Consider the following 57,671-nt stretch of genomic DNA (forward strand, 5'->3'; position numbering starts at 1 on the left):
GAGAGCCGGTGCGCGTGGTAGGGCTGGTCGACAGCGACCGGGAGCAGCACCATCGGCAGGCCGTGCGCGAGCGCGCCGACGGTGGTCAGGTAGCCGGAGTGGTGCACGACAGCGTCCGCCTTCGGCAGCACCTGCGACTGCGGGAGGTACTCCGACGCGTGCACTCCGTCGCCGTCCAGCCCGCTGGGGTCGACACCCTTGCCGACCGTCAGCACGACCCGGAAATCCCCGCCGCGCAACGCGTTCGCGACGGTGGCGAACAGTTCCGGCTCGGTGTTGAACGCGGTGCCCATGGTCACGTAGACCAGGGGCCGTCCGTCCGGTTCGGACAGCCAGTCGGGCAGTGTCGCGGCGGCGGCCTGCCACAGCGGCGGCCGGACCGGATGCGCGATCGCGTCCTCCTCCCGCGACCCGAACCACAGCAAGGGATCCTCGGAAAGCGGTTGCATGCTCGGCAAATACGCGTCGAGGTAGAGGTAGGGGCACAGCCGTTCCAGCTTCGGGTCGGCCGGAAGGCCCAGCCGTTCCCGCGCCGAATTCCACGGCTGGGCAAGTGCTTCGGCCTGCAAGGCTCGCGGCATCCGCGGCAGCTGGCCGAGCGTGGCGAACGGAACCCCGGCGACGTCCGCGGCCAGCGGGCCAGCCCATTCCAGCGATTCGTGCACGAGCAGGTCCGCGCCGAACGTGCGCAGCGCGTCGACGATCCCGGGCAACAGGGCCGCGGTGCCCATGCTCATCAGCCGGAGCCGGCGGCTCTCGTTGTCGAACGACCCGGCGCGCGGGCGGCCGGAGAGCCATTCCGGCCCGGTCTCGACCACGTCGAAACCGCCGTCGCGCACCCACTTTCCCATGCCCCGCCCGGTGACCACCACCACCTCGTGCCCGGCGCGCACGGCTGCGCGCGCGAGCGGGGCGACGGCGTGGAAGTGCCCGACGGCGGGCTGGCAGGTCACCACGATTTTCACAATCGGCCGCCCTTTCCGGGATGATGGAACGGTTCCGCCGGACATCGTGTTACGACCGGTCCGTGCACCGCCACTTCCCGGGGACGCGAATATGAACGCCAGCGACTTCTTCGACCACGCGGTCACCGCGGGCTACGCGGACCAGCCGTACCCGCGCCTGGCCGGGATCCGCCGCTCGGCCGCGGTCCGCACGACAACCGGGGTCTGGCTGGCCGGGCGGTACGCGGACGTCGCGGCGGGGCTGCGGGACCCGCGGCTCAGCTGCGACCTGGCCCGCGGCGCCGGATACGCCGAGTACTTCCGCTCGCGCGGCATCGACGACCGGTTCCCGTTGCCGCTCAACGCCTTGGACCCGCCCGACCACCCGCGCATCCGCACCGCGGTCTCGGCCGAGTTCCTGCCCGCCGCGGTGGAGCGGATGCGCCCGGCGATCGCCGCCGCGGCGCGGACCGCGGTCGACCGGCTCGCCGCCCGCGCGCCCGGCGTCGTCGACCTGGTCGCGGATCTGGCCTATCCGCTGCCGATCTCGTTGATCGGCGGGCTGTTCGGCATCCCCGAGCCGGACTGGCCGCTGCTGGAGCGCTGGTCGCGCGCGTTCGGCGCGGTCTCGGACCCCGACTGGCTGCTCACCGGGGCGGCCCGGACCGCGGGAGCCGAGGCGACCCGCGAATGCGGCGAATACTTCGGCCGGCTGGTCCGGCACCGGCGGCGCGGCGGCGGCGACCTGCTGAGCCGGTGGGTGGCCGGAATGCGCGCCGACCGCCGGATGAGCCTGCCGGAGCTGCTGGTGAACGGCGTGTTCCTGCTGATGGTCGGGCACCACAACACAGTCAGCCTCATCGCGAACGGAATGCTCGCCCTGCTGCGCGCCCCGCGGCGGCTCGCGCAGCTGCGGGCCGACCCGTCGCTCGTCGACGTCGCGGTGGACGAACTGCTGCGCTACGACAGCCCGGTGCAGACCGCGACCAGGGTGACCGCCTGCGACTATCCGATCGGCGAGACGGTGATCCCGGAGGGCAGCACGGTGATGCTGCTGCTGGGCGCCGCGAATCGCGACCCGCAACGCTACCCGGACCCGGACGAGCTCCGCTTCGACCGCGGCTCGGGCAAAGCGCACCTCGGCTTCGGCCGCGGTCCGCACGCGTGCGTCGGGGGGCTGCTGGCCCGGGTGGAGACCGCGGCGGCCCTGCGCGAGCTGATCACGCGCTTCCCGGTGCTGGAACAGGCGGGCCCCGAGGAACGTCGGGTGCCGTCGTTCAGCCTGCGGGGGCTGGAAAAACTTCCGCTGCGGATCGCGTGAGAGGGGCGGCTGAACGCGCTGTCGCCCGACACCGAGCGAGCCTGCCGGGCGTCGCCGCCATTCGCACCGTCCCCGGACGACGCCCGGTCCGGGAGTCCATTTCGGACACACCGGGCCGCTCCCCGGCTAGCCGCCGAAACCCGCCGCAGCGAACCCTTCGCCGTCGCCCACCGCCGAGCGAACCAGCCGGGCCGCCCGGCGATTACCGCCCAGCGGACGACCGCTCCGGCAGTCCATTTCAGACACACCGGCCCACTCCCCCGGCTAGCCGCCGAAACCCGCCGCAGCGAACCCTTCCGCCGTCGCCCACCGCCAAGCGAACCAGCCGGGCCGCCCCGCGACGCCCGCCCCGAAAGCCCATTTCGGACACACCGGCCCACTCCCCGGCTAGCCGCCGAAACCCGCCGCGAACCCCTCCGCGGCCAGCCCTTCCGCCGTCGCCCTCAGCCGTCGCGCGGCCTGGCATTCGCGGGGCGATTCCCCGTCGCGGAGACGGGCCACCACCTCCGCCAGTTCGGCCGCGAAGGCCGCCACCTGGTCGTCGGTCACCGCGCGGAAGGCCAGTTCGTTCGTTCCCAGCCGGATGCCGCTCGTCTCGGCCGCCTGCCGAGGGTCGTCCGGGACCAGGTTCTTGTTCACCAGCACCCCGCACGCGCGCAGCGCGTCCTCGACCTGTGCCCCGGTCGCCGCGGCGCCGCGCAGGTCGGCCAGGATCAGGTGGGTGTCCGTGCCGCCGCCGACCAGTGCGACGCCGCTGGCCGTCAGCGCGCCGGCGATCACCCCGGCGTACCGCGTCGCCCGGCGCATCCCCTCGGCGAACACCGGGCCCGCCGCGAAGCGCAGCGCGACGGCTTTCGCCGCGATCGCCCCGAAGTCCGGGGTGCCCTGCAAGCCGGGGAAGACCGCCCGGTCGAGCATCGCGCGGGTCACCGGCGACCGGCGGCTGCACAGCAGCAGCCCGCCGCGCGGACCGCACAGCTGTTTGTAGGTCGAGGTCGACACCACGTCGCAGTACGGCATCGGCGACGCGTGCGCTCCGGCCGCCACGAGTCCGCTGAGGTGGCTGATGTCGGCCATCAGCAGCGCCCCGGCCTCGTCAGCGGCCCGGCGGAACACCGCGAAGTCGATCTTCCGCGGGCAGGCCGAGCCGCCGCAGATGAGCAGGCGCGGCCGGACTTCGCGCACCAGGGAGAACAACTCGTCCTCGTCCGGTTCGCCGGCGCTGTCCAGGTGGTAATGCGCGGACTCGACCCACCGCGAAAGATTGGCCCGCCCGGAAACGTGCGACAGGTGGCCGCCGTGCGACAGCTCCAGCGACAGCACCGGTTCACCGGGCCGCAGCAGCCCGGTGAGCGCCGCCAGGTTCGCCGCCGAGCCGGACAGCGGCTGCACGTTCGCGCCCTGTGCGCCGAACAAGTCCTCCGCGCGGCGCACGGCCAGCCGCTCCACCTCGTCAACCTGTTCGGCGCCCGGGTGGTAACGCCGCCCGGGGTAGCCTTCCGCGGTCACCGATCCGAAGCCCAGCGCTTGTGCCGTCACCACTTCCGACCGGGTCGGCCCCGCGGCGGCCACCAGATTGAGCCGCGTGCGGCGGGTGGCGTGCTGGCGCCGCGCGAGCTCCACCAGCATCGGATCCGAGGCGGTGAGCGCGGCGAATCCGTCCTGCCACGCCCCGGCGGGCCCCGCCTCCAGCGGTGCGGCGGTCACGGCATGCTCGGCCAGCGCACGGCGGCCGGGGTCGTGGCGGACACCAGGTCCAGCACCGCGGCGACGACGCCGGGCCGCTGGTCCACGAGATAGAAATGCCCGCCGGGGAACGTGCGGTACCGCAGCGGACGCGCGGCGACGGCCTGCCAGCCCGGCAGCGAATCCGGATCGACCTCGGGGTCCCGGTCGCCGTTGCAGGCCAGCACCGGGCAGTCCAGCGGCCGCGCGGCACCGGGCAGATAACGCTCGCTCAGCCGGTAGTCGGCCCGCAGCACGGGCAGCATCAGCTCCCGCATTTCCGCGCTGCGCAGCACTTCCTCGCTGGTCCCGCCGCTGCGGCAGACGTCGTCCCACAGCTCGTCGTCGCTCGTGCGGTGCAGCATCCGGCCGGGATCGAGCGGGGCCGCCCGCCCGGACACCGCGAGCGCGGCCGGAGTCTCCCCCGCCCGCCGCAGCCGCAGCGCCGTCTCGTAGGCCGCCGCCGCGCCGAGGCTGTGTCCGAACAGGACGGCCGGGACCCGATGCCGGGCCAGCAGTTCCGCCGCCACCGCGTCGGCGATCTGGCTCAGATCGGTCGCGCAGGGCTCCCGGATCCGGTCCTCCCGGCCGGGATACTGCACCGCGCACAGCTCCACGCCGGGCGGCAGGCCGGCGCACCAGGACCGGAAGAACCGGGCCCCGCCGCCGGCATGCGGAAAACACACCACCCGCGCGACCGGGTCGCGGACCCGCTCGTAGCGCCGGAGCCAGTGCTGCGCGCTCATCCGGTCCCCTCTTCCCGTTGCCCGCCGGTCGCCGCGTTCTCCAAGTCCTTGGCCGACAGCACTGCCGGCGGCGCCCGGCGCACCATCTCGGGCGGGCCCAGCGAACCGGTCAGCCGCTGCACGAGCGCGCTGAGCGCCAGGTGGTACTGCCCCGCCGCGACCCAGTCGCCGGAGCGGAACCCGGCCAGCGCGCGGACCACCGCGGCGGGCCACAATTCGCGCAGCACCGTGCCCCAGTCCGGGGCCTCCGCCGGTCCGAGCGCGCACGCGGCCGGGAAGCCGAGATGCGGTGCGGCCAGTTCGTCGAATCCGGTCGCCTCGCCCGCGGACGCCGGCAAATGCGGCCGGGGGCACCACAGAACCGGACCGGCACTGCCCACGAGCGTGAGCGTTCCGCCTTCGGCGCCCACGGTGACGCGGTGCCACAGGTGCGCGTGGTTGTCCGGCTCGCGCGGGTCGAGCTGATGCTGCACCCGCAAGGTCAGCGGAACTCCGGCGAAAGCGCCCTCGACGGTCGTGAACGGATGGTCCGCGGCGGTCAGTGCGCGCAAGGCGGCCGAAGCCCGCACGGGTTCGTCGAACCCCCACGGCCGGATCCCGCCCAGCGCCCGGCCCAGGATGTCGAAAACCGTGTACAGGACTTGGACACTGGTGGTCACGGTGACGAAGAGCGGTCGCTGGGCGCGCCGCAACGCCTGTGCGGCGGCGATGAACCGGCGGATCGGCGCCACCTCCACGTGATGGCTGTTGACCTGGTACCGGACTCCGCACCGGCGCGCGGTCCGCAGGTGCCCGGCCAGTTCGCCGCCGTGCACCGGATGTTCCTGCAGCACGTCGAGGCCGCGCTCCATCAGCTCGTCCGCGAGCCGCGCGCCGGGGCCGCCGGTGACCGCCGAACCCACCACCACGCACGCCTGCCGGACGTCGTCCGGCACCTCCGGGACCCGCTGCCACAACGGCACTCCGTACCGCTTCGCGCACGCCCGCGACCGCTCGCTCCCCCGCGCCAGCACCCCGGCCAGCTCGACCGGGGAGTCCGGCGCGGCGAGCCCGGCGAGGTACACGCGGCCGAATCCGGTCCCGCACACCACCGCCTTCGGCCGGACGCTCACAACACGCCCTCCTCGGACGCTTCCCGCAGCTCGGCGGCTTCGGTCAGCAGCTCGAACACGCTCAGCGCGTCCGTCTCGCGCAGGTCGGCCACCAGGGTTTCCGCGTCCAGCGCTTCCGCCGCGAACGCCCGGCCGGGCACGACCGCGCCGGACAGGACTTGCAGCGCGGCGAGCCCGCACACGGTGCCGGTGAGCACGGAAGTGTCCCGCGACCCCGCCACCAGCGTGCTCGGGGCCGAACCGTCGGCCGGATGCGCGGTGAACACCATCCGCTGGTACGGCTCGCGGCCGAACATGTCCAGCTCCGCGGCTTCCGCGAGCTCGGCCGCGGCGGCGGCCAGGTCGCCTTCGCCCGACATCGCGCCCTGCAGCCGGGCCAGCGTCGACATCATCGCGGCTCCGCCGTCGAACACCGAATACCAGCGCACGTCCGGGATCGCGAGCTGCTGGGCCAGCCGCTCGGGTTCGTAGCCCAGGTACGGGAACGCGCTGACCACGCCGGGGAAGAACGGGAGCCGCACGTCCACCTGCGGCGCCGCGGACCGCGTGACCCGGCGCCCGTCCTGCCACACCGCTTGCGATTCGGCGTCGCGCCCGCCGAGGCTCAGCAGATAGTCCACCGCACCGGCCGGGGTGAGCCGGTCCAGCACGCCGGCGTAGGTCTCCAGCCGCCCGACCGGGCCGGTCCGCGCCGCGAGCCACCGCGGCAGCAAGCCGCTCAGGCCCGGCATCATGCCCGCCGTCACCACCGCGCGGCGTTCCGTTCCGGCGAGGCGTTCGTAGAGCGGCAGATCGCCGCCCGCGTCGACGTAATCCGCACCGGCGGCGAACGCGGCGCGCGCCACCCGGTCGACCACCTGGTACGACGGCCCGCCGGCGTGGACGACGACCGCGCAGTCCCGGCAGAACGCCGCGAGCGCCGCGTCGTCCCACAGATCCACTTCGGCCGCTTCGCCGGCCGCCAGTGCGTCCGCCGCCGCCTCGGCGCGCTTCCCGTCCCGTCCGCCGACCCGCACGATCCCGTCGAACCGCGCGGCGAGCAGCCGGACCGCCGCGCTGCCGACCGCGCCGTATCCGCCGAGGACACCGATCCGCCGGGTCATCCCTTGACCGCCAGTTCGCCGAGGCAGACCCGCTGCCAGTAGTCCCTGACCCGCTTCGCCGCCGCCGGCCACGCGTCGGTGTCGAAGTCGAGCACCAGCGTCACGTCGCCGGTGTACAGCTCCGGTTCCGCGCTCGCCTGTTCCCTCGCGGCGCGTTGATAGGCCTCGAACCGTTCGGCCAGCTCCGGCCCGAAGCCGGACGGGTTCCACGCCGCGCCGGCCGGAGTGCCGGTGTCCAGCGCCGCCGCGACCTCCGCGTCGTCCGGGGCCGCCGGCAGGTCGAGGCCGAGCGTGCGGGCGAAGAAGTAACCGGCCGGTTCGTCGTCGCGGTAGCCGATCGGGCAGCGCACCACCACGGTCAGCTCGGCCGGCGGACAGCCGGCCTCGGCGAGCCGCCGGGCGAGTTCGAGCGCCACCAGTCCGCCGGAATCGGTGCCGTACAAGGCGATTTCCCCGGCCTCCGGCAGGAGCGGCGCGTACGCGTCGGCGAGCCGCTGCGCCATCGGCGCGGGCACCGGCCCGGTGCCCGGCCGGAGCCCGGAGACCGGCCCGGACACCAGCGCCGGGTCCCAGCGCGGTTCCCCGGTGCCGTCGGCCACGACCACCCAGGTGCGGGCTCCGGATCCCGTTGCCAGCTCGACCAGTTCGGGACCGCTGTGCGCGGCGGGGGCCGCGGCGTCGCTCCCGGCGGAGAGCCGCCCGGCCAGTTCCGCGACGGTGGCGCCCTCCAGCACGTCGCGCAGCATCTCGTCGAAGAACAGCCCGGCCGCCTGCGGCAGCTGCTCCTTGACCTCGCCGACGATCTGCGCGGCGACCAGCGAGTCCCCGCCGAGTTCGAAGATGTCCTGGTCGCGGCCCACCTCGGACCGGCCGAGCACGCGGCACCACACCCGCGCCACCGCGGCCTCCAGTTCGCCCTCCGGACGGGACTGCGCGACCGGGCCCGCCGGGGCCGCCCGGTCCGGCAGCAGCTTCGCCAGCGCGGCGCGGTCCACCTTGCCGTTGCCGGTTAGCGGCAGTGCGTCCAGCACCTCCAGCCGGGACGGGACCATGTAGTCCGGCAGCCGTCCGGCGAGATCGTCGAGCAGGTCGAGATCGTGCGCGGGCGCGCGGCCGGATTTGAACCGCGCGGCGAACGCGTGCATGCCGATCCGGTCGAGCGCCTCGTCGCCCGCGGACAGCTGCACGACCGCGTCGGCCCCGGCCCCGGCGAGCAGTTCCCGCCATTGCGGCAGGGAAATGAACGTTTGGTCGCGGCCCGCCCGCACGTCGGCGAAATCGCCGGACTTGGCGTCGAAGAGGAATTCCATCGAGGTGAGGATCTGGTAGTTGTCGCGGGTGGTCTCGATGAACACCAGCCAGCCGCCGGGCCGCAACAGCTCACGGAGACGGCCGAGCGCCTGCGCCGCGTCGCGCGCGTAGTGCAGCACGTTCGCGCACAGGATCACGTCGGTGCTGTTGGCCCGCAGTCCTTGCGCCCGGTAGTCCTCGTTCAGGTCGAACAGGCCGTAGCCGACCCACGGGTACTGCTCGCCGAACCGTTCGCGCGCCTGGTTGAGGAAGAACCGCGAAACGTCGGTGAACAGGTAGTCCACGTCGTACCGGGCCAGCGCGGGGATCAGGTCGATGCTCGCCCCGCCCACGCCCGCGCCGACCTCCAGCAGGCTCAGCGGGCCGTCGTGGTCCGCGGCCAGCCCGGTGACCGCGGCTTCGACCAGCCGGTTGAGCGAGTTGCTCAGGAAGTTGCCCTGGTAGGCCGATTCCTGGATGTCCACCCGGCCTTCGGGGAACAGCAGCTGCACCGGATCGGCGTCCTCGCGCAGCAGCTCCGGCAGATGGCCGCAGGCGGTGTGGAAGTACTCGACCAGCTCCGCCCGCTGCCCGCCGCCGGGCTGAAGCTCGTCCACCTCGCGCCAGGCCTGTTCGAGGTCCGCCGCGCTCACCGGCGGCACCCCGGTGAGCGCGCCGTCGTCCCGGACCAGCATTCCGTTCTGCTCCAGCGCGTTGATCCACCGCCGGACGAGCCGCTCGTGCTTGGCGGTGACGCCCGCCGTCCGGAACACCTCCTCGACGGTGTGCCGGGACTCCACCGTGGCGAACAATCCCTGCTCCCGCAGGGCGCGCACCATGGCCAGCAACGCGGTGCGGTCCAGCTGCCGGGCGAACGACACCGCCCGCGAAGCGTCCATTTCGGACCGGACGGCGGCCAGTTCCGCCGCGGCGGCCGAGGCGAGCACGGCCGGGAGCCGGTCCGGCGCGGGCTCTTCGCGCGGCGCGGGCTCCACGAACGCGGCCAGTCCGCGATCGAGCGCGCCCTCGCCTTCGACCAGCACCGCCGCCGCGCCCACCGAGGGGTGCTCGGCCAGCGCGCTTTCGATCTCGGCCAGTTCGATGCGGTGCCCGCGGATCTTCACCTGCTGGTCCTCGCGGCCGAGGAACTCGATGTCCCCGCTCGGCAGCCAGCGGCCGAGGTCGCCGGTGCGGTAGCGCCGCCCGCCGGCCGGATCGGCGCCGAACCGCTGCCGGGTCTGCTCCTCATCGCCGAGGTAGCCGGTGGCCACGCCGGCCCCGCCGATGAAGAGCTCCCCGACCGTCCACTCCGGACACGGACGGCCGAGTTCGTCGAGCACGTGGAAGGTCTGGTTGGTCAGCGGCCGCCCGTACGGGACGGACGCCGCGTCCTCGGCCACCTCGCCGACCGGGTGCCAGATCGACCAGATCGCCGCTTCGGTCGCCCCGCCGAGGCTGATCACCTCGACGCCGGGCAGCAGTGCGCGGATCCGGTCGGGAAGCCGCACCGGGATCCAGTCGCCGGACAGCAGCGCCAGCCGCAGCGGCGGGGCGGCGGCGGTGTCCACCCGCAGGTACTCCGCGAGCATCTGCATCTGCGCGGGCACCGAATTCCACAGGGTCACCCGGTGCGCGCGCATCAGCTCGGCCCAGTGCGACGGATCGCCCCGGCGGCCGTGTTCGGGCAGCACCAGCGCCCCGCCGGCCGAAAGCGGGCCGAACACGTCGTACACCGACAGGTCGAACGCGAGGCTCGCCACCCCGAGCACGCGGTCGTCGCCGGTGACGGTGAACCGGCGGTTGATGTCGGCCACGGTGTTGCCCGCAGCACGGTGGGTCACCACCACGCCCTTCGGGTAGCCGGTCGAACCGGAGGTGTAGATGACGTACGCGCGTTCGTCCGGGTCGCCGGTCACCGGCGGCGGTTCCGCGGTGGAACCGTCCGCTTCGAGCACCACCGGTCCGGCCAGCGCCGCCGCGCCCGGCCCGACGAACGCGAAGCGCGCTCCCGACCGTTCGACCAGCTGCTGCTGGCGAGCGGGCGGCTGCCGGACGTCGATGGGCAGGTAGGCGGCCCCGGCCAGCAACGCGCCGAGCACCGCGACGATCTGCCCGGCTCCGGTCTCCGCCGCCACCGCGACCAGATCCCCGGCGCCGCAACCCTTTTCGGACAGTCTCCGTGCGACGCCGGCCGCCCGGCCGACCAGTTCGCGATACGTCAGCGTCTCCGCCGGGGTGATGATCGCGGGCCGGTCCGGGGTGCGCCGCGCCTGCTCGACGATCCCGCCGTGCAGCAGTCCGCTCGGCAGCGGCCCGGCGGTGGCGTTGGCCTCGGCCCTTCGCCGGGCCTGCGCCGGGGGCAGCGCGACCGGCGACTCCGCCGTCCAGCACCGTTCGCCGTCCGCCAGCCCGCGCAGCAGATCGGCGAAGGCCCCGAACATGTCCGCGGCGAGTCCGTCCGGGAACACGCCTTCGCGCACGTCCCAGTTGACCGTCAGCGCGCCCGAGTGTTCGAGCACCTGGCAGTCGATCCAGACCTGCGGGGTCTGGCTGATGCCGTAGCCGGGGGCGGAGGGCCCGCTCGAAGCCGAGCCGAGGCCGAGCGCGCTGGTGAACACCACCGGCATCAGCGCCGCGTCCTGGCCCCGGCGGCGCGCCATCTCGCGCAGCACCTCGACGCCGCTGAACAGCCGGTGGTCGAGGTCGGCCCACAGCTGGTCCTGCAGCGCCGCGGCCCGTTCGGCGAACCGCGGTCTCGCGCCCGCGTCCACCTCCAGCGGCAGGACGCCGGTGAAATCGCCGACCAGCCGGTCCACCTGCTCGTGCAGCGGAAGCCTGCTCAGCACGGTCAGGTCGAGGGTGAACCGGCGGCGCCTGCTCCACCGGCCGATGACCTCGGTGTACGCGGCCAGCACCGCGGTGGACGCGGTGACCCCGTGCGTCCCCGCGATCCGCGACAGCTCCGCGAACCGCTCGGCGTCCAGCGTCGCCGTGTGCCGGGCGAACCGCACCGGAGCGCCGTCGCGGACCTCCGGGCGGACCGGGAGTTCCGGCGCGGGCGGCAGGCTGTCCACCCGGGACAGCCAGTACTCGCGGTCGGCGCGGTAGCGGCGGGTGCCGCGCAGCCGCCGCTCCGCGAGCAGGTAGTCGCGGAAGCCGATCTCCAGCTCCGGCAGCACCAGGTCCGGATCGGCGAGGCAGCGCGAAAACTCGTCCAGCAGCACCTGGATGCTGACGAAATCGGCGATCAGGAAGTCGATCGACAGGTGCAGCGTCGCCCGGCCCGCGCCGCGGGTGACCCGCACGTCGAACAGCGGCCATTCGCCCGGCGGGTACACCCGGTGGTCCAGTTCCTCGCGGGTCCGCTCCCGGGCCCGGTCGAACTCCGCCTCGTCGCGCGCCCGCGCGACCGGCACCGCCAGCGGCGGCACCTCGGCGAGCACCCGCTGGGACCCGTCCGCGTCGACCACCGCGCGCAGCATCCCGTGCCGGGCCACCAGCGCCCGCCAGATCTCGCCGGCGCGCTCGCCGTCCAGATCGGGGAAGTCCAGTTCGCCGTAGGCGTGACAGCCCACCCGGCCGTAGGCGATCACGTCCCGGCGGCCGAGCAGATAGGCGGCCTGGATGCCGGTGAGCGGGAACGGCTTCCCGGCCGCCGCCGGATCCGGTTCCGCGCGCTCGTGCGCCGCCTCCCGCAGGTAGTCCAGCAATTGCGGTTTAGCCGCGCGCAGCGTCGCTTTGCGGTCTTCGGTCAGCACTCCGCGCGGCGCGCGGAACCGCAGCCCGCCGCTCTCGTCCTGCCACAGCTCGACGCCGAGCCCTTCCAGCTCCGCCACCAGCCGCGGCACGTCGACCGGGGCGGTTGCGGTGTCCAGCGCGTCCGTCACAGCACTCCCTCTTCCACGGTGGCGACCGGGCGTTCGGTCAGTTCGCCGATGATCCGGGCCTGCTCGGCGACGCTCGGCGAGCCGAGCAGCTGGCGCAGGGTGATCTCGACGGAGAATCGGGTCCGGGTCAGTTCGAGCAGCCGGGTGGCGAGCAGGCTGTCCCCGCCGAGGGCGAAGAAACTCGCGTGCCTGCCGACCGACTCGACGCCGAGCAGGCTCGACCACAGCCGGGCGACGCTGGTTTCCACCGGACCGGACGGCGGCTCGGCGGGCGCGGGCTCCGCGTCGGTCAGCCCGGCGCGGACCGCGGCGCGGTCGACCTTCCCGTTCGCGGTCAGCGGCAGCCGCTCCAGCACCGAGAACCACTGCGGGACCATGTAGTCCGGCAGCCGCCGGGCCAGGAACTCCGTCAGTTCTCCGGAGTCCGGCGGGGTCTCGCCGGCCCGGAGCGAGACCGCCGCGGCGAGCCGGACGCCCGCCGCGCGCACGTCCACCGCCACCGCGGCCCGCACCGCCGGGTGCGTGCCCAGCACGGCCTCGATCTCGCCGAGTTCGATCCGGTGCCCGCGCACCTTGACCTGGTGGTCGGTGCGGCCGAGGAATTCGAGCGTGCCGCCGGGCCAGTACCGGCCGCGGTCGCCGGTCCGGTACCAGCGCTCGCCCTCGCCGCGCACGAACCGCTCGGCGGTCAGCGCCGGGTCGCCGCGGTAGCCCTCGGCGACCCCGGCCCCGCCGATCCACAGCTCGCCGGGCACCCAGTCCGGCCGGTCCTCGCCGTCCGGCCCGACAACGCGGAACCGCTGATTGCGCAACGGGAATCCGTAGGGCACCGACACCCAGTCCGGATCGGGCGCGGACACCTCGAAGGCGTTGGACCAGATGGCCGCTTCGGTGGCGCCGCCCAGCGCGACCAGGCGGCAGCGGCCGCCGGTGCTCGCGGCGAGGCGGCCGGGCAGGTCGAGGCCCACCCAGTCGCCGGAGACCAGCGCGACCCGCAGCGATCGCGGCAACGGGCTGCCGCCGGCTTCGGCGACGAGCATGTCCAGCAGGGCGGGCACCGAGTTCCACAGCGTGACGCGGCGCCGCCGGGCCAGGTCGAGCCAGGAGCCGGGATCGCGCCGCTCGTCCTCGGCCGGGAGCACAAGGGCTCCGCCCACGGCGAGGAGGCCGAAGATGTCGTAGACGGAAAGGTCGAAGTCCAGCGCCGAAACGGCGAGCACCCGGTCCTCGGGGCCGACCGCGAACCGGTCGTTGATGTCCGCGATGGTGTTCAGCGCGGCCCGGTGCGCCACGACGACGCCCTTCGGCACGCCGGTGGAACCGGAGGTGAAGACGACATACGCCGGGTCTTCCGGCCGCCGCCCGACCGGTCCGGGCAGCGGCGGCGCGGCGTCGATCTCGGCAGGGAGCACGACCGGGCAGCCCGGCGGCACCTCGGCGCCGGCTTCGGCCAGCACCGCTTTCACCTCGGCGGTGCGGTAGATGCGGTCCCGGCGGATCTCCGGCTGCGAGACGCCTACCGGCACGTACACCCCGCCCGCGCAGAGCACGCCGAGCACCGCGGCGATCTGGGCCGGCCCCTTCGGGAGGGTCACCGCGACCGCGTCTCCGGCCCGGACGCCGCGCGCGGCCAGCGCACCGGCGACCCGCAGCGCGCGGTCGTGCAGCGCGCCGTAGCTCAGGCTCCGGTCGACGCCCCAGCATGCCGCCGTCCGCTCCGGCCGGGCCTCCGCCTGCGCGAGAAAGCCGTGGTGCAACAAGCCTTCCGGCAGCGGGCCCCGGGTGTCGTTGACCTCCGCCCGGCACCGGCGCTGCGCCTCGGGCAGCTCCGGACGCACCGGGACCGACCAGTCCGCGCCGTCGTCCGCGAGCCGGTCCAGCAGCTCCCGGTACGCCGCGAACATCGCGTCGACCAGCCCGGGCGGGAACGCGGTCTCCAGCACGTCCCAGTTGAGCAGCAGCCCGCCCCGGTACTCGCTGACCTGGTGGTCGAGCCAGACCTGCGGGGTCTGCGACTGGCCCCAGCAGTACTCGCCGAAGGGCATCCGCAGGTCGAACGGGCTGGCCGAGAGCTGCCCCATGCCCATCGTGCTGGTGAACACCACCGGCATCGCCGCCGACGGGCCGCCGGAGCGCCGCGCCAGCTCGCGCAGCACGTCGATGCCGGAGAACGCGGTGTGCTGCATGTCGGTCCACACCCGTTCCTGCAGCCGCCGCGCCGCGTCGCGGAAACTCTCCCCCGCCTCCGGTTCGTCGGCGACCAGCAGCAGCGAGGTGAAGTCGCCGACCACCCGGGAGATGTCCGGGTGCAGCGGGGGCCGGTCGAACAGGGTCAGGTTCAGCGTGGCCGACCGCTCCTCGCTCCAGTGCCGCAGCACCGTCGCGAACGCGGCGAGGACCGCGGTGGACGGCGTCACGCCGTGCCGGGCGGCCCCGCGCGACATCCGCTGCCACTGCTGCGCGGACAACCGGAACTCACGGCGGGTGAAGGCTTCCGGCCCGGCCGGAGCCGCCGAGGCGACCGCGGGCAGCCGCGGCGCGGCCGGGAGCGTCTCCAGCCGCTGGAGCCACCAGGCCCGGTCCTGCTCGCGCTTGCGCGGGTCCGGGGCCCCGCCGAGCACGCAGTCGCGAAAGGACACTCCGATCGGCGGCAGCTGCGCGGCCGGGTCGGCGTAGAGCTGCGCGAGCTCCGCGAACACGGTCATGATGCTGAGCGCGTCGAGCACCAGGAAGTCCAGGCCCACCCCGAGCCGGGCGCGCCCGTCGCCGTACTCGACCACGGCGAGGTCGAACATCGGCCACACCGCCGGGTCGAACACCCGCCGGCTCAACCGTTCCCGCATCGCGGCGAGCTCGGATTCGCCGTGCGAGACCGGGATCCGGGTGTCCGGGACCTCGGGCAGCACGCGCTGGTCCCCGTTGTCGTCGAACACCGCGCGCAGCATGTCGTGCCGCCGCACCACCGCGTTCCACGCGCGTTCCAGCGCGGCCGCGTCGATCCCGGTGCCGTCGAATTCCCAGTACCACAGCGAACCGACGCTGCCCAGCGCGAATTCGGCGCGCCGGCCCACCCAGTAGGCCCACTGCACGCCAGTGGCCGGGAACGGGTCGTACCGGTGCTCCGGGTCCGCGGCCAGCACCGCCGCCGCGGGCGCTTCCTCCGGCGACAGCCGCTGCGCGAACTCCCGCAGCGTCGGCGCGGCGAACAGGTCCGCCAGCCCGGCGCCGCCCAGCTCCGCCTCGCGCAACGCGACCAGCAGCCGGGTGGCCAGCAGGCTGTTGCCGCCGAGCTCGAAGAAATCGTCGTCGCGTTCGATCCGCCCGGCGTTCAGCAGCCGCGTCCAGATCCCGGCGACGGCCAGCTCGGTCGCGCCCGACGGCGGCCCGCCCCGGTCCCGCGGCGCCTCCTCGCCGAGCAGTTCCCGCACCGCGCGCCGGTCGATCTTGCCGTTCGCGTTCAGCGGCAGCGCCGGCACGCCGACGATCCGCCGCGGCACCAGGTACTCCGGCAGCACCCGGGCCAAGGCTCCGGCCAGCTCGTCCGTCTTCGCCTCGGCTCCGGCGGCCGGCACCACCGCCGCGCCCAGCACCGGCCGGTCGCCGCGGTCGTCCACCACCGCGACCGCCCTGGCGACCTCGGGAAGCGCCGCCAGCGCGTGCTCGATCTCGCCGAGCTCGATCCGGTGGCCGAGGATCTTGACCTGGAAATCGGTGCGGCCCAGGAACTCCAGCTCGCCGCTTGGCCGCAGGCGCACCAGGTCGCCGGTGCGGTACCAGCGCCGCCCGGCGTGCGAAACGAACCGCTGCGCGGTCAGCTCGGGATCGCCGTGGTAACCCAGCCCGACCCCGGTGCCGCCGAGCCACAGCTCGCCGGGCACCCAGTCCGGGCAGTCCCGGCCCAGCCGGTCCACCACGCGGATCGCCTGATTGCGCAGCGGCCCGCCGTAAGGCACCGACGGCCAGCCCGGCAGCGGCGGCCCCGCCTCGTGCCAGGTGGAGTGGATGCCGACCTCGGTCGCGCCGCCGAGCGCGACGAGCCGCGCGCCGGGGGCCAGCGCGCGCAGCCGCTCCCACAGGTCCGGGCCGACCCAGTCGCCGCCGGCCAGCGCGATCCGCAGCGGCAGCGGCTCTCCCGCCGCCTCCGCGACGACCAGCAGCATGTCCAGCAGCGCGGGCACCGAGGTCCACACCGTGACGCGGTGCCTGCCGACGAGGTCGAGCCAGGCGTGCGCGTCCCGGCGGATGCCGTCGTCGAGCACCACCAGGCTCGCTCCGGCGTCGAGGAAGGCGAAGATGTCGTACACCGCCCAGTCGTGGTCGAGCGCCGAGACCGCGAACCCGCGGTCGTCCGGGCCGATCCCGGCCCGGTCGCCGATGTCCTCGACGGTGTTGCGGGCCGCCCGGTGCGACATGCGCACGCCTTTGGGCCGCCCGGTCGAACCGGAGGTGTAGATCAGGTATGCGCAGGACTCCGGGTCGGCCGGAACCCGGTCCGCGCGTTCGGCCGCCGCGGCGGTCACCGCGAGCACCGGCACCGGCGAGTCCGGTTCGGCCGCTTCGCCGAGCACGACCGCCGCACCCGAGTCGAGATACAGCTCGTGCCGCCGCGGCCGCGGGAGGTCCGCGCCGACCGGAACGAACACCGCGCCCGCGTGCACCGCTCCGAGCACCGCGGCGATCTGCTGAGGCCCCTTCGGCAGGGTGATCGCGACGACGTCGCCCCGGCGCACGCCGTGTTCCGCCAGCAATCCGGACACCGTGCGGGCCCGGGCCGCCAGTTCGCCGCGGTCCCAGCCCTCCCGCTCGCCCCAGCACAACGCCGGCGCGGCCGGATTCTCTTCTGCCGCACGGAAAAACCCCGCACCGAGCACGGTTTCGCGCTCCGCGCCCGCGGTGTCGCCGAGTTCCGCCCGCCGGGCCAGCTGGCCCGCGGGCAGCAGCGAGTCCACCGGCTCGGTCCACCGCCGGCTCGCGAGCAGTTCGTCGAGCAAGCCGGCATAGCCGTCGAACATCGCGTCCAGCACGCCGTCGGCGAACAAGCCCTCGACCGCGTCCCAGTTCAGCAGCAGACCGCCGGCCTGCTCGGTGACCTGGAAGTCGAGCCACACCTGCGGGGCCTGGGAAATGTTCCAGCCCGCCTCCCCGAAACACTCGCGGATCCGGTCGCCGAACAGCTCGCCGAGCCCGATCGCGCTGGTGAAGACGACCGGCGCGACCGCCTGGCGCGCCAGCCCCCTGGCCCGGGTCAGCTCGCGCAGCACGTCCAGCCCGGTGAACCCGGAGTGCGCCGCGTCCTCCCGGATCCGGTCCCCCAGCTGCCGCGCCAGCCCTGCCACCGTGCGCGCGCTGCCCGCGTGCACGCCGACCAGCAGCAGGTTGGTGAAGTCGCCGACGAGCCCGTCGACGTCCGGGTGCACCGGCTCGCGGTCGAACAGCGGGACGTTCAGCAGGAAATCCGGTTCCTCGCTCCACGCGGCCAGCACGTGACAGAACGCCGCCGCGAACACCATCGGCAGGGTCACCCCGTGCTCGGCCGCGTGCCCGGCCAGCACCTCGCGCTGCTGGGCGCTCAGCGTGGCGAAGCGCCGGGCCACCCGGTGCCGGTCGAGCCGTTCCGGTGCGACCGCGAGCGGCAGCGCGGGCGCGCCAGGCAGCCGCGGCAGCCGCTCCTGCCAGTACTCCCGGTCGCGCTCGCGGGCCCGTTCGCGTTCTTCGCGGCGCCGCGCCAGGTAGCGCGGGAAACTGAACTCCAGCGGCGGCAGCTCGGCCTCGCCCGCATAGCAGGCGGCGAGGTCGCGCAGCATGATCCGGAAGCTCAGCGCGTCGGCGGCGATCATGTCGAGGTCGAGGTGCATGCGCGTGCGCCCGCCGGGCAGCAGCGAGAGGGCGAGGTCGAACACCTCGCCCTCGGAGATGGCGAACGTCCGGTGCGAAAGCCGTTCCCGGATTTCCCCCAGCCGATGCCGGACCTCGTCCTCGGGCAGCTCGCGCAAGTCGTGCACGGCGAGCCCGCGCCACGCCGGTTCGGGAAGGATTTGCTGCGTGCCGTCGCCGCGCACGCGCATCCGGAGCATCCCGTGCCGCCGGGCGAGCGCCCGCACCGCGCGCTCCAGCCGGGCCGGTTCCACCCCGCTGCCGTCGAACTCCGCGTAGAAATGCGTGGTCACCCCGGCGAGCGCGAAGGTCTCGTCCCGGCCGACCCAGTACGCGTACTGCATCGGAGCGAGTTCGAACGGCTCGCTCTCGTCGATCTCCGGCTGCGGTTCCCCGGCCGGATCGCCCGCCTTCTCGCCGGCCGCCAGCAGATCGCACCATTCCCGCAGGGTCGGCCGTTCCATCAGCTCGGCGAACCGGACCTGCTTTCCCCGCGCCCGCCAGCGCGCGGCGAGCCGCATCACCGAAAGGGAATCCAGCCCGCACGCGATCAGGTCGCCGCCGGTCGCGGCGAGCCGGTCCGCGTCCGGCAGCATCGCGGCGACGTCCGCGCGGATGTTCTCTTCGGTGAGCTCCGCCGCCGCGGGCTCCGCCGCGTCGCTGAGGCCGTCCATCACGCTCCCGGGATTCGCGGGACGGAAAAAATGCCGTCACCAATTCGACTAAAAGCTGAACGCTCAAGCAGTTGCTTCGCCGCGATCGTCCAGTTCCTCCGCGAACTGCTTCCAGGTCTCCGCGTAACCGCGGGCCACCTCGGCGACCACATTCGTGCAATGCGAGGGCACCGAAGCGGCGAGACTGGTGCATTCGTCACTGGTGAGCGCGTGCACGTCGAGCCAGCGCAGCAACGAGCGGCCGGCGTCGGTGAACCTGAGCGACGGATCCTTTTTCAGATTCTGCAACATGCGCACGCTGTCGTGCACGGCCCGCCGCGTCGCGCCGCGGACGGTGCGCTGCGCCGGCAAACGGTGCGGCGCGACGCCGTCCTCGCCCATTCGCTGGCGGGGAGGCAACGGATCCTCGCCACGGCGGATCCGCTCCCGGACGTCCCGCGCGGTGCCGGTGGAAATACCGACGCTCTGCGCGATTTCCCGCAGCGAGGCGTCCGGGTTCTGCCGGATCATCTCGCTGGCCCGGTGCCGTCCCTCGGCGTGGTTCAACGGCCGCACCCGGCCGTCCCGGCCGACCCGGGCGTGCATCTGCGGCAGGTCGCAGCCGACCCGTTTCCGCAGCGCCCCCACGGTTTTCGCGGAGATGCCGGAGGCTTCGGCGACCGCGCGGTCGGACCAGTCCGGGCGCAGTTTCACGATGCGCTGCGCGGCGACCTCGCGTTCCCGCAGGGTCAGCGGCAGCCCGTGCTTGATGTTGGCCTGCACGGAAAGGATGAACGCGGCCTCGGCGCTGCCGCTGAACAAGTACGCCTCGATCCGGTCGGCCCCGCGCAGCGCGGCCGCGCGGACCCGGTGCATGCCGTCGATCACCCGCATGTCCGACCGGTTGACCAGAATCGGCGGGAGGTCCGCCCCGCTCTCCACGAGAGTCCGGGCGTGCTCGAGGTTCTCGCCGCCGAGGCGCGGGCTGTCCGCGGGCAGCAGCGAGCTGATCTCGACCATCCGCTTCTCGCACTGGCCGAGGACCGCGGCGAACGGTTCCACTTCGTTGCCGGGGCACCCGTTGTCCGCTGCGCAGCGGGAAGGCCACAATCGTTCGTTCGAGTCGTGCATGGGCTATTCCCCCAGGAATGAACTCGCCGTGAAACTGCGTCTTACGAGGCGGTGCGGATTCCGCATATCTGCCTCCCCCGGGCCAACTATCCCAAAGCGTCCGCCACCGCGCAAACACCTGCCGACGGCACTCGATGCCACGTTTTCCGCAACCACAAGGAGAAAATACGAGCAATCGGACAATCAGGTGATTGGCGGTACGGAGGCGTCAAGTCACCGTGGGCGCCATCGGAAATATCCGGCCCGCGCGCTTATCGCAACCAGTAAAGCCGGTGCAATGGGTGTTCCACAGAAAGGACCGCGACAGACTGAAACCCTGCGGCGTGCGCATAACCGCGTACGACAGAAGGCCGGATGACCGTGCCCGTTCCGGCCGACGGCCGCTCGGACAACCCGACCGGCAAGCAGTGCAGCACGCTCACCGCGTAGAGAAACCGCTCGACCTCTCCGGCGGGCGCGGCGAACTCCTCGGCCGCTTTCGGCTCCATCAGCAGCACCCCGCCGCTCGCGTGCACCGCCCGGCGGCACCAGCGCAGGACCTCCACCGGCCGCGCCATGTCGTGCAACGCGTCCAGGACGCACACCAGCGCGTATCCGCCGCCGGGCGCTTCGGCGGGCCCGTCCGCGGCTGCCCGCGCGAAGGCCAGCGTGTCCGGCGCACCGGCGGCGGCCGCGTTGGCCTTCGCTTCGCCCACCGCGGCCTCGTCGGAGTCGAACCCGGTCACCGCGGCTCGCGGATAGGCCCTGGCCAGCGCGATCGACGACCATCCGCTCCCGCAGCCCACGTCGGCGATCCCCGCTCCGCGCACGAGCCTGCGGTGCACCTCCGGCAGCGCGGAACGGATCCAGCCGGCCAGTTCGCCCTCGAACACCGCCCGGTTCAGCTCGGTCTGCGCACCGCGGAAGTCCTCGCCGTACTCGTGGTAGCCGAGCCCGCCGTCCCGGCGGTAGGCCTCGGCGATGCGCGGCAGCACCGGCGCGATCCCGGCCGCCGGAAGCACCGACGCCAGCGCGGGCGGCGGGTCTCCGGTCAGTGCGGCCCGGTGGGCGTCCGGAAGCAGGAACCGATGCTCCGGCGGCTCGCCGGAGACCGTCACGATCCCGGCCGCGGCCTGCTGTTCGAGCCACTCCCGCGCGTACCGGGGCCCGATGCCGGCCCGCCCGGCCAGCTCTCCGGCGGTCAGCGGCCGCCCGCACAGGTGCGCGTAGAGCCCCAGCCGCAGGCCGAGGCCGATGGTCAGCAGCTCGGCGGCGGCGATGCCGGCGGCGAAGAGCCGTCCGGCGAACGCCGCTTCGCCGCTGTTCATCCGCACCTCCCGCGCCGTCCGCGCATTCGATTTTCCCCGAATACTGGCCCTATATTGCCGACATGACTTTTCACGAGGCGCCCGCTTCTATCGGACAACGACTTCTGTGGTTTCTCGAACATTACCGACCGGATACCGCTTCCCTCAATTGCCCGGTGGTATGCAAACTGCACGGCCCACTCGATGTCGGCGAATTGAAAATCGCACTGCGCCGGTTGACAGAACGGCACGAGGCATTGCGCACCACCCTGGTCCGCGACGGCCGGAAACTGGTTCAGCGCATTCACGAAAGCGGCGAGCCGCCGCTGCGCGAGGAGAATCTCGCCGCCGGGGGCGCCGCGGCCCCGGAGACCGCCTTCGACCGGGCGCTGGAGGCCGAACTGCAGGTCCCGGTCGACGTCGGCGCGTGGCCGCTGCGCTGCACGCTCTGGCGGCTCGGCCCGGACGAGCACGCGCTGTGCCTGACCATGCACCACCTGGTGTCCGACGCCTGGTCCTGCGGAATCATTCTGCAGGACCTGATCAAGCTGCTGGACGCGGGCCCGGAAAACGATCCGGAACTGCCGCCGGTCGCATTCCCGTATTCGGCCTTCGCCCACCGCCAGCACGAGCAGGCGAAAAACGGGGGCCTGAAGGCCCATCAGGACTACTGGGTCGGCAAGCTCCGCGACATGCGCCTGGTGCGGCTTCCCGAGACCGGGCGCCACGCGCCCGGAGAGGGCCGGGCGAGCGGCATCGAAACCGCGGTGCTGCCCCCGGAAGTCTTCGGGAAACTGCGCGAAGTGGCCCGCGCCGAACGCACCACGCTGTTCACCGTGATGCTTTCGCTCTACTACCTGCTGCTGGCCCGCACGACCGGTCAGACCGACCTGCCGGTCGCGTCGCTGTTCGCGAACCGGTCCGGGCGAGAGGTCCAGTCCACCGTCGGCTTCTTCGCGAACATGGTGGTGCTGCGCAGCAAGGTCGACCCGGACGCCCCGTTCGCCGAGGTGGTGCGGTCGGTGCGGCCCACCGTCATCGACGGCTTCCTGCACGAGTGCGTCCCGTACCAGATGCTCCCGCTGTCGTTCCAGGACAACGGCGGCCGCGTCGACGACGTCGTCTTCCAGATGCTGCTGACCCCTCCGCCGGGCACGAAGGTGCACGCCAGGGGCGTGGACTTCGAGCTGTACACGCCGGACGTGCTGGGCAGCCGGTTCGGGCTCGAACTCGGCCTGATCCCGCAGCACACCGGCGACTGCCAGGCGATGCTCTTCTACACCACCGACCGGATCAGCCCGCAGTGGGCGAAGGACTTCCTCGCCGGCTACGCCGCCATGGCCGCCGCCGCGGCGGCCGATCCCACCGCCGTGGTCGCCGCCGCGAAGGGATCGGCAGCCCGATGAGCGCACCCGGCATCGAGCGCTACGACGCCGGCCGGATCGCGGCGATGGCCGACCCGTACCCGGCCTACGCCGCGCTGCGGGCCAGCGGGCGGCTGCTGCCCGCGGGCCCCGGCGCCTGGGCCGTCCCGCGCTACGAGGACGTCGCCGCGCTCCTGCGCGACCCGCGGCTCGGGCACGAGTTCCCGGACGTCATGTACCGGCTTTCCGGCGAGCCCGACGTGCTGACCGAGTTCTTCCGCGCCACCGTGCTCAATCGGGACGCGCCGAGCCATCCCGTGCTGCGGCGGGCGATGGCCGCGCTCCTCGCCCCGCGCGCCGTCGCGCGCCTGCGGCCCCGGATCGACGAGCTCGTCGCGCGGCTGCTCGGGGACCTGGCCGGGGCGGGGACCGGCGACCTGGTCGAGGGGCTGGCCTACCCGCTGCCGGTGATCGTCTCCTCCGAACTGCTCGGCATCCCCGCGGCCGACCGCGACCGGCTGCGCCCGCACGCCGTCGCGCTCGGCCGCGCCTTCGGCGCGGGCATCCAGCCCGCCGGGGACCGGGACGCGGCGATCGCCGCCGTGCACTGGCTGCGCGGCTACGTGCGGGGCCTGCTCGAACGCGCGGGCGACGGCCCGCTGTCCGGGGTGCTGGCCGCGGGCCGGGACGCCGGGCTGGCGGCCGCGGAGGTCGTGGACAACGTGATCTTCCTGTTCTTCGCCGGGTTCGACACGACCACGAACCTGATCGCCAACGGCTGCGCCGCGCTGCTGGAGAGCCCCGCGCTGCTGGAGACGCTGCGCGGGGACCCGGCGCTGGCCGAGTCCGCGGTCGAGGAGTTCCTCCGGTTCGAGGCCCCGATCCAGGCGACCGCGCGGGTCGTGCGGGAGCCGGTCGAGATCGGCGGGCGGGTGCTGCGCGCCCGCAGGCTTGTCCTGCTGCTGCTGGCCTCGGCCAACCGCGACGAGCGGCGCTTCGCCGCCCCGGACCGGATCGACCTCGCGCGCTCGCCCAATCCGCACCTGTCGTTCAGCTCCGGCGTGCACCACTGCCTCGGCGCGACGCTGGCCCGGATCGAGGGGGCCGCGGTGTTCGCGCAGCTGGCCGCCCGGCGCGGCAGGTTCGTCCCGGCCGGTCCGCCGCGGCGCCGGGACCACCCCAGCTTCCGCGGTTTCGCCCGGCTGCCGGTGCGCTTCGGCTGACCGCGCCACGTGCAACTGCCACATTTCCGCGTTTGCTCACCCGAACACGAGCGGGAGCGCCTTGATGCCGTTCATGAAGTTCGATTCGAGCCGCACCGTCCCGCCCGCCCGGCGCAGCAGCGGCAGATGCGGTGCCAGCTCCCGCAGGAACGCGATCCCCTCGGCGCGGGCCAGGTGCGCGCCGAGGCAGTAGTGCGGCCCCGCCCCGAAGGCCAGGTGCCGGACGTCGGGGCGGGCCGGGTCGAACCGCTCGGGCCGGGCGAACGCGCGCTCGTCGCGGTTGGCGGAGACGTAGTAGAGGACGACCTTGTCCCCGGCCGCGATCCGGCGGCCGTCGAGTTCGGTGTCGCGCGTCGCGGTCCGGCGGAACTGCATGATCGGCGTGATCCAGCGCAGCAGTTCCTCCACCGCGAGCGCGGGGTCGGCGCCCTCGCGCAGGGCGCGCGGCAGCACCGGGTCGTCCGCGCACAGCTCCAGCGTGCCGGACAGCAGGTGCCGGGTCGTCTCGTTGCCCGCCACCACGAGCAGCAGCCAGAGGTGGCAGAACTCTTTCTCGGTGAGCTTCCGGCCGTCCACGTCCGCGGCGACGAGCCTGCTCACCAGGTCGTCGCCCGGCCGCCGCTTGCGCTCCCGCGCCGCCTCCATCGCGTACGCGAACGCTTCGAAGAAGGTCCGCTGGAACGCCTCGACGTCCCCGCCGCCGTACTCCGGGTCGTCGAAGCCGACCAGGTTGTTGCTCCAGCGGTAGAGCAGGCCGCGGTCCTGCCTCGGCATGCCGAGCAGGTCGGCCAGCACCAGCAGCGGCAGTTCGGCGGCCAGATCGGCCACCGCGTCCGCCCCGCCGGCCGAGACCGCGTCCGCCACCAGGCGTTTCGCGTGCGCCGCGATCGAAGACTCCAGCGCGCGCACCGCTCTCGGCGTGAACGCGCCGGTGGCCGCTTTGCGCAGCTTCGCGTGCTCCGGCGCGTCCATCCCGACCAGCAGCTGGCGGGTCCGGTCGAGGTCCGCGGGCGATTTCGCGTCGGTCAGGAACGGCCCGCCCGCCGCCGAGGAGAACACCTCGGGCGCGCGCGACGCCTCGACCACCGCCGCGTGCCGCGTGACCGCCCAGAACCCGTCGCCGCGCTGCACAACCTCGCCGGCGCGGCCGCGGCGGCGCAGGCTGGCCTCCTCGACCCAGCTGACGGGCTCCTGCGCGCGCAGCCGCGCGAACTCGGCGTGCGGCGGACCGCTCCGATAGGCCGCCGGATCCGCGATCCCGGTCCGTTCGGGCACGTGCACCGCTCCCCTCTCGGGTCAGGTCAGTCCAGGAAATCGGGTTCGGCGCGGACGAGGTCGGCGTACAGCGAGCGGAAACTCAGCCGCGCGAGCCAGGGCGCCCCGATGTCGGCTCGCGCGCTCAACGCCGCTTCGCGGCTGACGGTCGTGGGGGTTCCGGCTGCCTCGGCGAGCAACTGCACCTGGCACGCCCGGTCCATCGCGATGAACCACCACGCGGCCTCTTCGACCGAGCCCCCGACGGTGAGGAGGCCGTGGTTGCGGAGGATCACCGCTTTGCCCGCCCCGAGCGCCTCGGCGATCCGCGCGCCTTCCTCTTCGGCGAGCACGACTCCGGAATAGCCGTCGAACACCGTGTGGTCCTCGAAGAACGCACAGGCGTCCTGGCAGATCGGCAGCAGCCGGCGGCCGAGGCTGGCGAACGCCCGCCCGTGCAGGGAGTGCGTGTGCGCGGCGGCGACCGTCTCGGGCCGGGCCCGGTGGATCGCCGAGTGGATGGTGTACCCGGCCGGGTTCACCCGGCCCTCGCCCTCCACCACCGCGCCCTCTTCGTCGACCAGCAGCAGGTCGCTGACCCGCACGTGCCCGAAGTGCGTGCCGAACGGGTTGATCCAGAACCGGTCCGGACGCCGCGGGTCGCGCGCGGTCACGTGCCCGCCCACTCCCTCGGCGAGGCCGAACCGGGCGAAAAGCCGCAGCGTCGCCGCGAGGCGCTGCTTGCGGTGCAGCAATTCCTCTTCCGCGGTCCGGGTTTTCGCCGCGGTCATCGGAGCGTGCCGGCCGCGAGCGGCGGCCGCGCCGGGGCGATGTCGTCCTCGGGCGCGGCGAGCACGCCGCGGCGGCGCAGGTGCGGCATGAGGCCTTCGCCGAGCCGGTACGCCTCCTCCAGATGCGGCTGCGCGGACAGGATCAGGTGCTCGACGCCGAGCTCGTGGTACTCGGCGATGCGGTCGGCGACCTCCTCATGCGAACCGACCAGCGCCACCGCGGGCCCTTGCCTGCCGAGGCCGTAGCCGGTCCAGACATTCGGGTGCACCTCGAGCCCGTCGCGGCTGCCCCCGTGCAGCGCGGCCATCCGCCGCTGTCCTTCGGAATCGCTCGCGGCGAACCTCCGCTGGCTCCGCTCGACCAGGCCGGCGCTCATCCCGGCCACGATCCGGTCGGCCTCGGCCCACGCCTGCGCGGCGGTGTCCCGGGAGATGACGTGCATCCGGGTGCCGAACGGAAGCACCCGGCCGGCCGCCGCGGCCTCCGCCCGCACCCGGGCGACCTGCGCGGCCATCCGGTCCGGCGGTTCGCCCCAGGCGAGGTACACGTCCGCGTGCCGGATCGCGGTGCGCATCGCGGGTTCCGAACTGCCGCCGAGGAAGATCGGCGGCAGCGGGTCCGGGCGCCGGATCACCGTCGCGCCCGAAACCCGGTAGTGCTCGCCTTCGTGGTCGACCGAACCGGTCCACGCCCCGCGCAGCACGCTGAGGAATTCCCCGGCCCGCGCGTAGCGTTCGTCGTGGCCGAGGTGATCGCCGTAGCGGCGCAGTTCCTCCGGATCGCCGCCGGAGACCACGTTCAGCAGCAGCCGGCCGCCGGTCAGGCGCTGGCAGGTCGCGGCCATCTGCGCGGTCAGCGTCGGGCTCGCGGCGCCCGGCCGGAACGCGACCATGAAGCGCAGCCGCGCGGTTTCCCGGCTCAGCGCGGCGGCGACGAGCCACGGGTCCTCGCAGAACAGCCCGAACGGCACCAGCGCGCCGGTGAAGCCCGCTTGTTCGGCGGCGCGCGCCACCTGGGCGAGATAGCCGGCGTCGGGATCGCGCCGGACGTTCGCCGCGCCGTCGCGCGCGACGTCCCGGCCGTCGCCGTGTCCGGGGATGAACCAATACAGGTGCAAGGCCATGGAAAACCGTCCCGGTGAAGGAAAAAGTGCCTGCCGCGGCGGTCAGTCGACCATCGCCGGGCCGCCTCGGTCAACCCTGGTTCCCCTGCGCGGCAACGGGTTGCACGGATTGACAGCGCGCGGGCGGGCCGCTTTCACTTGGACCGCAAGCGCTGGGAGGGAGCTCCGTTGATCGAGCACGTTCTTCCCGCCGCCGCGGCCGGGGCGGAGACGACGGCCGACGTCGATCCGTCCGCTCCGGACTTCCTGGAACGCGGGGCGCTGGCGCCGCGGACGCGGCGGCCCCGGCTCACCGAGTTCGCCACCGGCCGCAGCTGTGCCAGGACGGCGCTGCGGGAACTGGGCGCGCCCGCCGGGCCGGTCGGCCGGGGACCGCACCGGGAACCGCGCTGGCCGCCCGGGATCGTCGGCAGCATCACGCACTGCCCGGGCTATCGCGCGGCCGCGGTGGCCCGCGCGTGCCGGGTGCGCGCGATCGGGATCGACGCGGAACCGCACCGCCCGCTCTCGCCCCGGATGTTCGCCCGGATCACCTCCGCGGCCGAACGGCGGGAACTGGCCGCACTGCCCTGGACCGGCGCGCACGTCGACCGGATCGTGTTCTCCGCCAAGGAAAGCGTCTACAAGGCGTGGTTCCCGATGACCGGAGCCGACCTGGGGTTCACCGACGTGCGGCTGAGCCTCGATCCGCTCCGGCGCCGCTTCGTGGTCGAACTGCCCGCGCCGTTCGCGCCCGTGCGCGGGCGCTACGCCGTCGCCTGCGGCCGGATCGTCACCGCCGTCGCCGTGCCCGCCGATGGCCTCCGCTGAGAGGCGCCGGGTGACCGGCCCGGACGACGTGACCCCGGAATGGCTCGGCGCGGTCCTGCACCGGTCCGCGCCGGGGAGCGTGCTGACCGGGATCACCCGCACCGAGCTCACCCGCGGCAGGCTCGGCCGCTGTGTCCGGTTCGGACTGTCCTGGGACGGGCCGGGCGGTCCGGCGGCGGTGGTCGGCAAATTCCCCGCGGCGGGACCGGTGAGCAGGCAGACCGGGACGATCGGCAACCAGTACGCCACCGAGGTCGGGTTCTACCGCACGCTCGGCGAACGGGTGTGCGTCGACGTTCCCCGGTGCCACGTCGCCGAGACGCACGACGACGGCGGGTTCGTGCTGGTGCTGGACTGGGTGGACGGCGCGGCCGGCGACCAGGCCGCGGGCGCGAGCCTGGCCGAGGCCGAGGCCGCGGTCGACGCGCTGGCCCGGCTGCACGCCCAGTTCACCGGGTCCGCCGAGCTGCCGCCGCCCCCGGATGCCGCCGCGCACCGGCGTGCCGCGGCGCTCTACCAGTTGCTGTGCGACCGGTTCCTGGACCGCTTCGGCGACCGGCTCAGCGCCGAAACCGCGGCGACGGTAGCCCGGTTCAAGCGTTCGGTGCGCGGCTGGACCGCGCTCTGGGAACCGCCGTTCACCTTGCTGCACGGGGATTACCGGCTCGACAACCTGCTGTTCCGGACCGTTCGCGGGCGCCGCTCGGTCACCGTGCTCGACTGGCAGACGATGTCCGCCGGCCCCGGTCCCCGGGACCTCGCCTACCTGCTCGGCGGCAGCCTCGACCCGCAGCTGCGCCGGACCCACGAATCCGCGCTGGTGGACCGGTACGTCCGCACGCTGCGCGCGCACCGGACCGCCGTGCCCGCCGGCTGGCTGCAGCGGACGCTGCGGCTGGGCACGCTGTCCGGCCTGCACATGACCGTCGTCGGCGCGATGCTGGTGGAATCCGGCACGGACGCCGACCGCATGTTCGCGGCGATGGCCGAACGGCACGCCGCGCACGCCGCCGACCACGACGCCCTGCGACTGCTGGAGCCGATGTGCTGACCGACGCCGACGAACGACTCGCGCACCAGATCCCGGAACCGCTGCCGGCGGTGGCAGGCCCGGACCGGCACTGGCGGGAGAGCTACTTCTTCGCCGCGCACCATCCGGAGCGGCTCGGCGACGCACTGGTGCTGACGATGGCGGCCAACCCGGCCCGGCGCGCGATGGACAGCTACCAGATGGGCCGGCTCGACGGGCAGCTGTTCTTCTCCCGCACGTCGCGGCCGTTCGGCGACGATCCGCACACCCCGGTCGCCGGCCCGGTTTCGGTGGAGATCGTCCGTCCTTATCAGCAGATCGTGCTGCGCGCGGGCCCCGGCGCGCGGGGGTTCGGCGGGACGGAGCTGATCTGGACCGCACGGACCCGGCCATACCTGACCCGCCGCGGCACCCTCGTCGTCGACGGCGCTCCGGTGTGGGACCAGCGCCAGGTCATGCAATCCGGCTGGTTCGACGGCGAGTACGTCAGCTCCGGCCGCACCGTCGCGGTCGAGCGGTGGTGGGGGCAGCGCGACCATTCCTGGGGCATCCGCCGCCACCCGCGCTGTCCGTTGTGGATCTGGCTGGCGGTGCAGCTGCCGGACGGAATGCTCGGCGCCTGGCTGTGGGAGCACGCCGACGGCCGCAGGCACTACCTCGACGGCTGCTGGGCCCCCGACGGGGGCGAGGAGCCGGTGCCGCTCGCGGATCTGCGGTACGACCTCGACTGGCTGGACGCAGCCGGGGAGCCGGTGCGCGGCACCGGCGCCGCACAGCGCGCGGACGGGCTCGGCGGCCGCGTCGTCTTCGTGCTCTCCGACGGCCGCTCGGTGACCGTCGACGGACGAGGGCACTGGATCGCGCCCTACGGTCGCCGAGGCGGTGGCCTGCACCAGGTTTCCGTGCACACCTCCGACGGCCGCGACGGGACCGCGGTCTACGAGGTCACCGGCTGTGCCCACCACCGTTTCTTCCCGGAGGGAGCTTCGTGAACCCGGCCGAATCCGAGTTCCGCGACGAGCTGCGACGCTGGCTCGCCGCGATGCCCGCGCCCGCGAAGCGGTCCGCCGGTTTCCCCACCCGGGAGGAGACCCGCGAGTTCAGCTCCGCGCTGCACGCGGCGGGGTTCGCCGGGGTCAGCTGGCCCGTCGAGCACGGCGGGCGCGGGCTGCCCGCGGCGTTCGACGCCGTCGTCGCCGAAGAGCTGGTGCGGGCCGGCCGGGGCGACCACGTGGGGATCATCGGGCTCGGCATGGTCGGCCCGGCCCTTCTCGCCGTCGGCACCCCCGAGCAGCGCAACCGTTTCCTGCCGCGGATCCTGACCGGGGAAACTCTGTTCTGCCAAGGATTCTCCGAACCGGAGGCGGGTTCGGACCTGGCCGCGCTGCGCACCAGCGCGACCGAACGCGCCGGAACGTTCGTGGTCGACGGGCACAAGCTCTGGTCCACCGGCGCGCCGGTCGCCGACCACTGCCTGCTGCTCGCCCGCACCGAACCGGGCTCGCGCGGGCATCGCGGGCTCAGCTGCCTGCTGGTGGACCTGCGCACCGCGGGAGTCACCGTCCGGCCGCTGCGCCAGCTGTCCGGCGAAACCCGGTTCGGCGAACTGCTGTTCGACCAAGTGCCGGTGCCCGCCGACGCGGTGCTCGGACCGGTCGGCGGCGGCTGGCGGGTCGCCATGACCACCCTCGCGCACGAACGCGGCACCTTCGGCGTCCGGCTCGCCGCCGCGCTTTCGGCCGAGTTCGAGGATTTCACGGCCATGCTGCGGCGGCGCGGCCTCGACCGCGACCCGGTGACGCGGGACCAGACCGCACAAGTGTGGACCGAGATCGCCGGGGTGCGCGCGGCCGCGCACCGGGTCGCGGGCGCGGAACCGGGCCCGGAAGCCTCGATCGTCAAGCTTCGCTGGTCGCAGGCCGAGCAGCGGCTGGCCGCGCTGGCGTTCCGAGTGCTCGGCGACGGCGATTCCGCCGATCATGTCCGGTGGCGGCACGCGCGGCTGCGCAGCCGGGGCGCCACTTTGGAAGGCGGTACCTCCGAGGTGCTGCGCGACATCCTCGCCGAGCGGGTGCTCGGCCTGCCGAGGGGACGGTGAACCGGGCCGTGAACGTGCTCGCCGCCGAACACCGCGCGCTGGTCGAAGCCGCGCGCGACCTGCTCGCCAGCGGCCCGGACTGGGCGGCTCTGGTTCGGCAGGGCTGGCTCGACGAGGACCTGAGCCCGGCCGCGCTGGCCGTGCTCGCCCAGGAGAGCGGCACCGTGCTCCTTCCCCAGCCCTGGCTGATCACCGCCGCCGTCGCGCCGCTGCGCCTGGGTCTCCCGGCCGCCCTCGCGCTCAGCGGCTCCGCTACCGGTTCGGCTCGGCTGCGCGGCCGATTCCGGGTGCGGTGGCCGGGCCCCGGCGGCGTGCTGCTGGTTCCGGGCTCCGCGCTGTTCGCGGTCCGCTGCGCCGACGCGGACGCCCGGCTCATGTCCACAATGGACCCCACAAGACCGCTGGCCGAGGTCGCCCTCGAAGACACGCCTGCCGAACGCGTCGCCGCACTCGACGTCGTGCCCGGACTGCACCGCCGCTACCGGACGCTGGCCGCCTGCGAAGCGATCGGGGTCGCGCGAGCCGCGCTGGAGCTGGCGACGGAACACGCGAAGAACCGGATCCAGTTCGGCCGCGCGATCGGCAGTTTCCAGGCGGTGTCGCACCGGCTGTCCGACGTCTACGCTGAGATCGAAACCGCGGCCGCGCTGATCCCCCGGGCGCTCCCCGCGCTCGACGGGGCGAGCGCCGGCGAACCACCGCTGACCGCCCTGCTCGCCGCCGCCTCGGCCGCGGAGCACGCGACCGAGGCGTCCGTCCAGACCCTCGGCGCGCAGGGGTTCCTCGCCGACCATCCGATCGCGGCGCTGTACCGGCGGGCCCAGTCCTTCGCTGAGCCAGGCCTGCACGCCGAACTGGCCGAGCTGATCCTGGACGAGAACAGCCGAACCCGAGGAGGAGAACCGAGATGAAGGTGGAGATCGACGAGCGCCGGTGCTGTTCAGCAGGCCAGTGCGCGGTGCTCGCCCCGGAGGTCTTCGACCAGCGCGAAGACACCGGCACCGTGGTGCTGCTGACCGCGAATCCTCCCGCAGAACACCACGACGCGGTGCGCGACGCGGCGGAATCGTGCCCGGGCATGGTCATCACGATCCACGAAGACGGCTGAGGGAAGGATCAGCAGCTGTGCGCTGAGCTTGCTGGTCAACCAGTGCGGCTCTGGCGTTGCCCGAGGGCGAGGTCGCGTTTGACGGTCTCGCCGACGTCGTCGCGGGCCATTGCGTCCCCGCCCCGCGAGGCCGCCAGCGCGGCGGCCGTCCCGCAGATTGACCGTCTTCGGATGGCTCTCCAGCACAGGTTCCAGGTGCCGACGTCCGGGCCACGCACCGGTGGCAGCCCGGCACCCGGATCGGCGCGCCCGGCAGCTTCCGGCCGCGGCTCTCGCGGCGAACACGCTCTCGTCCCAGTTCGCCGCGGCCACCGCCGGACAGCCCGCTCGGCCGCGGTGCTCGGCCGGCGATCGCGCAGGCCTGGCCGCCGGTTGCGGTCAGCGGCCCGGACCGGAAAAATCGGCGGGATCCCGCGGAATCGCTGTCGACTTGCCAGGGAGTGTCCCGTGCTGACCCTCGGAACCGGGATCTCGGTGCGGCCGGAAGCCGATCCGCTGGACGACATCCGGTGGGCGGACCGCGAACCCCGCGTCGCGGGCGCGTGGATGCTCGACCACCTGCAGGGCTGGGCGCCGCGCGGGGTGCAGGAAACGGATCCGCACCTGCTGCTGGAGCCGTTCTCCGTGCTGGCAGCGGGCGCGGCCGCGACGAGCCGGGTGCCGCTCGGCGTCGCGGTCACCGATCCCGTGCGGCGGAGCCCGGTCTCGCTCGCGCACACCGCCGCCACGACGAGCTGGCTGGGCGGCCGGAAAATGCTGCTGGGGCTCGGGGTCGGCGACCCGGGCCAGCTCCGCCCGTTCGGCCTGCACCCCGGCCGCGAACGGACCGGACGGCTCGACTACATCCGTCCGGCCCTGCGGGACCTGGCCGCGCTCCGGGACCAGGGCCGGTTGCGCCCCGAGGGGCCGGACCTGCCGCTGACCGGGATCTCCCCGTTCGAAGTGTATGTGGCCGCGCACGGTCCGCAGATGCTCCGGCTGACCGCCCGCTACGGCGACGGATGGCTGCCGACCAGCTTGCCGGTGCGGCAGTACCGGTCGAATCTCGCCGCGATCCGGGAGGCGGCAGCGGCCGCGGGCCGGGATCCGGAGGCCGTTCGTCCCTGTTTGTTCCTCTGGGCCGCGCTCGGCGGCGACGAAGCGGAAAGTGCGGAATTGCTGCGGCGCCCCGAAGTCCGGGCTGTCGCGCTGTATCGCGGCCGGTCGGCGTTCGCCGAACACGGTGCCGGCTACCCCTTGCCGCACGCGTATGTGCCGCACGAAATTCCGGCAGAACAGGCCCCGGAGGTGCTCGCGAGCATCCCCGACGCTCTGGTGCGCGAGGCGGTGCTGCACGGTTCTCCCCAGCAGGTGGCCGGGAAACTGGGCGAGTACGCCGAGGCCGGGTGCCGGCACGTGATCGTGCAGGACATCGGCCGCTTCGCGGATCCGGAGGGCACTGAGCGCTCGCGGGCGGCACTGCTGGCCGTCGCGGACGCGCTGGGAGGTCAGTGATCCGGGCCGCGCCGGAAGGTCTCCCGCACCCCGAGCGCACAGCACAGTCCGGCCGCGCTCAGCACGAGCGGGACGATGAGGGCCCACCGGTAGTCGGCGAGGACCGGATGGCTCGACGCCTCCGGTGAACCAGGACGGGCGTCGAGGATCCAGCCGAAAACCGGCTGGATCACTCCCGACGCCAAGAACGCGCCGACGTTCACGACCCCGAGCGCGGTCGCCGCGGCACTGGGCGCGGTCGACTCCTTGACCGCCGCGAACGCGGGCACCACCTGCGCTCCGGCGAGCCCCACCAGTGCGTAGAGCACGACCGCCGACCAGCCCGGCGACCACGGCAGGAAGGCGAACCCGGCCCAGCCCAGCACCGCGCTGGCCGAGCAGACCAGGATCACCGGGCGCCGCCGGCCCAGCCGATCCGAGAGCACGCCGAGCAGAACGTTGCCGCAGCCGTACACGACCAGCCCGATGGTGGTGTAGGCCGAGGCGGCCGCGTTGCTCAACCCGAAGCCGTCGCGCAGCAGGGGCACCCCCCACAGGCCGGAGAAAGCGTAGAAGGTGCCGTTGGTGCCGATCACCGCGAAGAAAACGAGCCAGACCTGCCTGCTGGCGAGCGCGGACCGCAACCGGCGCGACCCGCCCGCCGGCGCGGGCGCGGCCGGGCGGGGAAGCACGTCCGGGTACCCGGCCTCCTCCGGCGAATCCCGCACGACGACCAGGACCAGCACCGTCGTCGCCGCGGCGAGCAGTCCGACGACGAGGAATATCGACCGCCAGGTGAACGCCGTGAGCAGCAAGGCGGACGGCCCCTCCGCGAAGATGCTGCCGAGGTTGCCGACGAACATCGTGACGCCGGTGACCACACCGTAGTGGCGCTCGGGAAACCAGGTCGCGTTGCTCTTCAGCAGGCCGACGAAGATGCCGGACGTGCCGAGCCCCACCAGCAGCGGGCCGGCGGCGGCGACGCCGAACCCCGGAGCCGCGGCCAGCAGCAAGGTCCCCGCCGAGGTGACCGCCCCGCCGACCGCGACCACCATCCGGGTGCCGTACCGGTCGATCAGCAGCCCGACCGGTACCTGCATCACCGTGTAGACCCAGAAATTGCCCGCCGCGAAGAGGCCGAGCTGCGCCGCCGAGACGCCGAACGCCGCGCCGATCGGTTCGGCGAACGTGGCGGGCGCGAACCGCTGGAAGAAGCCGATGGCGAACAGGGCCAGCAGCAGCGCCGTCGATCCGGCTCGTGCCCGCCGGAACCCGCGGCGGAGCTCCGCGGGCGCGGACTCGCCCGTCCTCACCCAGGCACCCCCTGCGCGCTCGGCGTCCGGTCGCCCGCCGCGCCGAGCACCCGGTCCAGGATCCAGTTGTCCAGGCGGTGCACCACGTGTTCCTCGGGCGTGTAGCAGCCGGGGGTGCTGCCGGGCAGACCGCGCTGCTGGAATTCGGTGATCCAGTCGTCCTCGCGCACGACCTGGTCCCAGCGGCGGATGTAGCGTGCCGAAACCTCGGCGTAGTCAGGGCGGTCGAGGCTGGCGCGCGGGAAGCAGTAGCCGACGTCGACCCGGGTCCGGGTCGGCGTCTCCGGGTATTTCTGGATCCACCACATGCAGTCCGGCGCGGTGACCAGGAAAAACCCCGGAGCGAGCACGGAGAAATGGGTGCCGCGGTTCGCCGCGCCGCTGATGCCCGGCGTGGCCGGGAACCCCAGGTGCCGCTCGCCGGGGGCCAATGCCGGGGTGTGGTCGCTCTCGTGGAAAACCGTGATCCACTCGCCGCTGGTGGGCGGCGAAACGACCGGTTGCTCGCCGATCGACCCGCGGTGGATGTGCTTGGTGTGGAGGGTCTCCATGTCCACCTCGACGTAAAGCTTCCAGTTCGAGGCGAGATGGTAACTGCGCCGGTGCACGCACGCCATCTCGGCGATCCGGTAAGGTCTGGCCACCCGCTCGGCGAAATCGCCGAAATACTGGTCCACGGGCGGGGCGTTCTCGTCCAAGGTGACGAAAAGCAGTCCTTCCAATTCGGCCCAGCGCACGTCGGTGAGCGCGTGCCGCTCCGGGTCGAAGGTGCTCGACTCCTCGGTCCCCGGGGCCCGGAGCAGTTTTCCTTCGAGGCTGTACACCCAGCTGTGGTACTGGCACCGGATGCCGCCGCAGGTCCCCTGGGCTTCCTCCAGGAGAATCGAGCCGCGGTGCCGGCAACTGTTCCGGAACGCCCGGATTCCCTGGTCCGACCGGACCAGCAGCACCGGCTGGCCGAGCGTCTCGGCAGTGAGGAAACTGCCGCGCGAGGGCAGCATCGAAGCCAGCCCGACAAAATGCCAAGCGGGACGGAAAATGGCGTCGATTTCCCGGCGATGCCATTCGGGCGAGGTGTAGCACCAGTGCGGCATGGTCTGCGCTTCCGGCAGCGCACTGCGCACCCGCGCGTAGTTCTGCGCATCGAAAATATCCGGTAATTGCAACACAGTCGCTCCCCTTGGTGGCAGGGCATAATTCGACGGTTACGCCGATTCCGCCCAGAATCGCCAATGCCCTTCCCCAGCGCGCCCAACCCTAGGAGGGAGCGGAGCGCCAGGGCAAGCGGGCCGGCGGACATTCACTCGCCGCGACCAGCACCCGATGCTCGCCGTCGGCTCCGGGTCGACCTCCGAATTCCACCACTCGCTACGTTTTGAGTAGCAAAATCGGCAGCGGCACGCGGAATCAGCTGCTATTTCTCGATTTCCCTGCAACTGAGCACGCGGCGGTCGTCGGAGAGCGAATTCATCGTCGCCGGCCGCGGGTCACGAGGCGGGACGGTGCCGCGTTCCGCTGGCCGTCATTGCGCTCGCGGAAGACCTCGCCACGATGGGCGCAGTTCGCGAATAGATCCCGCGAGCCCTAGCAACACCATGTCGCAGGGTTGTGCCATGATGCTCGCTGCCCGCACTGCGGCAGTCATATCCTCTTCATTTCCGGCGGCGAATATCCGCACTGGCGTATCGGGCGCATGTCGTGCCAGAGCGGCGGCGAACGTGTCCCGATCCGCTCCGATCAGCACAGGCGTTCAGCGATCTGCGCGTCCAGCGACGCGCCTTTCACCTGACCTCCGGCGAGCCTGCTCACCCGCTCGTGAGCTTCCACCGCGACCAACGCCGCGTGCGGATTGGTTGCCTTGGAATCATCGAAGCACCACACGCCATCCGCCTCGGCGACGGCCTCCCCTCGGTGCGCCACAGGCCGGAGTGCCGCCAGGACCGCGAGCGGCAACGGCGGCGGAACTTCCGCTTCGGCGGTGACGCGAGCCTTCGCCACGTCACCGCCGAAGCGGGCGAACGCGATCAGGCGTGGTTGAACTCCGGCGACCGCTTCTCCACGAACGCCGCCATCCCCTCCTTCTGGTCGTGCGTCGCGAACAGCGCGTGGAACACCCGCCGCTCGAACAGGACGCCTTCGGCCAACGTGGACTCGAACACCCGGTTCACCGCCTCCTTGGCCGTCGTCGCGGCGACGAACGACATCGACCCGATCTTCGATGCGACCGCGACTGCCTCGGTGAGCAGGTCCGCCGCCGGAACGACCCGCGAAACCAGCCCCGCGCGCTCGGCTTCGTCGGCTTTCATCGTGCGGCCGGTGAGGATCAGGTCCATCGCCTTCGCCTTGCCGATCGCGCGGGTCAGCCGCTGCGAACCGCCCATCCCGGGGATGACGCCGAGGGTGATTTCGGGCTGGCCGAAGCGCGCGGTGTCCGCGGCCAGCAGCAGATCGCACATCATCGCGAGTTCGCAGCCGCCGCCCAGTGCGTGCCCGGCGACCGCGGCGATCAGCGGGGTGCGGACGCGGGTGAGCGCGTCCCAGCCGGCGAACCAGTCCTCGGCGTGCATTTCGCTGTACGTGCGCGGGGCCATTTCCTTGATGTCCGCGCCCGCGGCGAACGCCCGGTCCGAGCCGGTGAGCACGATCGCGCCGACGTCTTCGGAACGGTCGAGATCGGCGGCCGCTTCGGTGAGTTCGCGCATGGTTCGCAGGTTCAGCGCGTTCAGCGCCTGGGGGCGGGTGAGGGTGATCTGCGCGACGCGTGGGGCCGGACGGTCGACGGCGATGGTCTCGGTCATGCGGTTCCGTTCTCCCGGAGTGTGGTGACGATGGCGGAGAAATCGCGGCCCGGGCCGTCTTCGGCGACGAACTCGGCGTAGCGGTCGGTGGCGTGTTTGCCCAGTGCGGTGCGGACGTCGGCGGCCTCGGCGGCGGCTTGGGACAGGCGCAGGTCTTTCAGCATCAGGCCGCTGGCGAAGCCGCCTTGGTATCCGCGGTTGGCCGGGCTCGCCGGGACCGGGCCGGGCACCGGGCAGTTCGTGGTGAGCGCCCAGCATTGGCCGGACGCGGTCGAGGCGACGTCGAACAGCGCCTGGTCGGTGAGCCCCAGTGCCTGCCCGAGCGCGAACGCCTCGCTCACCGCGATCATCGAGACGCCGAGGATCATGTTGTTGCAGATCTTCGCCGCCTGCCCGGCCCCGGAATCTCCGCAGTGGACGAACTTCGCGCCCATCCGGTGCAGGTACGGTTCCGCGGCGATGAAGGCTTCGGACCGGCCGCCGACCATGAACGTCAGCGTGCCCGCCGCGGCGCCGACGACCCCGCCCGACACCGGGGCGTCGACCGCCTGGTGTCCGGCGGCGACGGCCAGTTCGGCCGCGGCCCGCGCGTCGGCGACTTCGATGGTCGAGCAGTCGAGGAACAAGGTGTCCGGCTGCGCGAGCGCCACGATGTCGCGGTACAGGTCGAGAACGTGCTTGCCGCTGGGCAGCATGGTGAGCACTACCTGCGCCTCGGCCACCGCGGCGGCTGGAGAATCCACAATGGACACTCCGGCTTCCGCCGCCGAGGCCGCCGCTTCGGGGACTGGGTCGTAGCCGAGCACCTTCTCCCCCGCTTTGACGAGGTTGGCGGCCATCGGCCCGCCCATGTTGCCCAGTCCCAGAAAAGCCACGGCCATCAGTTCCGCACCCCCGTCAGCTCGGCGTCGCCGAGATCGGCGAAATAGGAATCGACCAGTTCGCCGGTCACTTCGGCCACTGTGGACGGAGACCACCGCGGCGACCGGTCCTTGTCGATGATCTGCGCACGGATGCCCTCGACCAGCTCCGCGGAGGACAGTGCGCGGCGGGAGATCCGGTATTCCTGGGCCAGTGCGCTTTCCAGATCCGGCAGCGCGGCCGCGGTGCGCAGTGCGCGGAGGGTGACCTTGAGCGCGGTCGGCGATTTGCCTTCGATCTCCTTGGCCGCCGCGACCGCTGCTTCTCCGCCGTCGCGAAGCCGGACCAGGATTTCTTCGACGGTGTCCGGCGCGTAGCAGTGGTCGATCCACTCCCGCGCGGCGGCGAGCGGGCTCGGCGGCGGGGTTTCCGCGACCAGGTCCAGTGCCGAGTCCGGGGTGCGGGTCGCCAGGGCGTCGTAGAGGTCCGGGAGCCGGCCGGCCGGCACGTAGCGATCGGCGAGTCCGCAATGGATCGCGTCGGCGCCGGACAGCTGCGCGGTGGTGAGCGCGGCGTGGGTGCCGAGCTGGCCCGGCGCGCGGGAGAGCAGCCATGTGCCGCCGACGTCGGGGACGAACCCGATGCCGGTCTCGGGCATGGCGACGCGGGAGCGGTCGGTGACCACGCGGTGGCTGCCGTGCGCGGAAATCCCGACGCCGCCGCCCATCACCAGGCCGTCCATGATCGCCACGTACGGTTTCGGATACCGGCCGATCAGCGCGTTCAGCCGGTATTCGTCGGCCCAGAACTCCCATGAGGCGGTGCCGCCAGAGCGGGCGTCCTCGTAGATGGACCGGATGTCGCCGCCCGCGCAGAGGCCGCGTTCGCCCGCGCCCTCGGCCACGACCGCCCGCACGCCCGGGTCGGCGCGCCACTTTTCCAGGTGCTCGGCGATGTCCCGGACCATGCCGTGGGTCAGCGCGTTGAGGGCCTTCGGCCGGTTCAGGGTGATCCGCCCGAGTCCGCTGTGGACGAGGAACTCGACGTCGCTCATGCCGCCTCCTGCAACATCCGGCGGGAGATGATGACCCGCATGATTTCGTTGGTGCCTTCGAGGATCTGATGCACGCGCAGGTCGCGGACGATCTTCTCCACGCCGTATTCGGCGAGGTAGCCGTATCCGCCGTGCAGTTGCAGCGCGTCGTTGGCGATCTCGAAGCCGGTGTCGGTGCAGAACCGCTTCGCCATCGCGGACAACGACGTCGCGTCCGGATCGCCGCGGTCGTACGCGTCCGCCGCGCGCCACAGCAGGGTGCGCGCGGCCTCCAAGCCGGTGCGCATGTCGGCGAGCCGGAACCGCAACGCCTGGGCATCCGACAGTGGACCGCCGAATGCGGTGCGTTCGGTCAGGTGGCGCACCGTCTTGGTCAACGCGGTGTCCGCGCCGCCGAGCGAGCAGGCTGCGATGTTGAGCCGTCCGCCGTCCAAAGCGGACATCGCTACCCGGAAGCCGCCGCCTTCGTCGCCGAGCAGCGCCGTCGCGGGCACCCGGACGCCGTCGAGGACGACCTGCCGGGTCGGCTGTGCGTTCCAGCCCATCTTGACTTCGTTGGCACCGAAGGAAAGCCCTGGTGTGTCCCGCTCCACGATGAACGCCGAGATCCCGCCCGCGCCGGGTCCGCCGGTGCGGGCCAGCACCACGTACACCTCGGAAGCGCCCGCGCCGGAGATGAACTGCTTCACGCCGTCCAGCACGTACTCGTCGCCGTCGCGCCGGGCCCGGGCGGACAGTGCCGCCGCGTCCGAACCTGCTCCCGGTTCGGTCAGGCAGTAGCTGCCCAGAGATTCCATAGTGGACATCCGCGGCAGGTAACGGCCGCGCTGCCGGTGGTCGCCGAAGCGGTCGATCATCGCGGCGACCATGTTGTGGATGGACACGTATCCCGCGATCGACGGGCATCCGGTGGCCAGCGCCTCGAAGACCAGGACACCGTCCAGCCTGCCCAGCGCGGAGCCGCCGACGTCCTCGGGCAAGTACAATCCGCCGAGGCCGAGTTCGGCCGCTTTCCGCAGCACGTCGACCGGGAAATGCTTGTCCCGGTCCCATTCCAGTGCGTGCGGCGCGAGGTGTTCGGCGGCGAATTCGGCCGCCGTGTCGCGCAGCGCGCGCTGCTCGTCGGTGAGATGCACGGCGCGCCTCAGTCCATCGTCGGGATGACGAAGCTCGCGTTTTCCTTGGTCCCGGAGGGCCAGCGCGAGGTGACGGTCTTGGTTTTGGTGTAGAACCGCACCGCATCCGGGCCGTGCTGGTTCAGGTCGCCGAAACCGGACCGCTTCCAGCCGCCGAAGGTGTGATAGGCGATCGGCACCGGGATCGGCACGTTCACCCCGACCATGCCGGTGTCGACCCGCGCGGTGAAGTCGCGGGCGGTGTCGCCGTCGCGGGTGAAGATCGCGACGCCGTTGCCGTATTCGTGCTCGCTCGGCAGCCGCAGCGCCTCCTCGTAGCCGGCCGCGCGCACCACCGCCAGCACCGGGCCGAAGATCTCCTCGCGGTAGATCCGCATGTCCGGCGTGACTTTGTCGAACAGGCAGCCGCCGAGGAAGAACCCGTTCTCGTGCCCCTCGACCACGACGTCCCGGCCGTCCACCACCAGTTCCGCGCCCTCGGCGACGCCGAGGTCCACGTAGTCCCGCACCCGCTGCACCGCGGCCGAGCTGACCAATGGGCCGAAATCGGCGGTCTCGTCCAGCGCGGCGCCGACCTTGAGCGTCTTCACCCGGGCGGCCAGCCGCTCCACCAGCGCGTCCGCGGTCGCTTCGCCGACCGGCACCGCGACCGAAATCGCCATGCAGCGCTCCCCCGCCGAGCCGTACCCGGCGCCGACGAGCGCCTCCACGACCTTGTCGAGATCGGCGTCCGGCATCACGATCAGGTGGTTCTTCGCGCCGCCGAAGCACTGCGCGCGTTTGCCGTGGTCCGCGGCCTGCGAATACACGTATTGCGCGATGTCCGACGAGCCCACGAAGCCGACGGCCTCGACGCGCGGATCGGTGAGCAGCGCGTCGACCGCTTCCTTGTCGCCGTTGACCACCTGGAACACACCCGGCGGCAGGCCTGCTTCGAGAAACAGTTCAGCCAGCCGCAACGGCACCGAGGGGTCGCGCTCGGACGGCTTGAGCACGAACGCGTTGCCGCACGCCAGCGCCGGCCCGGCCTTCCACAGCGGGATCATCGCCGGGAAGTTGAACGGTGTGATCCCGGCGACGACGCCGAGCGGCTGGCGCATCGAGTACACGTCGATGCCGGTGCCGGCGCTGTCGCTGAACTCGCCCTTGAGCAGGTGCGGAATGCCGATCGCGAACTCCACGACCTCCAGGCCGCGCTGGATGTCGCCGCGCGCGTCGGGGACGGTTTTGCCGTGCTCGGACGACAGCAGCCGGGCCAGGCTGTCCTCCTCCGCGCGGACCAGGTCGACAAACCGCATCAGCACGCGAGCGCGGCGCTGCGGATTCCATCGCGCCCATTCGCGCTGCGCTTCGGCGGCGACGCCGACCGCGGCGGCGACCTCGGCCGCCGAGGCGAGCGGGACCCGCGCCTGCACGGCGCCGGAGCTGGGGTCGTAGACGTCGGCGAACCGTCCGGACGTGCCGGGAACCGGTTTGCCGCCGACGAAGTGCGTGAGTTCAGCAGTCACAGCGAAGCCTTTCGGAAAGAGCGCAGGAGAGAGCCGCCGCACGGCGACCGCGCGGCGCGACAAGCACCGGATCCCGCCGCGGCGGGACGACGGCGCGGACCTACCGCGGCGGCGGGTCGGCGTCTTTCACGCAGGCAGGGGCGAGCCACATGCGTTCTGCTCCATCCTCGTGGACGAACACGGACGTCCACGGCCGGTATCCTGGCTCCCGGATCTGCCCCGTCCCGGCCTTCCCGGCTCTCGCCAGTGGCCTTTTCCCGCGTGGGACGGCACTCCCCGGTCACAGTGGCGGGACCGCGCCGGTTTCGCACCGGCTTCCCTGCACCGTGGACCTGTGGACACCATAAAGTAGGAAGTCCGAGTATGTCGAGAGTGGCGCACCCCTCATCCGGGTGGCGGATCCTTCGCTGCGCCGCCCGCGCGCTCGCCCCAGCTGTCCGTGAGGGGAACCCTGAGGGAATCAGATTCCGTCCGAGGGTGTTTCGAAACCCGCGTGGTCAGTCGCTGAATCCGTGTGTTGTGCGGAAGCTTGCACAACCGCCCAGCGAACGGCGCGCCACGCCGATATCACAGTCAACGCCCGACCACGCCACCGGGTTTCGAAACACCCTCTCACGGAACCACCGCGTCCCCAACGGCATCGACACGCCACACGCGACCGCAGCGTCCGCACTGGACAGCCCCTGCGCAATCAACCGCCAGAAACGCTGCCGTTCATCACGCCGATTGATCGGCGGCCGACCCGGAGACCGCAACGGCGGCCGACCGGCCGCAATCGCCGCTCGCGCTTGTCCTTGCGCCACAACACACTCCCAATTTCCACAATGGAGTATTGCGACGACCAGTTGAATCCGCCCAATACGCCTCGACGGAATTCCGCGCCACGCTGGCCGCCCACGAGATCCGGCCCTCGATGGGCAGGACCGGGTCCTGCTACGACAACGCCGCCGCCGAATCCTTCTTCGCCACCCTCAAAACCGAAACCGGCGCCCGCTCCTGGACCACCCGCCAGCAAGCCAGGCACGCCGTTTTCGCCTACTACAACCACCACCGCCTGCACTCCACCCTCGACTACCGAACACCCCACGAAACCCGTCTCAGCTATCGTCACCACCACGCCCACGCGAAATGAAACCCAGTGACCGACCCCCCGGGGAACCTCACCCCGTCCAGCCGCCTCCGCGCAGCGCGCCTGCCGGTGACAGACCCGGTCCGGGCTTGCGTCGGCACTGTGCGGCCTCCGCGATCTTCTTGATCCACCGCTCGTTCGGCTGGGTGGCTAGCGTCTGCTGCCCGAACGGCTCAGTTCCGCCCGCGTTCCCGATGCGCCGAGCAGATCGCGGGTGTTGTGCCCGTGCCGGGAAAGTCCCGCTCGATGTTGTCGCAGAGTTGCCGGATCGCGTCGTCGACGTCGGTGTTCCACAGGATGACGGTGTTGTCTTCGCTGCTGCTGGCGAGCACGCCGGTCCCGTTCCAGTAGATCCCGGTGATCTTTCCGGCGTGGCCGGTGAGAGTCGCCCAGCGGGTCCCGGTGGCGGCATCCCAGAGGGTCACGGCGTCGTTGTTGCCGAATGTGGCGATGTAGCGGCGGTCCGGGCTGAAGTACGGCACACTCGCTGCCGTGCCGGGAGTGGAAAACTCGGCCCTCTTCGCGAAGGTCGCAGTGTCCCAGATGAGGAGCTTTCCCGAGACGGTGAGCATGTTGTCGTTGGAAACCAGCAGCGATCCGTCGCGGCTGAACCTGTACCCCGGCCACGCCTCGCCAGGGTTATCGACGACCTTCAGTTTCTTGATCAGGCTGTAGCCATCGGCGCTCAGGATGTTGATCGTCGTGCCTTCGCTGGTAAAGGCGAACATGCGCCCGTCCGGGCTGTAGCGCGTATTCGCCGCGTCGATCCCTTCGGCGACGTTGCGCACGTACCGCCGTGCGCCGAGGTCGTATAGCCAGACGCCGCCATTCAGCATCGCCACGGCCAAGGTGCGGGAGTCCCGGCTGAAGTCGAACGACTTGGCGTACATCAAGTCTGAGGTGCGAGGCACCTCGACAAGGGCCGAGCCGGTTCTCGCGTCGAGAACGGTGATGCGACCGTTGTCGTTGAACGCGACGACTTTCTCGTCCGGGCTGAGAACCGCGAGACCGCTGACGATGTCGCGCCTGGGGACTGTTGCGATCACTCGGCCTTGCCGTGTGCCGGTGTCCCAAATGACGGTGGGCGAACCGCTGCCTCCCGCGAGTACAGTCCTGCCGGATTCGCTGACCTGCAACGAGGTCGTAACCGGAGGAACCCCGAGAAGCGGGAGATGCGTGCGGTCCCACAGCGCGACGCCGTTGCCGACGATGCCGGCGATGGTTTTCCCGTCGGAACTGACCGCCGCCGACCCGGTCAGTGAGACGTTCTTGGCGAGCGTTGCCAGGAGTGTCCGGCGGCCGAGGTCCCAGACGTCGACTGTGCCGCGAACGTTGACGGTGATTAGCTGTGCATTGGCGCGATCGACCACGACACTGTTCTGAGGGACCGAGTCGCCGGCCAGCTCCGCGACCTGCCGCCGGGTCGTGACGTCCCAGAGCCGGATCGCCGCTGACGCGCGGTTGACGGTTACGAGAGTGTGCCCGTCGGATGTGAAGTCTGCGGAGCTCGTCCACGCGCTCGGCGCCGGCAGTGGATCCGCGCGGGTGGCTGTATGCAGGTCCCAGAGCGCGAGCGCGCCGGTGGCGTCTGTAAAAGCGAGCAGGGCACCGTCTGGGCTGAATGCCACGGCAGGGTTGCCGGCGAGGTCCGGCCCGTCGTGTTGTGCGGCGAGAGTGACGGGGGTGCCTCGTCCGCCGGTATCCCACAGCTTCACCTGGTTGCGTCGATCCGCAGAAGCCAGCAGCCGCCCGTCCGGACTGAAGCGGAGCACGGCGACGGCCGTGTCGGGCTCGGTAACGGTGAACGAGGCCGCGATCGTGCGGGAGGCCAGGTGCCAGATGTGAATATGGCCGTCGACCGTCCCGGCTGCCAGCCGCTGGCTGTCCGGACTGAACATGACCGCGGAGACCCGGTCGAACGGGGCGCCGAACACCGCCACGCGGCGCCGGCCGGGAACATCCCACAGCGTGAGCCTGAGATCGCCCCCGGGCGCGGCCAGCCACCGCCCGTCCGGGCTCAGCGCGACCCCGACTCTGGCTTTGGACGACGAGGGCAGCAGCGCATGGTAGGCACGATGGGACGCGAGGCTGAGAATCGCGCTGCGGGCTTCGACGGTCGGCTCGGCGTGGTAGGCGTCGAGGCTCTTCCGGATCGCCGCGGCCGGGTCCAGTCCGGCTTGGGTCCGTGCTTCGGCGGCGAGCTGCCGTGAGGTCGCGGTGCGTTCCTGGGCGAGCGCGTGTTCGCGCTGGCGCACGGCCACGACCGCGACCGCGAGCGCGGCGACCAGCAGCACGGCCAAGCTGGCGGCGAGCCAGCGCAACTGCCGGGTGCGCCGCCGGTGCCGAGCCTGCTCGCGCTTTTCGGCAGCCCGGCTCGCATCAAGGAATTCCCGCTCTAGCGCGGTGAGCCGGACATCCCCGCCGCCGGCCCAGTCGGAGGCGGCGGTCAGGCGGAGACCCCGGTAGAGCGTGCCGGGGTCGCGGTCGAGGCCTGTCCAGTCGCTCGCGTCGCCGGAGAGGCGGCGGTGCAGCCGTAGTCCGTCGCGGTTTTCGTCGAGCCATCCGCGCAGCCGGGGCCAGCCGCGGATGAGAGCTTCGTGGGCGATCTCGACGGTGTCGTGGCCGAGCACGATCAGCCGCGCCGCACTGAGCTTGTCGAGCACGGTCTCGAGATCGCGGTCGGGCAGGTCGAGTTCGCTGCGGCGCAGCCTGCGTTTGGTGTCCTCGGTGCCTTCGCCCAGAGCGGTGAGCCGGATGAACAGCTCCCGCGCCGCACGCTGCTGTGCCGGGCCGAGATCGGTGAACACGGTCTCGGCGGTCTGCGCCAGCGCGTGCGCGATCCCGCCCGCCGCCTGATAACCGCTCAAACTCAGCACCGTGCCGCGGCGACGCCGCCACGTCTGCAACATGGCGTGCGACACCAAAGGCAGCGCCCCGGGCTCGCCCAGCGCGTCAGCGGTCACCTCGGCCAGCAGCGCGCTCTCCACGCTGAGCCCGGCGGCAGCAGCAGGCCCGGCGATCGCGGCGCGCAGCTGCTCGGAGGTCATCGGCCCGACCACGACCTGGGCACCGTTCATCGCCTGCGCCAATTCGGGATGAGCGCAGCAATGCGCGTAGAAGTCCGCGCGCAACCCCACCACGACACGGGCGCGGCTGGTCTCGGCGGTCGCGGCAGTGATCAGCGCAGCGACGAATGCCGTCCGCTCGGTGCTGTTTTGGCACACGGTGAACAGTTCCTCGAACTGGTCCACCGCCACCAGCAGATCACCATCAGCCTCGCGGGCCGCCAACAGCTGTCGTACGGCGTGGTGCAGCCCGGCAGGATCGCCGACGATGTCCCGGCGCAACGCCGTCGCCGACCCGCCGGACACCGCGGCCAGCGCGACCGCGATCTCCTCCACCGGGGACCGTCCCGGCGTCACGGCAATGACCGGCTCGCGGGCACCATCCGCCCGCGCGATCAAGCCCGCCTGCAACAGGGACGACTTCCCCGCCCCCGAGGCACCGACCACAGTGACGAACCGGCGGTCCGCGACCGCCGCACGGAGCTGAGCGGACAACTCGTCCCGCCCGTGAAACCGTGCCGCGTCACCGGGCCGGTAGGCACGCAGTCCCAGGTACGGAGCCGCGCTGTCGTCGTCCGAGCGTTCACGAGAGATCGGGGGTGACTGGCACTCCGCCGCGAGCCGGGACGCGGTCTCGTGCCAGCGTCGCTCCCACTCTGCTTTGTCCGCGCCGCATGCCTCCGCGAACGCCACCGTCACCGCGAGACTCGGCAGCTTCTTCCCGCCGACCGCCTCGGCCAGGGTGCTGGACGAGTAGTGCGCACGCTTCGCCAGCGCCCGGTACGTCGGCGTCCCCGCCGCGGTACGGACATCGCGCAGCGCCCGCGCGAACCCGGTCAGCACCGTGCCGTCCGCCGGCAACGGCTGTTCAGCACGCGGCATCGCGTCCCCTCCCCGTCACTGAGGATCGCAGAACGGTGGCCGGCCGCGCATCGGCTGTCCGGCGGACAACCCGCACGGAGCAATCCGGCCGACCGCCAACCCCCTGCACCCGAGCCTGTTCTAGCCGAGCAGCGGTTCTCCGGTCGCCGCGCTGCCGACCAGCGCTTATGCGTCATTTCCTTCTGCGGTCGCTGCCTGGCTGGACCACGACGCGTTTGTCCGGGCCTGTTGTCCGGTGCGACGCGGAGCGACACAGGACAACAGCGGTGAGCTAAACCTGGAACCCGGCCGCCGACGTTGCCGAGCAAACCAGGTTCCGCGCAGCGGCCTATCCCGAATCACGCCCGGACAGTTACCGAGGGGAGACCACCACCTCCGTGCCGTCGAAGACACTGCGCTGTCGCGCCGCCGCCTAGATCGCCGACGGGACAGCCATGGCCTGGCTCGACCTTGCAGCGGCACCGACTGCCGCGTCCGCCGCCCAGCCCGATCGAGCGGCAGCGCAAGCAGGGAAGACCAATTTCGGCCCGCGATGACATTGAGACATAAAGAAAGGTTTCAGTCGACATGGCAAAACCCTCCATAGAAGCGCGGCGTCGGTTCTTGTCGCGTCGAACTCCCACTGGACGTGCGACATCTCCTTGCTCCCCTTGACCACAAGATCGGCAACCGGGCCGTCAGCCTCAGCGGCCCACATGACCACAACGCCCGCAGATCCGCCTTCCGGCGTGGCACGGTACGGCAAAGGATGAGAGCGGGACAGCGAGCGACGTCCTCCGACATTTCCCAGTCGAAGCCGCGCGAGGCGTTCCCGGCGCAGAAAGGGCAGCCCTGTCGCCGGAACCCGGACAGCACACGAAGGCCTCGCCGACCAGCCAACCAGGAGAAATCATGCATCACCTGCGAATAGCCCTGACCGTGTCCACTGCCGCCCTCGCACTGAGCGGAGCGAGTGCCGCAGCAAGCACCTCGCCTGGGAACGCCGACCCTGCCCATAATTTCTCCGCACACGCCGCTGCCACAACCACTCCCCCGGCCAACGAGCAGATCGGGGCCTGGTGGGGTCCGATCCGGACCTACTCCTACTGCCTCACCGAGTCCAACGACGCAGTGCGGTTCGGGCAGCATGTCTTGGCGACCTGCGCCTGGTACGCGGTCGACCCGTCAGGCAAGCACCGGGGAGACGGCTACTACTACGGGACACTCGAAGGGGACGGCCCGGCATCTCGGCGCGGGTGAACCAACTGGTGGCCGTCGTGGCTCTCGGGTGACCGATAGCGACCGGACTCCTGCTTGGCCAGCCGGCCGCGGCAAACGGATTCGCGGACATCAAGGGGAAGAGGAGAGGCTACGCCGCGATCCATGCATTCACATTCTGGGGCTGGACCGTCGACAACGTGTGGATGGACTGGTCCAGAGACGGCGGACGCGCCTGGATACAGTGCGGCCCCTTCGGCACCCCGAAGAAAAGGCTGTCGATCACCTCGGCCGCAATGGTCACGTCCAGGGACCCGAGCTGGGTGTTCCGGCCAGGAGCGAGGTACGACGGGCGGATGTATCTCAGCAACTGACACTGGCCACCAGCGATGCGCCCGGCGGAGACGCTGCTCCTCAAGCTGTTTCCAGCTCGGCCCCGCTTCGCCAGATACCGCGACAACCGCTTGTCCAGCCTCGAGCCGCAAAGGAACTCGCCGTGACATTTCCCAGAGTGCCACAGTATCGGCATTCGCGCGCACAGGAGCGGCGGTGCCCAGGCAACCCTTTCAACAGAGCCCGCCGGCGCGACCCGCCCTCCGCAGTATGACGACGCTGTCAGATCGGGGCTCTGGCACGGTGCCTGCGGTCACCGCTACGCCGACCCTCGGCTGACCGCCGTGCCTGACACGCTCATCGCGAACTGAGCCGCGGGTGCCCGGCTAGAACGGGGATCACGCTGTAAGCCCCAGAGGGCTCGAACATGATTGTTCCGGTCTTCCGACAATCACCCGAACGATGAATTCAGGGGCGCACCGAATCGTCCGCGTTCACGCGAAGCCTATTCAACAGCGAAAGGAAATAAGCATGAAGTTGCGTATAGTATCAGCCGTCGCCGCCGCGTTGGCGACTCTCTCGCTGGCCGCACCCACCGCGAACGCAGCCCAATCAGAAAGTTCGGCGTTCGCCAAGATCTATCTGACTATGATTGTTTCCCAGTGGACACACTGGTCACCGGATTCCAAGGCGTCCTCGCATGCGGGCACGTTGCGAGCAGGAAAAAGCTACTTCCACTGCCGCACAAAAGGCGAACTTTTCCACGACAATGCCCGAGAGAGCGATTGGTGGTTGCGAACCGACGATGACACCGGCCATCGCAACGTGTACGTGAGCGATGTATTCCTTGACGAGGAAAGCTGGAGCAGGGATAGCAGCTTACCGTGGTGCTGATCTGATGCAAAGACCGATCATTCTCCACCGGGCAGGAGAATGGGGGACGAGCCGACCGCGCGACAGTGACCTCAAAGCAGGCCGACCGCGCGATCATATTCGCGTCAAGGGCAAGTCGCATCAGGAGGGTGAAGCATGGCAGATCCGAAGGTACTGGAAGCGCAGAAGTGGGTAAACGCGACATACGGGGCGGTCGCCGGATATCGACGGTGCCCAGAGGACGGCCGCCCCGCCTGGAGCACCATGTACTCGTTGACCCGGGCCTTGCAACATGAGCTGGGTATCGCGGATTTGACCGACGCCGTAGGCCCGCTGACCCTGTCCAAGCTTGCGGAAAAAGGACCGCTGGGCCCTGGTTTTGCCAATGACAATATCATTCGAATCGCGCAGCACGCCCTGTTCTGCAAGGGCTACTGGGGTGGAGACACCTACGGCCGATACGATGCCAGCACAGCAGAATCGGTAAACTCGCTCAGGAGCGATACCGGAGTCGGAAACCTCATTGGAACTGTCGATCCGAAGCTATTCAAAGCCATATTTACAATGGACGCCTATGTTCTTCTCGCTGGCGGAACCGAGCAGATCCGCCATATTCAGCAGTGGCTCAACGGCAGTTACGCGGGGAAGTCGACCTACTTCATAGGACCTTGCGATGGCCTATACTCTCGCGACGTCCAGAAAGCACTGGTGAAAGCACTGCAGTACGAGTTCGGAATCCCCGAGAGCGATGTCAACGGAAATTTTGGCCCAGCGACAAAGGCTGGATTGCGCAATCATCCTCTCCAGTTCGGCGATTCCGGAATATTTGTGCAGCTTTTCAGTGCGGCCTGCGTGTTCAACGGCACGGTGGACAACACGTCAACGGCGTTCAAGAGCACGTTCGACGGCAAACTCGTCGAGTGGGTCAAGGCATTTCAAGTCTTCTCCGCGCTTGAATCCAGCGGCCGCGGAGACTACCCGACCTGGGCACAACTGCTGATTTCGACGGGGGACCAGGACCGCCCGGCCGGAGCAGGCGACACCCGGCACCACATCAGCGTGGATCGGGCCAAGGCTCTGAAGGCGGCCGGCTACCACGTGGTGGGCCGGTATCTCGACGAGCCACCGGACAGCACACTCGACAAGGAAATCCAGCCCGGTGAACTGGAAGCAATCTTCGCCGGGGACATGAGGGTTTTCCCGATCTGGCAGTACAACTCACGACGGCTCGAGGACTTCACTTACGCCCAGGGCCACGAACACGCGAGAAGAGCACACGACCGGGCGCTCGGCTATGGGTTCAACGCGGGCACGGTGATCTACTTCGCGGTGGATTACGACGCGACCGGCGAGGAGATCACCAGCAACGTTGTGCCGTACTTTCTCGGCGTTCAAGCCGGGTTGGGCACCATGGGCAGACGCTACATTCCAGGGGTGTACGGCTCACGCAATGTGTGTGCGCAGGTCAGCAGCCACGCCTACACCAGGTTCTCGTTCGTGTCCGGCATGTCCTGGGGATTCTCCGGGAACCTGGGTTTCCCCCTGCCGTCGAACTGGTCGTTCAACCAGATCAAGGAAATCCGCTTCAGCGCGGGCGGCGACACCTTCGACTGGGACCGCGATGTCATGAACCCGCGAGCCGGCAGCGACCGTGGCGCCGGCCCGGAGAACGTCAACGGCCGTGACTCCGCGCTGGATCGGGTGTTCCGCTACATCGACGAATTGTTCGCCGCTGCTGTCCGTTACAATAGAGGGGATCCCAGCCTGCGGGTCTTGGAGTACCTGCGCTACCCACACTATGTCGATCTCTATGACGGCTGGCAGACCCTGATCGGTGACGTCGATCGTGACTGGATCAGCTACGCGCAGGCCAATGGCCCAGCGAAGCTCGACCGTTTCAACGATACCGCAGGCGGCGTTTCGATCGATCTCGACCACCTCGGCGCTACTGCGAACGCCGTGCTGCTCAAGGGCGGTGGTTCTGGCATTGTCCCGGGTCGCGGCGATTTCGGTGGCTGGGGAGGAGACTTGTGCACCTTCTACGGCGAATGGCGCGCGCACAGCGAGGAGTACGCCTCCGGGTACCTCTTCTGCAAAGATCGCCTCGCGAAGATCACGGTACCGTCCACGTTCACCCTGGACGACCTGATCGAAGACGTCGACGGCTACCTCGTCGGCACCGCGGTTCGCAACGGCGTGAAGATCACCGACGCGGTACGAACTTATCTCGGCGGCGACGGACCGACGAAGAGGTTCGCCAACTTCTTCGCCCTTCGGCACGGGGGTGCCGAGCAGACCGTGTTCGACCTGGCGTGGAACATGCTCACCGGCAACACGTACGACGACCTGCAGCTCACCAGCTTGCGGTGGCTGGCGATCAAGTCGACGAGCGGAATGTTCGCCCTCGCCCCCGAAAGCCTGCCGAAGGACAAACTCACTCCGTTCGTCCAGGGCTACGCCGAACTGATCAAGACGCTCGCAAGCCCGTAGCAACGGACCAGGACGACCCACGCTTGTCATCGCAGTGCTCGGATCGGCGGGCATCCTCGTCTCGTTCGCGGTACACAACGCCGGCCGGAGTGCTGCGAACAAGCGGGTCAGGTGGTGTACGAACTTGCTCACCGCGGAGCGGGATCGCCTGACCGCACTGGCACTCGTCATGCAGATCGGGCTCAGCCTGAGGGAGCGTGTTTCCCCTGCGCCACATCCGGGCAAAGATGGGCATGCATCCCCGATCCGGCCGCCGCCTGCGGGGCAGCCACGCAAGCCCGCCGGGCCCGCCGTCGATGACGCGCCGAGCGACCCTGTCCGCCCGGCGATGACGGTGGTCACGCCGTGACGGACACGCACCTGCGCAGATCCCCGCGCAGCGGGACCTGGTGTTGCATCTGATGAACAGTCCACCCTCACAGCGACTGCTCGCGCTCTGGTGCCCGGACTGGCCTGTCGTGGCCGCGGGCAGGGCTCCCGGTCGGTGCTCCGGCGGCGGTTTTTCTCGCCAACCGTGTCGTCGCCTGCTCGGCGCGAAGCCCAGTCCAGATGCCCGAACTTGGTGGTGTTCGGCCACGATCCCGATCGCGACGCGCGACATTTCGAGACTGTCGCGAGGGCGGTCGAGACTGTCGCCGCGGACCTGGAGATCGTCCGACCGGGCATGATCGTGCTCCCGGTCGCCGGCCCGGCCGCGTTCGCGGGCTCCGAAACCGCCCTCGCCGAGCAGCTTGTCGACCAGGTCGCCGCGCTCGCGGGCGTCGAGAGCCAAGTCGGGACCGCGGACGGCTTGTTCGCTGCGACGCTGGCTGCGAAACGCGGGCACCTGGCCCCGCCCGGGACTTCCTCGCTCCCCTGCCGCTGACAGAGCTGAGCCAGCCCGGCGCCGACCTGGTCGGCCTGCTGCACCGGCAACGGGGCAGAACGCGCCCCGCGCAGCCGAGGATCTCCGGACGCCGCGACCGGATTCCTGGCGGCGCGAGCGGCAGGATCTGAGGATCTCGGCGAGGGCCTGTGAACGAGGAGCCGGATCGCACGGCGAACGACCGCGCGGAGTCGCGCCGGCGAGGTGCGCAATGTCGCGGCGCACGTCGAAGGCACCGCGGTCCAGATCGGCACTGTCGGCGGCGGACGTCTACGTAAGCGGGCAGGCGCGCCGCTCGTCGTCACCGTCCAGCAGCCCTCTCCTGATTTCGTAGCATCACTCGACGCTGCTGCGCCGGCCGAGCGCACTCCCCCGCCTCCTGAACCGAAACCCGTGAGCAGGCAGGGATGCTTCGATCTCCACGACCGCCCGCGCTTCGCGGCTTGGCAAGGCTGGAACGACGCTTTGACGGTCCTCGTCGAGGGTCGCGGTGCCCAGGCGGTCGTTCTCGCAGGCTTGCGGCCGGTCGTGCTGGCACGCCGCCGGCACGACCGATGACGAGCGTCTCCTCCGTCCGCCAGGTCTCGGAACCGCGTCGGTTCGTCCTGGATCTCGACGGCGTTCCCGCGGTTGCACCCGTCCGGGGGTCCGACTTCCCTTTCACGGTCACCGCGAGCGATCCCGAGCAGTTCCGGACCACGCTGGAACTCGGTGAGCCTGTCGACGTCGACTGGGTCATGGAACTGGACTGGATCTGCGCAGCCTGCACCGGCACGGTCCGGATCCCGGAAACCGGTCACTACACCCACTTTCCGCTGCCCGAGAAGTACCCTCCTCCGTGCAGCGCATGCCGCCCCGCTCGCACACACCGCGTCGACCGCGAACTGCATGACACGCAACCGCCGGACCACGACGTCGACGTGCGGAGGGAGAGCCGACGCGTTCACCGGTGCCGAGATTTGATGCTGTGCGACGCGGCGACCCGGGCTCTGGACCTGCATGCAAGCCGCCGGACCAGGACAGGGTTCTGCAGAGACCGTCGCTCCCTCCAGAACCGTCAACGCGTTCGCCGGTCGCGTGAAAGTCCGACACCTCAACCCGTGAGGACCGCCCACAGGGGCCGAAGCCATCCCGACCTGCTCGCTCCGCAGCGGAGGTCCAGCAGTCGCACGCCGCAGTCTCGCACGGATGCTCGCCGACCACGCGGCGCGACAGGACCGCGCGTCAGTACAGAACGCCGCCACGAGCGCACTGGTACCGCCCGGAATGCGGGCCTCGGGCACCCGCCAGGCCGAAACGGCGTTCCAGCTGTCACTCCCGGCCGGACACGTCCAGCTTGTTCACACGGGCACGAGCGAACACTCGTTCCTTCGCGGCCAGCGTGACGGCTGCGACCAACTCTCGGACACGAGACGCGTCAGCGTCCGCGACGGACGTCCACTCCGCTCGCGCGCGACCGATGAACAGGACCGTACCCGCGAAGACGTAGAGCGCCTGCCGCAATCGGGCAAGCCCCGCCGCCGACGTGGCATAGGCATTGTACTGATCCGGCTCAGGTTTCCCCTCCAGCTCCCGGTGCACCACCACAAGGCGCGGCGACAGCTGGAACTCGTGCACGCATCCGGCGACCTCGCCCTGCAGCACACGCGACAACACGTCGGCGTCTTCGCTGTCCGCAGCACGCTCAGCGACCACGTCCGCTGGGGTCACCGTCAGGTACTTCACGACAGCCATGGTTGCCTCCGCCAATACGATCCGGCTCTCTTCGCGGGACTGCGTTCAGCGCGTGAAGGACCGCCCGGGGACAGCTGGCGAGCGGTGCGTTTGCGGCCGTCGTCCGCTGTCGAGGACCGGAGCCGGACGTCGGCCGCATCCTCGCACGTCTGCCCTACGCGGACGCAGCCAGCGTGGTGCCACCTGTCGCCATCGCACCTGTAGGCCGCGCACACTCCTGCGCCACGCCGGGATTGGCAGCCACGATCGCGGCCGCTGCGGGCCAGCCATCGCCGTCGTCACCGGCTCCGCCGGCTGCCGCCTTCTGAAATCGTCCCCTCCATCCGCGCGATCATCGCGCCACGCACAAGCTTTTCGATCTTTATCAACCCTGCGCAACGAGACACAGCTGAAGCATAGCGAGACGCGACGCTATTCGGGCGGCAACCGCAGAGGAAGACCGTCCAGACGAATATCGCGCCAAGCGGCAACGTGAGAAACAGACCCGAATTGGCGTGTTTAAAACCGCAGAAACTGGATAGGCGCGGTCACCTGGCGTGACGCAGGTGGGCTTCTGGAAGAGTATTCCCCGCAGGCGTTGTCTCGATCAGGTGTCGTTGCTATACCGGAACATGAAGCGCCGTCACGCCGCGACGGACGTCGGCCAGCACTTGCAGGAACGGGCGGGGACAGCAAGCTGCGGGCCCAGAGAGCACGAGGCGTAAGGGAGATCGGTGTGCGCAGGCCATTAGGCGACTTCGTGCTGATCGACTCGGGCGGTTTCGACGAGGCCCGGACGTGCATGTCCGGCATTTGCGGCGCCGTCGAGTTCTGCTCTTGCTCTGAGACACCGGCACCCGGCATTCGAATTCACTCACAAACAACAGGAAATCTTACGATTTCCTACGTCAGCAGCGCGGAGCCCTTTCGGATGCGTCTCACCAACTCGGAGAACCTCTTCCTGGTGTGGCTTTCCTGCTCGGGGCGTTCGACGGTCGAGGCGAGCCGCTCGCGGACGCTGGTCAGCGAGCGGCGGGGCTGGGNCCGAGATCAGCTGGTCGCGCGATTGTGCGCAGCTGATCGTGGGCATCGATCGATCGAGCCTGGAACGACGTCTCGGCAGGCTGCTCCGGCAAGCCCTTCCGCAACCGCTGGCTTTCGAGGGCCCGCTCGACACCGCAAGCCAGCCGCTCAGCGGCTGGCACGACGGAGTGCAACTCTTCGTGAAGTCGCTCGACAGCCGAAGCAGCGCCCTCGAACACCGCGCGGCAGCGGATTCCGTGGAGGATGCCATCATGACGACATTTCTCGTATCGCATCGGCACAATTACTGGGATGTGCTCCAAGAGAGCGTGGACCTGGTGCCGTCACGGGCGATCCGGGAAGCCACCCGGCTCATCGAGAGCCGCCCTGACCATCAACACTCGGTCGCCAGCCTGGCGCACGCGGTAGGGGTCAGCGTGCGTGTTCTCGAACGAGGCTTCCGCCGTTACCTCGACATCACCCCGCACAACTATCTGAGAGACGTCCGATTGCGCCGAGCGCGGCAAGATCTTGAGGTCAGCGTCCCTGACGCCGTCACCGTTGCCGAAGTGGCGCGACGGCACGGCTTCTTCCATTTCGGACGTTTCGCGGCGACCTATCGCGACCGGTTTGACGAAGCTCCTTCGGACACGCTTCGGCGTGCGGGCGAGCTTTTCGGCTGATCGCCGTCATGGTCAGGTGCGATCGGTTGCGGGACGGCCGGGCGAGCACTATGCAGGAACCATGACCGCCCGTCACCGCAGCCGCACTCCGGCCGGCCCCCTGGCACCGTTCGCGCCGGAAGACCGGATGCGCGCGCGTGGGTGAAGTCTTAGCGCTGCTGTCGGCTTTGTGTTTCGGCCTCGCCGATTTCTCCGGCGGTCTGCTGTCGCGGCGCTCTCGTGCCGCATTGATCGGCTTCCTCGGCCAGGTCAGCGGGCTGCTCGCGACGGTCGTGGCGTCGTTGGTGGTCGCCGCGCCGCACGTGGACGCGCCGAGCCTGCTGTGGGGTGCGCTCTCCGGGATCGGCACCGGAACCGGGGTGCTGTTCCTGTATCGCGGCATGGGCCGGGGGCGGATGAGCGTCGTGGTGCCGCTCAGCGACGTCGGCGGGGTCGCCCTTCCCGTGCTCGCCGGGGTGGTCCTTCTGAGCAATCGCCCGTCGCTGCCCGCGTGGGGCGGCATCGTCGTCGCGCTGCCGGCGTTGTGGCTCATCGCCCGTGAAGGCGGCGACAAGGGCAACGGCTCCGCGAACGGAGCACTCGACGGACTCCTCGCCGGAATCGGATTCGCTCTGCAGAACATCGCGCTCGGTCAGGTCGACCCGTCTGCCGGAATGTGGCCGATCGCGATCAGCAGACTGCTTTCCGCGCTCACGCTCTTCCCCGCCGTGCTCGCGACACCGGGCCGATTCCGGATTCGTCCGCGGCTGCTGCTGCCGGCCGCCTTGACGGGAATCGTCGCCGCCGCGGCGATCGTCCTCTACACCTTGGCGACCCGCCAGCAACTTCTCGCGATCGCGGTCGTGCTCTCCTCGCTCTACCCCGCCATCCCGGTGGTGCTGGGAATCCTGCTGCTCAAGGAAAAACTGCGGCCTTCGCAAGTAGCAGGCCTCGTCGGCGCCGGCGCCGCGATCGTGCTCCTGGCCATCTGAGGGACCGCGGGCCGTACGCATCTTGGACATGACGGGTCGCTGAGGTGATCGCGACGGGCACCGCCCGGCACTAATGTCGTCGACATCCCAGATTGCGGCGGCACTCCGCCAGCGCGACGGAATTGCTTAAACAGCAGGCATTCCGGCTTGCCGCCGTCTTCGACGCCCCCAAGGAGTGTGTTGTGACTTCGGTGTCGTACGCCACAACCGGCGGTCGTGAAATCGCGGAATCCGGTCATCCTCTCGACCCGCTCACCGCGGCCGAGATCCGCAGTGTCACCAGGATGGTTCGCACCCGGCCGGAGGTGAACGACCGCACCCGGTTCGTCAGCATCACGCTGCTGGAACCGGCCAAGCACGCGGTGCAGGCCTATCCGGAAAAGCCCTGCCCGCAACGGGATGCGTTCATCGTGCTGCGTCAGCCCGACCG

38 protein-coding genes, 2 pseudogenes and 1 riboswitch (1 of these 41 running past the window's edge) are annotated in these 57,671 nt (G+C 71.3%); of the genes and pseudogenes, 18 read left to right on the forward strand and 22 right to left on the reverse strand.

Annotated features, from left to right (window positions below):
* Positions 1–1,010 (reverse strand): annotated as a pseudogene (locus tag A4R44_RS52670) (glycosyltransferase); the annotation flags it as partial.
* A gap of 46 nt (positions 1,011–1,056) precedes the next feature.
* On the opposite strand from A4R44_RS52670, the gene A4R44_RS30405 reads away from it, so the two are divergent.
* Complete coding sequence (locus tag A4R44_RS30405) at positions 1,057–2,265, forward strand: cytochrome P450 (RefSeq protein ID WP_067588367.1); 1,209 nt, start codon at positions 1,057–1,059, stop codon at positions 2,263–2,265.
* Between the two features lie 387 nt (positions 2,266–2,652).
* Here A4R44_RS30405 and glyA read toward each other — a convergent pair whose 3' ends face one another.
* From glyA to A4R44_RS30445, 8 genes are all read right to left on the reverse strand, one after another.
* Positions 2,653–3,972: a serine hydroxymethyltransferase gene (gene glyA, locus A4R44_RS30410; protein WP_067588369.1), complete on the reverse strand. Its 1,320-nt coding sequence runs from the start codon at positions 3,970–3,972 to the stop codon at positions 2,653–2,655.
* Entirely contained in the window at positions 3,969–4,736 is a 768-nt protein-coding gene (locus A4R44_RS30415) for a thioesterase II family protein (RefSeq protein ID WP_067588371.1), read from the reverse strand. Before A4R44_RS30415 ends, glyA begins: the two co-directional genes overlap by 4 nt.
* Complete coding sequence (locus A4R44_RS30420; RefSeq protein WP_067588373.1) at positions 4,733–5,848, reverse strand: Gfo/Idh/MocA family oxidoreductase; 1,116 nt, start codon at positions 5,846–5,848, stop codon at positions 4,733–4,735. Before A4R44_RS30420 ends, A4R44_RS30415 begins: the two co-directional genes overlap by 4 nt.
* Positions 5,845–6,951: a saccharopine dehydrogenase NADP-binding domain-containing protein gene (locus A4R44_RS30425; protein ID WP_067588378.1), complete on the reverse strand. Its 1,107-nt coding sequence runs from the start codon at positions 6,949–6,951 to the stop codon at positions 5,845–5,847. The genes A4R44_RS30420 and A4R44_RS30425 overlap by 4 nt, the downstream gene beginning before the upstream one ends.
* Positions 6,948–12,128 (reverse strand): non-ribosomal peptide synthetase, encoded by a 5,181-nt coding sequence (locus A4R44_RS30430; RefSeq protein WP_067588380.1) that lies wholly within the window; start codon positions 12,126–12,128, stop codon positions 6,948–6,950. Before A4R44_RS30430 ends, A4R44_RS30425 begins: the two co-directional genes overlap by 4 nt.
* Positions 12,125–18,676, reverse strand: a complete 6,552-nt coding sequence (locus tag A4R44_RS30435; protein ID WP_067588384.1) for a non-ribosomal peptide synthetase — start codon at positions 18,674–18,676, stop codon at positions 12,125–12,127. Before A4R44_RS30435 ends, A4R44_RS30430 begins: the two co-directional genes overlap by 4 nt.
* Positions 18,677–18,739: 63 nt before the next feature.
* Positions 18,740–19,786 (reverse strand): ParB N-terminal domain-containing protein, encoded by a 1,047-nt coding sequence (locus A4R44_RS30440; protein ID WP_232791849.1) that lies wholly within the window; start codon positions 19,784–19,786, stop codon positions 18,740–18,742.
* A 251-nt stretch (positions 19,787–20,037) separates the two neighbouring features.
* On the reverse strand, positions 20,038–21,093 hold the full coding sequence (locus A4R44_RS30445) for a trans-aconitate 2-methyltransferase (RefSeq protein ID WP_067588386.1): 1,056 nt from the start codon (positions 21,091–21,093) through the stop codon (positions 20,038–20,040).
* Positions 21,094–21,155: 62 nt separating this feature from the next.
* On the opposite strand from A4R44_RS30445, the gene A4R44_RS30450 reads away from it, so the two are divergent.
* Both A4R44_RS30450 and A4R44_RS30455 read left to right on the forward strand, forming a co-directional pair.
* Positions 21,156–22,478 (forward strand): condensation domain-containing protein, encoded by a 1,323-nt coding sequence (locus A4R44_RS30450; RefSeq protein ID WP_067588388.1) that lies wholly within the window; start codon positions 21,156–21,158, stop codon positions 22,476–22,478.
* Positions 22,475–23,659 (forward strand): cytochrome P450, encoded by a 1,185-nt coding sequence (locus A4R44_RS30455; protein ID WP_067588390.1) that lies wholly within the window; start codon positions 22,475–22,477, stop codon positions 23,657–23,659. Before A4R44_RS30450 ends, A4R44_RS30455 begins: the two co-directional genes overlap by 4 nt.
* Positions 23,660–23,695: 36 nt before the next feature.
* Here the strand turns inward: A4R44_RS30455 and A4R44_RS30460 are convergent, their stop codons facing one another.
* The 3 genes from A4R44_RS30460 to A4R44_RS30470 are packed head-to-tail and all read right to left on the reverse strand — an operon-like array spanning position 23,696 to position 26,828.
* Entirely contained in the window at positions 23,696–24,934 is a 1,239-nt protein-coding gene (locus A4R44_RS30460) for a cytochrome P450 (RefSeq protein ID WP_232791850.1), read from the reverse strand.
* Positions 24,935–24,960: 26 nt separating this feature from the next.
* Positions 24,961–25,704 (reverse strand): class II aldolase/adducin family protein, encoded by a 744-nt coding sequence (locus tag A4R44_RS30465; RefSeq protein WP_067588398.1) that lies wholly within the window; start codon positions 25,702–25,704, stop codon positions 24,961–24,963.
* Entirely contained in the window at positions 25,701–26,828 is a 1,128-nt protein-coding gene (locus A4R44_RS30470; RefSeq protein WP_067588400.1) for an LLM class flavin-dependent oxidoreductase, read from the reverse strand. Before A4R44_RS30470 ends, A4R44_RS30465 begins: the two co-directional genes overlap by 4 nt.
* Positions 26,829–26,996: 168 nt before the next feature.
* Between A4R44_RS30470 and A4R44_RS30475 the strand changes: the two genes are divergently transcribed.
* The 7 genes from A4R44_RS30475 to A4R44_RS30505 all read left to right on the forward strand — a co-directional run bounded on the left by A4R44_RS30475 (position 26,997) and on the right by A4R44_RS30505 (position 33,368).
* Positions 26,997–27,638 carry a 4'-phosphopantetheinyl transferase gene (locus A4R44_RS30475; protein ID WP_067588614.1) on the forward strand — a complete coding sequence of 214 codons (642 nt, stop codon included), beginning with the start codon at positions 26,997–26,999 and terminating at the stop codon, positions 27,636–27,638.
* A gap of 10 nt (positions 27,639–27,648) precedes the next feature.
* A complete protein-coding gene (locus A4R44_RS30480) occupies positions 27,649–28,689 on the forward strand; it encodes a phosphotransferase family protein (protein WP_157905039.1) in 1,041 nt (346 codons plus the stop codon).
* The gene (locus A4R44_RS30485) at positions 28,683–29,660 is read left to right on the forward strand and encodes a hypothetical protein (protein WP_067588402.1); all 978 of its coding nucleotides are present in this window, start codon (positions 28,683–28,685) and stop codon (positions 29,658–29,660) included. The genes A4R44_RS30480 and A4R44_RS30485 overlap by 7 nt, the downstream gene beginning before the upstream one ends.
* Positions 29,657–30,766, forward strand: coding sequence for an acyl-CoA dehydrogenase family protein (locus A4R44_RS30490; protein ID WP_067588405.1), 1,110 nt, complete (start codon positions 29,657–29,659; stop codon positions 30,764–30,766). The genes A4R44_RS30485 and A4R44_RS30490 overlap by 4 nt, the downstream gene beginning before the upstream one ends.
* On the forward strand, positions 30,763–31,677 hold the full coding sequence (locus tag A4R44_RS30495; RefSeq protein ID WP_067588407.1) for an acyl-CoA dehydrogenase family protein: 915 nt from the start codon (positions 30,763–30,765) through the stop codon (positions 31,675–31,677). Before A4R44_RS30490 ends, A4R44_RS30495 begins: the two co-directional genes overlap by 4 nt.
* Entirely contained in the window at positions 31,674–31,874 is a 201-nt protein-coding gene (locus A4R44_RS30500; RefSeq protein WP_067588409.1) for a ferredoxin, read from the forward strand. Before A4R44_RS30495 ends, A4R44_RS30500 begins: the two co-directional genes overlap by 4 nt.
* 447 nt (positions 31,875–32,321) lie before the next feature.
* Positions 32,322–33,368: an LLM class flavin-dependent oxidoreductase gene (locus A4R44_RS30505; protein WP_067588411.1), complete on the forward strand. Its 1,047-nt coding sequence runs from the start codon at positions 32,322–32,324 to the stop codon at positions 33,366–33,368.
* Here A4R44_RS30505 and A4R44_RS30510 read toward each other — a convergent pair.
* The 8 genes from A4R44_RS30510 to A4R44_RS30545 all read right to left on the reverse strand — a co-directional run bounded on the left by A4R44_RS30510 (position 33,362) and on the right by A4R44_RS30545 (position 42,017).
* Positions 33,362–34,660 carry a nitrate/nitrite transporter gene (locus A4R44_RS30510; protein ID WP_157905040.1) on the reverse strand — a complete coding sequence of 433 codons (1,299 nt, stop codon included), beginning with the start codon at positions 34,658–34,660 and terminating at the stop codon, positions 33,362–33,364. The genes A4R44_RS30505 and A4R44_RS30510 overlap by 7 nt on opposite strands.
* Positions 34,657–35,829, reverse strand: a complete 1,173-nt coding sequence (locus A4R44_RS30515; RefSeq protein ID WP_067588413.1) for an aromatic ring-hydroxylating dioxygenase subunit alpha — start codon at positions 35,827–35,829, stop codon at positions 34,657–34,659. Before A4R44_RS30515 ends, A4R44_RS30510 begins: the two co-directional genes overlap by 4 nt.
* Positions 35,830–36,397: 568 nt before the next feature.
* Complete coding sequence (locus A4R44_RS30520) at positions 36,398–36,658, reverse strand: hypothetical protein (RefSeq protein WP_067588417.1); 261 nt, start codon at positions 36,656–36,658, stop codon at positions 36,398–36,400.
* A 26-nt stretch (positions 36,659–36,684) separates the two neighbouring features.
* Positions 36,685–37,458: an enoyl-CoA hydratase gene (locus tag A4R44_RS30525; protein ID WP_067588418.1), complete on the reverse strand. Its 774-nt coding sequence runs from the start codon at positions 37,456–37,458 to the stop codon at positions 36,685–36,687.
* On the reverse strand, positions 37,455–38,339 hold the full coding sequence (mmsB, locus tag A4R44_RS30530) for a 3-hydroxyisobutyrate dehydrogenase (RefSeq protein ID WP_067588419.1): 885 nt from the start codon (positions 38,337–38,339) through the stop codon (positions 37,455–37,457). Before mmsB ends, A4R44_RS30525 begins: the two co-directional genes overlap by 4 nt.
* Positions 38,339–39,373, reverse strand: coding sequence for an enoyl-CoA hydratase/isomerase family protein (locus A4R44_RS30535; RefSeq protein WP_067588422.1), 1,035 nt, complete (start codon positions 39,371–39,373; stop codon positions 38,339–38,341). Before A4R44_RS30535 ends, mmsB begins: the two co-directional genes overlap by 1 nt.
* Positions 39,370–40,509, reverse strand: coding sequence for an acyl-CoA dehydrogenase family protein (locus tag A4R44_RS30540; protein ID WP_067588424.1), 1,140 nt, complete (start codon positions 40,507–40,509; stop codon positions 39,370–39,372). Before A4R44_RS30540 ends, A4R44_RS30535 begins: the two co-directional genes overlap by 4 nt.
* 8 nt (positions 40,510–40,517) lie before the next feature.
* Positions 40,518–42,017, reverse strand: a complete 1,500-nt coding sequence (locus tag A4R44_RS30545; protein ID WP_067588618.1) for a CoA-acylating methylmalonate-semialdehyde dehydrogenase — start codon at positions 42,015–42,017, stop codon at positions 40,518–40,520.
* A gap of 173 nt (positions 42,018–42,190) precedes the next feature.
* A riboswitch (cobalamin riboswitch) is annotated at positions 42,191–42,378 on the reverse strand.
* A gap of 492 nt (positions 42,379–42,870) precedes the next feature.
* Here A4R44_RS30545 and A4R44_RS30550 point away from each other — a divergent pair.
* A pseudogene (locus A4R44_RS30550) lies at positions 42,871–43,149 on the forward strand (integrase core domain-containing protein); the annotation flags it as partial.
* Positions 43,150–43,319: 170 nt separating this feature from the next.
* Here the strand turns inward: A4R44_RS30550 and A4R44_RS30555 are convergent.
* Entirely contained in the window at positions 43,320–47,093 is a 3,774-nt protein-coding gene (locus A4R44_RS30555; RefSeq protein WP_067588429.1) for a cytochrome D1 domain-containing protein, read from the reverse strand.
* An 891-nt stretch (positions 47,094–47,984) separates the two neighbouring features.
* Between A4R44_RS30555 and A4R44_RS48375 the strand changes: the two genes are divergently transcribed.
* From A4R44_RS48375 to A4R44_RS30570, 4 genes are all read left to right on the forward strand, one after another.
* The gene (locus tag A4R44_RS48375) at positions 47,985–48,332 is read left to right on the forward strand and encodes a hypothetical protein (RefSeq protein ID WP_143132617.1); all 348 of its coding nucleotides are present in this window, start codon (positions 47,985–47,987) and stop codon (positions 48,330–48,332) included.
* Positions 48,333–49,154: 822 nt separating this feature from the next.
* The gene (locus A4R44_RS48380; RefSeq protein WP_157905041.1) at positions 49,155–49,517 is read left to right on the forward strand and encodes a hypothetical protein; all 363 of its coding nucleotides are present in this window, start codon (positions 49,155–49,157) and stop codon (positions 49,515–49,517) included.
* Positions 49,518–49,652: 135 nt separating this feature from the next.
* Entirely contained in the window at positions 49,653–51,986 is a 2,334-nt protein-coding gene (locus A4R44_RS30565; protein ID WP_067588433.1) for a glycoside hydrolase domain-containing protein, read from the forward strand.
* A gap of 562 nt (positions 51,987–52,548) precedes the next feature.
* Positions 52,549–52,851, forward strand: a complete 303-nt coding sequence (locus tag A4R44_RS30570) for a hypothetical protein (protein WP_338080414.1) — start codon at positions 52,549–52,551, stop codon at positions 52,849–52,851.
* Positions 52,852–54,162: 1,311 nt separating this feature from the next.
* Here the strand turns inward: A4R44_RS30570 and A4R44_RS30580 are convergent.
* A complete protein-coding gene (locus A4R44_RS30580) occupies positions 54,163–54,585 on the reverse strand; it encodes a hypothetical protein (RefSeq protein WP_067588437.1) in 423 nt (140 codons plus the stop codon).
* Positions 54,586–55,454: 869 nt separating this feature from the next.
* On the opposite strand from A4R44_RS30580, the gene A4R44_RS52090 reads away from it, so the two are divergent.
* From A4R44_RS52090 to A4R44_RS30595, 3 genes are all read left to right on the forward strand, one after another.
* The gene (locus A4R44_RS52090) at positions 55,455–56,270 is read left to right on the forward strand and encodes an AraC family transcriptional regulator (RefSeq protein WP_304456050.1); all 816 of its coding nucleotides are present in this window, start codon (positions 55,455–55,457) and stop codon (positions 56,268–56,270) included.
* A gap of 137 nt (positions 56,271–56,407) precedes the next feature.
* Positions 56,408–57,241, forward strand: a complete 834-nt coding sequence (locus tag A4R44_RS30590; RefSeq protein WP_067588441.1) for an EamA family transporter — start codon at positions 56,408–56,410, stop codon at positions 57,239–57,241.
* Between the two features lie 182 nt (positions 57,242–57,423).
* Positions 57,424–57,671, forward strand: partial view of a primary-amine oxidase gene (locus A4R44_RS30595; RefSeq protein WP_232791851.1) — the 5' end (the start) only. The gene runs 1,759 nt beyond the window's last position; only the first 248 of its 2,007 coding nucleotides appear in the window; the start codon lies at positions 57,424–57,426; its stop codon lies off the right edge, out of view.

This window comes from Amycolatopsis sp. M39, from assembly GCF_001651785.1.
Taxonomy (GTDB): Bacteria; Actinomycetota; Actinomycetes; order Mycobacteriales; family Pseudonocardiaceae; genus Amycolatopsis; species Amycolatopsis rubida.

Bases quoted from the DNA above. Each gene is read 5' to 3' on its own strand.
- A4R44_RS30405 (WP_067588367.1), top strand. From the start codon at position 1,057: ATGAACGCCAGCGACTTCTTCGACCACGCGGTCACCGCGGGCTACGCG.
- A4R44_RS30415 (WP_067588371.1), bottom strand. From the start codon at position 4,736: ATGAGCGCGCAGCACTGGCTCCGGCGCTACGAGCGGGTCCGCGACCCG.
- A4R44_RS30425 (WP_067588378.1), bottom strand. From the start codon at position 6,951: ATGACCCGGCGGATCGGTGTCCTCGGCGGATACGGCGCGGTCGGCAGC.
- A4R44_RS30435 (WP_067588384.1), bottom strand. From the start codon at position 18,676: ATGGACGGCCTCAGCGACGCGGCGGAGCCCGCGGCGGCGGAGCTCACC.
- A4R44_RS30440 (WP_232791849.1), bottom strand. From the start codon at position 19,786: ATGCACGACTCGAACGAACGATTGTGGCCTTCCCGCTGCGCAGCGGAC.
- A4R44_RS30445 (WP_067588386.1), bottom strand. From the start codon at position 21,093: ATGAACAGCGGCGAAGCGGCGTTCGCCGGACGGCTCTTCGCCGCCGGC.
- A4R44_RS30450 (WP_067588388.1), top strand. From the start codon at position 21,156: ATGACTTTTCACGAGGCGCCCGCTTCTATCGGACAACGACTTCTGTGG.
- A4R44_RS30455 (WP_067588390.1), top strand. From the start codon at position 22,475: ATGAGCGCACCCGGCATCGAGCGCTACGACGCCGGCCGGATCGCGGCG.
- A4R44_RS30465 (WP_067588398.1), bottom strand. From the start codon at position 25,704: ATGACCGCGGCGAAAACCCGGACCGCGGAAGAGGAATTGCTGCACCGC.
- A4R44_RS30470 (WP_067588400.1), bottom strand. From the start codon at position 26,828: ATGGCCTTGCACCTGTATTGGTTCATCCCCGGACACGGCGACGGCCGG.
- A4R44_RS30500 (WP_067588409.1), top strand. From the start codon at position 31,674: ATGAAGGTGGAGATCGACGAGCGCCGGTGCTGTTCAGCAGGCCAGTGC.
- A4R44_RS30525 (WP_067588418.1), bottom strand. From the start codon at position 37,458: ATGACCGAGACCATCGCCGTCGACCGTCCGGCCCCACGCGTCGCGCAG.
- mmsB (WP_067588419.1), bottom strand. From the start codon at position 38,339: ATGGCCGTGGCTTTTCTGGGACTGGGCAACATGGGCGGGCCGATGGCC.
- A4R44_RS30535 (WP_067588422.1), bottom strand. From the start codon at position 39,373: ATGAGCGACGTCGAGTTCCTCGTCCACAGCGGACTCGGGCGGATCACC.
- A4R44_RS30555 (WP_067588429.1), bottom strand. From the start codon at position 47,093: ATGCCGCGTGCTGAACAGCCGTTGCCGGCGGACGGCACGGTGCTGACC.
- A4R44_RS48375 (WP_143132617.1), top strand. From the start codon at position 47,985: ATGCATCACCTGCGAATAGCCCTGACCGTGTCCACTGCCGCCCTCGCA.
- A4R44_RS48380 (WP_157905041.1), top strand. From the start codon at position 49,155: ATGAAGTTGCGTATAGTATCAGCCGTCGCCGCCGCGTTGGCGACTCTC.
- A4R44_RS30565 (WP_067588433.1), top strand. From the start codon at position 49,653: ATGGCAGATCCGAAGGTACTGGAAGCGCAGAAGTGGGTAAACGCGACA.
- A4R44_RS30580 (WP_067588437.1), bottom strand. From the start codon at position 54,585: ATGGCTGTCGTGAAGTACCTGACGGTGACCCCAGCGGACGTGGTCGCT.